The 52,952-nt window shown below is 64.3% G+C and carries 53 protein-coding genes and 1 tRNA gene; 35 read left to right on the forward strand and 19 right to left on the reverse strand.

The window, feature by feature from the left end:
* Positions 1–341, reverse strand: a 341-nt coding sequence (locus tag E8F12_RS08740; RefSeq protein ID WP_280324847.1) for a GNAT family N-acetyltransferase, incomplete at its 3' end; no start/stop codon positions are given.
* Between the two features lie 480 nt (positions 342–821).
* On the opposite strand from E8F12_RS08740, the gene kdpF reads away from it, so the two are divergent.
* From kdpF to glsB, 7 genes are all read left to right on the forward strand, one after another.
* A complete protein-coding gene (kdpF, locus tag E8F12_RS08745; protein WP_280324848.1) occupies positions 822–911 on the forward strand; it encodes a K(+)-transporting ATPase subunit F in 90 nt (29 codons plus the stop codon).
* Positions 912–919: 8 nt separating this feature from the next.
* The gene (gene kdpA, locus E8F12_RS08750; protein WP_280324849.1) at positions 920–2,620 is read left to right on the forward strand and encodes a potassium-transporting ATPase subunit KdpA; all 1,701 of its coding nucleotides are present in this window, start codon (positions 920–922) and stop codon (positions 2,618–2,620) included.
* 12 nt (positions 2,621–2,632) lie between these two features.
* On the forward strand, positions 2,633–4,684 hold the full coding sequence (gene kdpB, locus E8F12_RS08755) for a potassium-transporting ATPase subunit KdpB (RefSeq protein ID WP_280324850.1): 2,052 nt from the start codon (positions 2,633–2,635) through the stop codon (positions 4,682–4,684).
* A 100-nt stretch (positions 4,685–4,784) separates the two neighbouring features.
* Positions 4,785–5,336 carry a potassium-transporting ATPase subunit KdpC gene (kdpC, locus tag E8F12_RS08760; protein WP_280324851.1) on the forward strand — a complete coding sequence of 184 codons (552 nt, stop codon included), beginning with the start codon at positions 4,785–4,787 and terminating at the stop codon, positions 5,334–5,336.
* A complete protein-coding gene (locus tag E8F12_RS08765) occupies positions 5,333–7,981 on the forward strand; it encodes a sensor histidine kinase KdpD (protein ID WP_280324853.1) in 2,649 nt (882 codons plus the stop codon). Before kdpC ends, E8F12_RS08765 begins: the two co-directional genes overlap by 4 nt.
* 181 nt (positions 7,982–8,162) lie before the next feature.
* A complete protein-coding gene (locus E8F12_RS08770) occupies positions 8,163–8,855 on the forward strand; it encodes a response regulator (protein WP_280324854.1) in 693 nt (230 codons plus the stop codon).
* A gap of 81 nt (positions 8,856–8,936) precedes the next feature.
* Complete coding sequence (glsB, locus tag E8F12_RS08775; RefSeq protein ID WP_280324855.1) at positions 8,937–9,845, forward strand: glutaminase B; 909 nt, start codon at positions 8,937–8,939, stop codon at positions 9,843–9,845.
* A 23-nt stretch (positions 9,846–9,868) separates the two neighbouring features.
* On the opposite strand, the gene E8F12_RS08780 is transcribed toward glsB, so the two are convergent.
* Positions 9,869–10,894 carry a patatin-like phospholipase family protein gene (locus tag E8F12_RS08780; RefSeq protein WP_280324856.1) on the reverse strand — a complete coding sequence of 342 codons (1,026 nt, stop codon included), beginning with the start codon at positions 10,892–10,894 and terminating at the stop codon, positions 9,869–9,871.
* Between the two features lie 187 nt (positions 10,895–11,081).
* On the opposite strand from E8F12_RS08780, the gene E8F12_RS08785 reads away from it, so the two are divergent.
* Positions 11,082–11,360, forward strand: coding sequence for a hypothetical protein (locus E8F12_RS08785; protein ID WP_280324857.1), 279 nt, complete (start codon positions 11,082–11,084; stop codon positions 11,358–11,360).
* Between the two features lie 29 nt (positions 11,361–11,389).
* On the opposite strand, the gene E8F12_RS08790 is transcribed toward E8F12_RS08785, so the two are convergent.
* Positions 11,390–12,433, reverse strand: coding sequence for an AraC family transcriptional regulator (locus E8F12_RS08790; protein WP_280324858.1), 1,044 nt, complete (start codon positions 12,431–12,433; stop codon positions 11,390–11,392).
* Positions 12,434–12,564: 131 nt separating this feature from the next.
* Here E8F12_RS08790 and E8F12_RS08795 point away from each other — a divergent pair, with 131 nt between their 5' ends.
* From E8F12_RS08795 to E8F12_RS08820, 6 genes are all read left to right on the forward strand, one after another.
* A complete protein-coding gene (locus tag E8F12_RS08795; protein WP_280324859.1) occupies positions 12,565–14,040 on the forward strand; it encodes an NAD(P)/FAD-dependent oxidoreductase in 1,476 nt (491 codons plus the stop codon).
* Positions 14,024–14,968, forward strand: coding sequence for an alpha/beta hydrolase (locus E8F12_RS08800; RefSeq protein WP_280324860.1), 945 nt, complete (start codon positions 14,024–14,026; stop codon positions 14,966–14,968). Before E8F12_RS08795 ends, E8F12_RS08800 begins: the two co-directional genes overlap by 17 nt.
* 1 nt (position 14,969) lies before the next feature.
* Positions 14,970–15,731, forward strand: a complete 762-nt coding sequence (locus E8F12_RS08805; protein WP_280324861.1) for an SDR family oxidoreductase — start codon at positions 14,970–14,972, stop codon at positions 15,729–15,731.
* Between the two features lie 183 nt (positions 15,732–15,914).
* On the forward strand, positions 15,915–16,163 hold the full coding sequence (locus tag E8F12_RS08810) for a hypothetical protein (RefSeq protein ID WP_280324862.1): 249 nt from the start codon (positions 15,915–15,917) through the stop codon (positions 16,161–16,163).
* A 174-nt stretch (positions 16,164–16,337) separates the two neighbouring features.
* Positions 16,338–16,679, forward strand: coding sequence for a ribonuclease E inhibitor RraB (locus E8F12_RS08815; protein WP_280324863.1), 342 nt, complete (start codon positions 16,338–16,340; stop codon positions 16,677–16,679).
* Between the two features lie 171 nt (positions 16,680–16,850).
* On the forward strand, positions 16,851–17,558 hold the full coding sequence (locus E8F12_RS08820; RefSeq protein ID WP_280324864.1) for a type 1 glutamine amidotransferase: 708 nt from the start codon (positions 16,851–16,853) through the stop codon (positions 17,556–17,558).
* A 135-nt stretch (positions 17,559–17,693) separates the two neighbouring features.
* On the opposite strand, the gene E8F12_RS08825 is transcribed toward E8F12_RS08820, so the two are convergent.
* The 6 genes from E8F12_RS08825 to E8F12_RS08850 form a co-directional block, all read right to left on the reverse strand.
* On the reverse strand, positions 17,694–19,118 hold the full coding sequence (locus E8F12_RS08825; protein ID WP_280324865.1) for a gamma-aminobutyraldehyde dehydrogenase: 1,425 nt from the start codon (positions 19,116–19,118) through the stop codon (positions 17,694–17,696).
* A gap of 241 nt (positions 19,119–19,359) precedes the next feature.
* On the reverse strand, positions 19,360–20,166 hold the full coding sequence (locus E8F12_RS08830; RefSeq protein WP_280324866.1) for an ABC transporter permease: 807 nt from the start codon (positions 20,164–20,166) through the stop codon (positions 19,360–19,362).
* Complete coding sequence (locus E8F12_RS08835; RefSeq protein ID WP_280324867.1) at positions 20,156–21,094, reverse strand: ABC transporter permease; 939 nt, start codon at positions 21,092–21,094, stop codon at positions 20,156–20,158. The genes E8F12_RS08830 and E8F12_RS08835 overlap by 11 nt, the downstream gene beginning before the upstream one ends.
* 4 nt (positions 21,095–21,098) lie before the next feature.
* Positions 21,099–22,109 carry an ABC transporter ATP-binding protein gene (locus tag E8F12_RS08840; RefSeq protein WP_280324868.1) on the reverse strand — a complete coding sequence of 337 codons (1,011 nt, stop codon included), beginning with the start codon at positions 22,107–22,109 and terminating at the stop codon, positions 21,099–21,101.
* Between the two features lie 196 nt (positions 22,110–22,305).
* Entirely contained in the window at positions 22,306–23,457 is a 1,152-nt protein-coding gene (ydcS, locus tag E8F12_RS08845) for a putative ABC transporter substrate-binding protein YdcS (RefSeq protein WP_280324869.1), read from the reverse strand.
* A 324-nt stretch (positions 23,458–23,781) separates the two neighbouring features.
* A complete protein-coding gene (locus E8F12_RS08850; protein ID WP_280324870.1) occupies positions 23,782–24,333 on the reverse strand; it encodes a peroxiredoxin in 552 nt (183 codons plus the stop codon).
* A 444-nt stretch (positions 24,334–24,777) separates the two neighbouring features.
* Here E8F12_RS08850 and E8F12_RS08855 point away from each other — a divergent pair, with 444 nt between their 5' ends.
* The 4 genes from E8F12_RS08855 to E8F12_RS08870 all read left to right on the forward strand — a co-directional run bounded on the left by E8F12_RS08855 (position 24,778) and on the right by E8F12_RS08870 (position 28,782).
* Positions 24,778–26,187: a circularly permuted type 2 ATP-grasp protein gene (locus tag E8F12_RS08855; RefSeq protein WP_280324871.1), complete on the forward strand. Its 1,410-nt coding sequence runs from the start codon at positions 24,778–24,780 to the stop codon at positions 26,185–26,187.
* Between the two features lie 2 nt (positions 26,188–26,189).
* Positions 26,190–27,140, forward strand: a complete 951-nt coding sequence (locus tag E8F12_RS08860) for an alpha-E domain-containing protein (protein ID WP_280324872.1) — start codon at positions 26,190–26,192, stop codon at positions 27,138–27,140.
* Positions 27,137–27,934: a transglutaminase family protein gene (locus E8F12_RS08865; RefSeq protein ID WP_280324873.1), complete on the forward strand. Its 798-nt coding sequence runs from the start codon at positions 27,137–27,139 to the stop codon at positions 27,932–27,934. Before E8F12_RS08860 ends, E8F12_RS08865 begins: the two co-directional genes overlap by 4 nt.
* A 116-nt stretch (positions 27,935–28,050) precedes the next feature.
* A complete protein-coding gene (locus E8F12_RS08870) occupies positions 28,051–28,782 on the forward strand; it encodes a proteasome-type protease (protein ID WP_280324874.1) in 732 nt (243 codons plus the stop codon).
* A 319-nt stretch (positions 28,783–29,101) separates the two neighbouring features.
* Here the strand turns inward: E8F12_RS08870 and E8F12_RS08875 are convergent, their stop codons facing one another.
* On the reverse strand, positions 29,102–29,899 hold the full coding sequence (locus E8F12_RS08875) for a cytochrome c (protein WP_280324875.1): 798 nt from the start codon (positions 29,897–29,899) through the stop codon (positions 29,102–29,104).
* 3 nt (positions 29,900–29,902) lie between these two features.
* Complete coding sequence (locus E8F12_RS08880) at positions 29,903–30,259, reverse strand: rhodanese-like domain-containing protein (RefSeq protein WP_280324876.1); 357 nt, start codon at positions 30,257–30,259, stop codon at positions 29,903–29,905.
* Between the two features lie 143 nt (positions 30,260–30,402).
* Between E8F12_RS08880 and E8F12_RS08885 the strand changes: the two genes are divergently transcribed.
* The 3 genes from E8F12_RS08885 to E8F12_RS08895 all read left to right on the forward strand — a co-directional run bounded on the left by E8F12_RS08885 (position 30,403) and on the right by E8F12_RS08895 (position 35,230).
* Positions 30,403–31,290 carry an AEC family transporter gene (locus E8F12_RS08885; RefSeq protein ID WP_280324877.1) on the forward strand — a complete coding sequence of 296 codons (888 nt, stop codon included), beginning with the start codon at positions 30,403–30,405 and terminating at the stop codon, positions 31,288–31,290.
* 575 nt (positions 31,291–31,865) lie between these two features.
* Complete coding sequence (locus tag E8F12_RS08890; protein WP_280324878.1) at positions 31,866–33,071, forward strand: acetyl-CoA C-acetyltransferase; 1,206 nt, start codon at positions 31,866–31,868, stop codon at positions 33,069–33,071.
* A 14-nt stretch (positions 33,072–33,085) separates the two neighbouring features.
* Positions 33,086–35,230, forward strand: coding sequence for a 3-hydroxyacyl-CoA dehydrogenase NAD-binding domain-containing protein (locus tag E8F12_RS08895; RefSeq protein WP_280324879.1), 2,145 nt, complete (start codon positions 33,086–33,088; stop codon positions 35,228–35,230).
* Between the two features lie 66 nt (positions 35,231–35,296).
* On the opposite strand, the gene E8F12_RS08900 is transcribed toward E8F12_RS08895, so the two are convergent.
* The 3 genes from E8F12_RS08900 to E8F12_RS08910 form a co-directional block, all read right to left on the reverse strand.
* Entirely contained in the window at positions 35,297–35,668 is a 372-nt protein-coding gene (locus E8F12_RS08900) for a glutathione S-transferase N-terminal domain-containing protein (protein WP_280324880.1), read from the reverse strand.
* 67 nt (positions 35,669–35,735) lie between these two features.
* A complete protein-coding gene (locus E8F12_RS08905; protein ID WP_280324881.1) occupies positions 35,736–35,996 on the reverse strand; it encodes a hypothetical protein in 261 nt (86 codons plus the stop codon).
* A 24-nt stretch (positions 35,997–36,020) separates the two neighbouring features.
* Complete coding sequence (locus E8F12_RS08910; RefSeq protein ID WP_280324882.1) at positions 36,021–36,245, reverse strand: hypothetical protein; 225 nt, start codon at positions 36,243–36,245, stop codon at positions 36,021–36,023.
* A gap of 337 nt (positions 36,246–36,582) precedes the next feature.
* Between E8F12_RS08910 and E8F12_RS08915 the strand changes: the two genes are divergently transcribed.
* On the forward strand, positions 36,583–37,302 hold the full coding sequence (locus E8F12_RS08915; protein ID WP_280324883.1) for an amidotransferase: 720 nt from the start codon (positions 36,583–36,585) through the stop codon (positions 37,300–37,302).
* A 57-nt stretch (positions 37,303–37,359) separates the two neighbouring features.
* Here E8F12_RS08915 and E8F12_RS08920 read toward each other — a convergent pair whose 3' ends face one another.
* Positions 37,360–38,331, reverse strand: coding sequence for a magnesium and cobalt transport protein CorA (locus tag E8F12_RS08920; RefSeq protein WP_280324884.1), 972 nt, complete (start codon positions 38,329–38,331; stop codon positions 37,360–37,362).
* Positions 38,332–38,485: 154 nt separating this feature from the next.
* Between E8F12_RS08920 and E8F12_RS08925 the strand changes: the two genes are divergently transcribed.
* Entirely contained in the window at positions 38,486–39,343 is an 858-nt protein-coding gene (locus tag E8F12_RS08925) for an alpha/beta fold hydrolase (protein WP_280324885.1), read from the forward strand.
* Positions 39,344–39,560: 217 nt separating this feature from the next.
* Here E8F12_RS08925 and E8F12_RS08930 read toward each other — a convergent pair whose 3' ends face one another.
* Positions 39,561–40,250 (reverse strand): crotonase/enoyl-CoA hydratase family protein, encoded by a 690-nt coding sequence (locus E8F12_RS08930; protein WP_280324886.1) that lies wholly within the window; start codon positions 40,248–40,250, stop codon positions 39,561–39,563.
* Positions 40,251–40,531: 281 nt separating this feature from the next.
* Here E8F12_RS08930 and E8F12_RS08935 point away from each other — a divergent pair.
* Positions 40,532–40,621: transfer RNA gene (locus E8F12_RS08935), tRNA-Ser, on the forward strand.
* Between the two features lie 169 nt (positions 40,622–40,790).
* Positions 40,791–41,459 (forward strand): PIN domain-containing protein, encoded by a 669-nt coding sequence (locus tag E8F12_RS08940; protein ID WP_280324887.1) that lies wholly within the window; start codon positions 40,791–40,793, stop codon positions 41,457–41,459.
* A gap of 44 nt (positions 41,460–41,503) precedes the next feature.
* Here E8F12_RS08940 and E8F12_RS08945 read toward each other — a convergent pair whose 3' ends face one another.
* Both E8F12_RS08945 and E8F12_RS08950 read right to left on the reverse strand, forming a co-directional pair.
* Positions 41,504–42,175: a hypothetical protein gene (locus E8F12_RS08945; RefSeq protein ID WP_280324888.1), complete on the reverse strand. Its 672-nt coding sequence runs from the start codon at positions 42,173–42,175 to the stop codon at positions 41,504–41,506.
* Between the two features lie 157 nt (positions 42,176–42,332).
* Positions 42,333–43,340, reverse strand: a complete 1,008-nt coding sequence (locus E8F12_RS08950; RefSeq protein WP_280324889.1) for a tyrosine-type recombinase/integrase — start codon at positions 43,338–43,340, stop codon at positions 42,333–42,335.
* A 115-nt stretch (positions 43,341–43,455) separates the two neighbouring features.
* Between E8F12_RS08950 and E8F12_RS08955 the strand changes: the two genes are divergently transcribed.
* Positions 43,456–43,968 (forward strand): arsenate reductase (azurin) small subunit, encoded by a 513-nt coding sequence (locus E8F12_RS08955; RefSeq protein ID WP_280324890.1) that lies wholly within the window; start codon positions 43,456–43,458, stop codon positions 43,966–43,968.
* 13 nt (positions 43,969–43,981) lie between these two features.
* A complete protein-coding gene (locus E8F12_RS08960; protein WP_280324891.1) occupies positions 43,982–46,465 on the forward strand; it encodes an arsenate reductase (azurin) large subunit in 2,484 nt (827 codons plus the stop codon).
* Positions 46,466–46,603: 138 nt separating this feature from the next.
* Here E8F12_RS08960 and E8F12_RS08965 read toward each other — a convergent pair whose 3' ends face one another.
* Positions 46,604–46,855: a hypothetical protein gene (locus tag E8F12_RS08965; RefSeq protein WP_280324892.1), complete on the reverse strand. Its 252-nt coding sequence runs from the start codon at positions 46,853–46,855 to the stop codon at positions 46,604–46,606.
* Between the two features lie 253 nt (positions 46,856–47,108).
* Between E8F12_RS08965 and E8F12_RS08970 the strand changes: the two genes are divergently transcribed.
* From E8F12_RS08970 to arsJ, 8 genes are all read left to right on the forward strand, one after another.
* Positions 47,109–47,522, forward strand: a complete 414-nt coding sequence (locus E8F12_RS08970; RefSeq protein ID WP_280324893.1) for an arsenate reductase ArsC — start codon at positions 47,109–47,111, stop codon at positions 47,520–47,522.
* A gap of 7 nt (positions 47,523–47,529) precedes the next feature.
* The gene (locus E8F12_RS08975; protein ID WP_280324894.1) at positions 47,530–47,886 is read left to right on the forward strand and encodes a metalloregulator ArsR/SmtB family transcription factor; all 357 of its coding nucleotides are present in this window, start codon (positions 47,530–47,532) and stop codon (positions 47,884–47,886) included.
* Between the two features lie 44 nt (positions 47,887–47,930).
* Positions 47,931–48,401, forward strand: a complete 471-nt coding sequence (locus E8F12_RS08980; RefSeq protein WP_280324895.1) for an arsenate reductase ArsC — start codon at positions 47,931–47,933, stop codon at positions 48,399–48,401.
* Between the two features lie 16 nt (positions 48,402–48,417).
* Complete coding sequence (gene arsB / locus E8F12_RS08985; protein ID WP_280324896.1) at positions 48,418–49,479, forward strand: ACR3 family arsenite efflux transporter; 1,062 nt, start codon at positions 48,418–48,420, stop codon at positions 49,477–49,479.
* A gap of 4 nt (positions 49,480–49,483) precedes the next feature.
* Positions 49,484–50,200: an arsenical resistance protein ArsH gene (gene arsH, locus E8F12_RS08990; RefSeq protein WP_280324897.1), complete on the forward strand. Its 717-nt coding sequence runs from the start codon at positions 49,484–49,486 to the stop codon at positions 50,198–50,200.
* Positions 50,201–50,218: 18 nt separating this feature from the next.
* Positions 50,219–50,719 (forward strand): cyclin-dependent kinase inhibitor 3 family protein, encoded by a 501-nt coding sequence (locus E8F12_RS08995; protein WP_280324898.1) that lies wholly within the window; start codon positions 50,219–50,221, stop codon positions 50,717–50,719.
* 27 nt (positions 50,720–50,746) lie between these two features.
* Positions 50,747–51,751 (forward strand): ArsJ-associated glyceraldehyde-3-phosphate dehydrogenase, encoded by a 1,005-nt coding sequence (locus E8F12_RS09000; protein WP_280324899.1) that lies wholly within the window; start codon positions 50,747–50,749, stop codon positions 51,749–51,751.
* Positions 51,752–51,769: 18 nt separating this feature from the next.
* Positions 51,770–52,952 (forward strand): organoarsenical effux MFS transporter ArsJ (gene arsJ / locus E8F12_RS09005; RefSeq protein ID WP_280323429.1); only part of this gene is annotated, 1,183 nt, incomplete at its 3' end.

Consider the following 52,952-nt stretch of genomic DNA (forward strand, 5'->3'; position numbering starts at 1 on the left):
CCCCGGCGCCGATAGGCCGGTTCGACGAAAACATTCAGTACATAGCCGCGCTGGTCCAGGTTCGGATGGGCCGGATGAGGAGGCCAGTCGATAGTCATGAGGCCTATCGCCGCCACAGGCTGTCCATCGTCCATCAATGCAAACCCGTAGTAGCGGCCATCGACCAGACGCCGATGCAACCAAGGCCGGAAGTGCTCGGTCATCACCCGCAACTCCGCTGGAACGCCTCCGGCCTCGAGGAACATGGTTTCGCGATGGACACAAATCATCTGAAGGTCATTCAGCTCCAGCCGACGTGCCTTCAAACCTGAAAAGTCGATTTCACCGAGCATCTCTTTCATCGCATGGACCAATACGGAGTGGTCGATGCTAGGGCGGGGGCATGGTGAGTGAAAGGCGCAGATCGAAAGGAAATTCTCCATACAGCGATCGCTCTCAGACCCGAGATACCAGCATCAGCTGGAAGGTGCAGTGCGAATGCCCGTTTCTGGCCGGAAGCGCAAATTGAGCAGTGACGGTGGTATGACGCGATATTCGCCAGCTGCGCTGACGGCCATCCTACCCCGCGTGCCTCTTCGCCCCTGAAGAGGAGAGGGGTGACTCGCGCCTGATGGGGTGAATTCATCCTGAAGCTGCGGTTTGGTCCGCAAGTAGCTGAGCCAACCACGTCATGTCGTTTTTGCCGGATCACCGATCCGGCATTCTTCCGCACTCTTTACGCATTCTTGATGCCCCGACACCTCCCCGGGACTCGTTCCTTTACGCCCCTCGTTCCGACAATGGCTCCACAGCGGCACAGACCGCATCTAGGAGTACAAGCAATGAGCATTCTCGACGGGATGTCCCTGGTTCTGGCCATGGGGCTTTTCATTTATTTGCTGGTGGCGCTGCTGCGCGCCGAGCGCGGCTAGGAGGCCACATGCAACTTCAGGACATCGGCCTCATCCTGGCCTTTTTCGTGCTGGTGCTGGCACCGGCACCCTTCCTTGGGCGCTTCTACTACCGGGTGATGGAAGGACAACGCACCTTCCTGACTCCGGTTTTCGCGCCCGTGGAGCGTTTCTGCTACCGCATCTCCGGCGTCGATGCCGAGCGCGAGCAGGACTGGAAAACCTACGGCGTGGCGCTGTTGGCCTTCAACATTGCCGGCCTCGCGCTGCTCTTCGCCATTCTCATGCTGCAAGGCGTGCTGCCGCTGAACCCGCAGAAGCTGCCTGGCCTGGAATGGAGCCTGGCGTTCAACACCGCCGTCAGCTACGTCACCAACACCAACTGGCAGGCCTATAGCGGCGAAGCCAGCCTGAGCTATTTCAGCCAGATGGTCGGCCTCGGCGTGCAGAACTTTGTCAGCGCTGCCGTCGGCCTCTGCGTGCTGGTCGCCTTCGCCCGTGGTATCAGCCGCCGCAGCACCGACCGCCTGGGCAACTTCTGGGTCGACCTGACCCGCGGCACCCTCTACGGCCTGCTGCCGCTGTGCCTGCTGCTGGCGCTGTTCCTGGTCTGGCAGGGCGTTCCGCAGACCTTCCTGGATTACGCCCACGCGGTGACCCTACAGGGCGCCGACCAGAGCATTCCGCTCGGCCCGGCGGCCAGCCAGATCGCCATCAAGCAGCTGGGCACCAACGGTGGCGGCTTCTTCGGCGTCAACTCGGCGCACCCCTTCGAGAACCCCACCATCTGGAGCAACCTGGCGGAGGTGGCCTCGATCATCCTGATCCCGGCGGCCCTGGTGTTCACCTTCGGTCACTACGTCAAGGACCTGCGCCAGAGCCGCGCGCTACTGGCCTGCATGTTGGTGCTCTTCGTCATCGGCCTGGGCGTGACCCTGTACAGCGAGCACCAGCCGAACCCGGCGCTGGCCGGCCTGCCCATCGAGCAGGTTGGCTCCCTGGAGGGCAAGGAAAGCCGCTTCGGCATCGCTGCCTCGGCGCTCTGGGCCGTGACCACCACCGCCGCCTCCAACGGCTCGGTCAATGCCATGCACGACAGCTTCAGCGCCATCGGCGGGATGATCCCGATGTTCAACATGATGCTCGGCGAGATCATCTTCGGCGGTGTCGGTGCCGGCCTCTACGGCATGCTGCTGTTCGTCCTGATCGCGGTGTTCCTCGCCGGCCTGATGATCGGCCGCACCCCGGAATACCTCGGCAAGAAGCTGGAGGCCCGCGAAGTTCGACTGCTGGTGGCCACCCTGTTGGTGATGCCGATAGGTGTGCTGGTGTTCTGCGGCCTGGCCATCAGCCTGGACGGCCCGGCGGCGTCCATCGCCAACCCCGGCGCCCACGGTTTCAGCCAGGCCCTCTACGCCTATACCTCGGGTACTGCCAACAATGGCTCGGCCTTTGCCGGTTTCGGCGCCAACACGCCGTTCCACAACGTGCTGATCGGCCTGGCCATGCTTCTCGGCCGCTTCGGCTACATCCTCCCGGTACTGGCGATCGCCGGCAGCCTGGCGATGAAGAAGCGCTCCCCGCTGGGCGCCAACAGCTTCCCCACCCATGGCCCGCTGTTCGTCACCCTGCTGACCCTGACCATCCTGCTGGTCGGTGGCCTGACCTTCCTGCCGGCGCTGGCCCTCGGGCCGATCGCCGAACACCTCGCGCTGATCCAGGGCTTCTAAGGGAGATCCATGATGAATGCCCCCATACAGGCGCTCAAAGGCGCCAAGCAGCAACCCAAGACCACCTTCGCCGCGCTGTGGAAACCCGCGCTGCGCCAGGCCTTCGTCAAGCTCGACCCGCGCCAGCTGGTGCGTTCGCCGGTGATTCTGGTGGTCGAGCTGACCGCCGTGGTCACCACGATCCTCTGCGCCATCCCCAACCCGGCGGTGAGCACTGGCCTGGCCGTGCAGATCGCCCTCTGGCTCTGGTTCACCGTGCTCTTCGCCAACTTCGCCGAAGCCCTCGCCGAGGGCCGTGGCAAGGCGCGTGCCGACAGCCTGCGGGCCGGTAGCCAGGGCCTGACCGCACGCCGCCGCAAGGCTGACGGCAAGTTCGAATCCGTCCCGGCCGCCAGCCTGCGCCGTGGCGATATCGTCCGCGTCGAATCCGGCGAGCTGATCCCCGGTGACGGCGAGGTGATCGAAGGGATTGCTGCGGTCAACGAAGCGGCCATCACCGGCGAATCGGCGCCGGTGATCCGCGAGTCCGGTGGCGACCGTTCCGGCGTCACCGGCAACACCCGCATTGTGTCCGACTGGCTGCTGGTGAAGATCACCGCCAACCCCGGCGAATCCACCCTGGACCGGATGATCGCCCTGGTGGAGGGCGCCAAGCGCCAGAAGACCCCCAACGAGGTGGCGCTGGACATCCTGCTGATCGGCCTGACCCTGATCTTCCTGCTGGTGGTGGCCACCCTGCAGCCCTTCGCCCGCTACGCTGGCGGCGACCTGCCGCTGGTGTACCTGGTGGCGCTGCTGGTGACCCTGATCCCCACCACCATCGGCGGCCTGCTGTCCGCCATCGGCATCGCCGGCATGGACCGCCTGGTGCGCCTCAACGTCATCGCCAAATCGGGCCGCGCTGTGGAGGCCGCCGGTGACGTGCACGTGCTGCTGTTGGACAAGACCGGCACCATCACTTTCGGCAACCGCCGTTGCAGCGCGATGATCAAGGCCCCCGGCGTGGCCGGCAAGGAGCTCTCCGACGCCGCGCTGCTGGCGTCCCTGGCCGACGAGACCCCGGAAGGCAAGTCCATAGTCGAATACCTGCGCAACCTGCACCCGATGCAGGAACCGGCCCGCGAGGAGATCGAGGTGATTCCGTTCACCGCCGAAACCCGCCTTTCCGGCGCCGACTGGGCCGGCCGCAGCTACCGCAAGGGTGCGGTGGACGCCGTGCTCGCCTGGGTCGGCGTGGGCCGCGACGAGGTGCCGGCACCGCTCGCCCGCGAGATCGAGAAGATCGCCCAGAGCGGCGGCACTCCGCTGCTGGTGGCCGCCGACGGCAAGTTGCTGGGCGCCATCCACCTCAAGGACGTGGTCAAGCCGGGCATCCGCGACCGTTTCGCCGAACTGCGGCAGATGGGCATCCGCACCGTGATGGTCACCGGTGACAACCCGCTGACCGCCGCCGCCATCGCCGCCGAGGCAGGGGTGGACGACGTCATCGCCGAAGCCACACCAGAGAAGAAACTGACGCGCATCCGCCAGGAACAGGGCGAGGGCAAGATGGTCGCCATGTGCGGCGACGGCGCCAACGACGCGCCGGCGCTGGCCCAGGCCGACGTCGGCCTGGCCATGAACGATGGCACCCAGGCTGCCCGTGAGGCCGCCAACCTGGTGGACCTGGATTCGGACCCCACCAAGTTGCTGGACGTGGTGCAGGTGGGCAAGGAACTGCTGGTCACCCGTGGCGCCCTGACCACCTTCTCGGTGGCCAACGACGTGGCCAAGTACTTCGCCATCCTTCCCGCGCTCTTCGCCGGGATTTACCCGCAGCTGGGCGTGCTCAACATCATGCAGCTGGCCAGCCCGCAGAGCGCCATCCTCTCGGCCATCGTGTTCAATGCGCTGATCATCGTCGCGCTGATCCCGCTGGCCCTGCGCGGGGTTCGGGTGCAGGCCACGGATGCCGCCAGCCTGCTGCGGCGCAACCTGCTGATCTACGGACTGGGCGGCATAGTCGCGCCCTTCGTCGGTATCAAGCTGATCGATGTCCTGCTCACTGCAGTCGGGTTGGTCTGAACCCGGCTTTTTCTCCCCTCTCCCGCTTGCGGGAGAGGGGCCGGGGGAGAGGGCAGACGCCGCCCCCGGCCAGCCTTAGCTTTCCTGCGAGGAACTGAATATGCTTAGCCAACTTCGCCCAGCCCTGAGCCTCCTGGCCCTGATGACCCTGATCACCGGCGTCGCCTACCCCCTGACCGTCACTGGCATTGCCCAGCTCGCCTTCCCCGGGCAAGCGAATGGCAGCCTGGTACACGACGCCAAGGGTGACGTGCGCGGCAGCGCCCTGCTGGCGCAGAACTTCGACGGCGCCGAGTGGTTCCAGCCGCGTCCGTCCGCCGCATCCTTCGCCACCGTGGCCAGTGGCGCCAGCAACCTGGCGCCGAGCAACCCGGCCCTGGCCGAGCGCATCAACAAGGAAGCGAACCGTCTCGCCACTGAAGGCCACGGCAAGGTCCCCATGGCCCTGGTCACCACCTCCGGCAGCGGTCTCGATCCGCACCTGCCGCCGGCCGCTGCGCGCTTCCAGATCGCTCGCATCTCTGCCGAACGCGGCATGCCGGCTGATGCGCTGGAGCGCCTGGTGGAGCAGAACACCGAGCGGCCGCTGGTGGGACCGGCGGTGGTCAATGTCCTGGCCCTGAACACACAGTTGAATGAGATGACTCGATGAGTGATGCCCAGCGCGCCGACGCGCTGCTGGCCGATATGCCCCGTGAGGGGCGTGGCCGCCTGAAAGTCTTCCTTGGCGCGGCGCCGGGCGTGGGCAAGACCTTTGCGATGCTCCAGGCCGCCCAGACGCAACTGCGTCAGGGCGTGGACCTGCGTGCCGGCGTGGTGGAAACCCACGGCCGCGCGGAAACCGAAGCCATGCTCGCCGGGCTGCCGCAGCAACCGCTGCGGCGGTTCGACTACCGCGGCATGAGCCTGACCGAAATGGACCTCGATGGCCTGCTCGCCCAGCCGCCCAGGCTTGCCCTGGTGGACGAGCTGGCCCATACCAATGCCCCCGGCAGCCGCCACGCCAAGCGCTGGCAGGACGTGCAGGAGCTGCTTGACGCCGGCATCGACGTCTACACCACGGTCAACGTCCAGCACCTCGAGGCGCTGAACGATCAGGTGCACGACATCACCGGCGTGCAAGTGCGCGAGACACTGCCCGACTGGGTGCTGCAGGAGGCCGATGAAATCCTCCTGGTGGACCTGCCACCGCGTGAGCTGCTGGAGCGCCTGCGCGAAGGCAAGGTCTACGTGCCCGAGCAGGCGCGGGCCGCCATAGACGCCTTCTTCTCCCAGACCAACCTCACCGCGCTGCGCGAGCTGGCCATGCAGACCGCCGCCGCGCGGGTCGACGCCGATCTCAATCGCCGATATCGCCAGCGTGGCCTGGAAGCGCCCGCCGTGCGCGGCCGGCTGCTGGTGGGCATAGACGGCGACCACCAGGCCGAGCGCCTGGTGCGCCATGCCAGCCGGGTCGCCGAGCGGCGCCACCTGCCTTGGTCGGTGGTGCACGTGGACACCGGCGGCGCGCGCTCGGAAGAGGTCCGTGCACGCCTGCAGGGCGCCCAGCAGCTGGCCGAGCGCCTGGGCGGCGAAGTGGTGACCCTGCGCGCCGAATCCGTGGCCAAGGCCCTGGTCCAGCACGCCGAGGAGCGCCGCGCCAGCCTGCTGCTGGTGGGCCGCAGCCGCCAGCGCCTGCGCCGCCGCCTGTTCGGCCGCGGCCTGGCCGAGCGACTGCTGCGCTATGCCGTGGGCCTGGAAGTCAGCGTGCTGGACACCGAAGTCGATAGCCGTCCTGCCACGTCAAGGGCGCGCTACCCGGCGCGGCTTGCCGACTACGGCCTGGCGCTGCTGGCGGCGATGGCGGCCACGGGGCTGGCGTGGGCGGTGTCACAGGCCCTGGAACTGCCGAACATCTCCCTGGTGTTCCTCGCCGCCGTGCTGCTGGTGGCCGTACGCAGCAGCCTGGGGCCAGCCTTGTTCTGCGCCGGGCTGTCCTTTCTCGCCTACGACTTCCTGTTCATCCCGCCGACCTTCTCGCTGACGATCGAGCGCCAGGAGGATGTGCTCACCCTCTTGTTCTTCCTGCTCATGGCCGGACTGACGGGCAACCTGGCCTCGCGTCAGCGCCGCCAGCTCGAAGCCCTGCGCGATACCCAGGCGGAAACCACCGCCTTGCTCGACTTGTCGCGCAAGCTCACCGCCGCCACTGACCGCCAGGCAGTGCTCAGCGCAGCGGTGCAGCAGTTCGCCCCTTGGACCGATGTGGAGGTCTGCCTCCTGGCCCGTAGCAAGGACGGAGTCTGGAAGGTGGAAGCCGGCGCCCAGCGCCTGTTGGCCGACCAGGAACGGGCGGCGGCGGAGTGGTCCTGGCAGCATGGCCTGCCCGCTGGCCTGGGCACCGACACCCTGCCCGGCGGACGCTGGTGGTGGATGCCATTGTCCGGAGAGGAGGGACCGCTGGCGCTGCTCGGCGTCAGCCCTCGTGACGAGGCGCCGCTGCCCGCTGGCCGGCGGCGTCTGATCGCCGCCCTCGGCCAACCTTTGGCCCAGGCCCTGGACCGCGCGCAGCTGGCCGAGGACCTGGAGGCGGCACGTCTGCATGGTGAAACCGAGCAGTTGCGCAGCGCGCTGCTGGCCTCGGTTTCCCACGACCTGCGTACCCCGCTCACGGCCATGCGCGGCTCCATCGACAGCCTGCTGGCCCTGGGCGAAGCCATCCCCCTGGCAGACCGTCGCGAGCTGCTGGAGGGCACCCGTGACGAAGCCGAACGCCTCGACCGCTACATCCAGAACCTGCTGGACATGACCCGCCTCGGTCATGGCGGTCTCAAACTCGCCCGTGACTGGGTAGCGCCGGTGGACATAGTCGCCAGCGCCCTGCAGCGCTTGCGCCCGGTGCTGGCGCCGCTCAGGCTGGAAACCCATGTACCGGAGCCACTGCCGCTGCTCTACGTGCACGCCGCGCTGATCGAACAGGCTCTGGTCAATGTGCTGGAAAACGCCGCGCGCTTCTCGCCGGGCAATGGCCGCCTGCAGGTCAGCGTCGAGGCCGACGAGGCCGAGCTGCGCTTCGCTGTCAGCGACCAGGGGCCCGGCATTCCGCCGGAAGAGCGCGACAAAATCTTCGACATGTTCTATACCGCCGCACGAGGCGACCGTGGCGGGCAGGGCACCGGTCTCGGCCTGGCCATCTGCCAGGGCATGGTCGGCGCCCATGGCGGCCGCGTGACCGTGGGCGAGGGCCTGGATGGCCAAGGCGCCACCCTGACCCTGCACCTGCCGTTGCACCCGCAGCCGCAGTTGGAGGAAGAGTGATTGCCTGCCCATCGGCTGACATACCTTGTGGGGGCGCTATCTTGTGGGGGCGAATTCATTCGCCAAGGGACGCGAAGCGGCCCCTGGGGCTTTGACGGCCGAACCTTCGGTCCGGTTAGCGAATGAATTCGCCCCCACAGAAAAAGCAGTCCGTATGTGCAATGGATTTGATGAACGACCCATGACAACCAACCAACCGACCATTCTGGTCATCGACGACGAAGCGCAGATCCGTAAGTTCCTGCGCATCAGCCTGGCGGCCCAGGGCTACCGGGTGCTGGAAGGCGCCAATGGCCGTGAAGGCCTGGCCCAGGCGGTGCTGGCCAAGCCCGACCTGGTGGTGCTCGACCTTGGCCTGCCTGACCTGGACGGCAAGGACGTGCTGCGTGAACTACGCGATTGGTCGCAGGTGCCGGTGCTGGTGCTCTCGGTGCGTGCCAGCGAGGGCGAAAAGGTGCTGGCGCTGGACGGCGGGGCCAACGACTACGTGACCAAGCCCTTCAGCGTTCAGGAATTCCTCGCCCGCGTGCGCGTACTGCTGCGCCAGGGCGGCCCCGGCGAGCAGCAGGAAGCCAACGTCAGCAGCGGCCCGCTCGGGGTGGATTTCGCCTACCGCCGGGTGACCCTGGACGGTGAGGAGGTGTCCCTGACCCGCAAGGAATACGCCGTGCTTGCCCAACTGGCCCGGCACCTGGGGCGGGTGGTCACCCAGCAGCAACTGCTCAAGGACATCTGGGGGCCCACTCATGTCGAGGACAGCCACTACCTGCGCGTAGTGGTCGGGCACCTGCGGCAGAAGCTCGGTGACGACCCGGCCGACCCGCGATTCATCGTTACCGAGGCGGGGGTTGGCTATCGTTTGAAGGAGGCCTGAGAGCCGCTGTGCCGCCATGCTCACGGCGTGCGTCCAGTGCTGCATGGGCGCGAAGGCGCTCCCCCCAACGGAAGGACCGGCATGCAGCAGCTGTTGAACGAAATCCTTGAAGAAGTACGCCCGCTGATAGGCCTGGGCAAGGTGGCCAGTTATATCCCCGCGCTGTCCTGCGTCAGCCCGGACCAGCTCGGCATCGCCGTCTACAGCAATGACGGCGAGCTGTCTTATGCAGGGGACGGCCTCACGCCGTTTTCCATCCAGAGCATTTCCAAGGTGTTCAGCCTGGTGCAGGCCATCCAGCATTCGGGCGAGGACATCTGGCAGCGCCTAGGGCACGAGCCCTCGGGCCAGCCGTTCAACTCCCTGGTGCAGCTGGAGTTCGAGCGCGGCGTGCCGCGCAACCCCTTCATCAACGCCGGCGCCTTGGTGATCTGCGATATCAACGAATCGCGCTTCGCGGCGCCTTCGCTGTCCATGCGCGATTTCGTCCGGCGCCTCTCCGGCAACCGCCTCGTGGTGTCCGACGAGGTGGTGGCCCGATCCGAGTACCAGCACCGTGCGCGCAACGCCGCCATGGCCTACCTGATGCAGTCCTTCGGCAACTTCCACAACGACGTGGAGGCCGTCTTGCACAGCTACTTCCACCACTGCGCCATCCGCATGAGCTGTGCGGACCTGGCCCTGGCCTTCAGCTTCCTCGCCAACGAAGGCATCAGCCCCCACAGCGGCGAACAGGTCCTCAGCCCGCGCCAGGCCAAGCAGGTCAATGCCATCATGGCTACCAGCGGCCTCTACGACGAAGCCGGCAATTTCGCCTACCGCGTGGGGCTGCCGGGCAAGAGCGGGGTAGGCGGTGGGATAGTGGCGGTGGTGCCGGGGCGCTTCACCGTCTGCGTCTGGTCCCCGGAGCTCAATCCGGCCGGCAACTCCCTGGCGGGCATGGCGGCGCTGGAGAAGCTCTCGGAGCGGATTGGCTGGTCGATTTTCTGAGCCTGCAGGGATTGCGTCACCCTTCAGTTTCCCCGCTCGTACCGCTCCAGGGTTTCACTGGCGATCTGCCGGCCCAGCTGGATCAGCTCCGGCGCCTTGTAGAACTCGAAGAAGCGGCACACGCGCTTGGGCACGTTGATCAGGATGTCCGGCGGGTAGCCGGCGATCTTGTATTGGGCCAGGGACGTCTGCATCACCTCGAAGCTCTGGTTGACCAGGTCCAGCAGCGAGGCCGGGCCGACACTGGCGATCACTTGCGAGCCGCTGGCGGACCTGGGCGCGCCTTCGGCCTGCGGGGCGGCGGCCGGTTGCTGCATCTGTGGTGCGGCGTTCTCCAGCCAGGGGTTGCCGCCAGGCAGGCTCTCGGGGTCGAGCAGGCCGTGCGGCTCGTCATCGCCGCGCTTCCAGAAGGGCAGCCGCGAGCTGAGGGAAGCCATCAGCAGGTCGACACGGCTCTTGATCGCGGGCGGCCGCTCGATCACCGGCAACTGATAATCGCGTTGGGTAGTGGCATTGAGGTTGACGGCGATGATCAGGTCGCAGTGGCTGGAGACCACCGGGATGATCGGCAGCGGGTTCAGCAGGCCGCCGTCCACCAGCATACGGGTGCCCTGGACCACTGGAGTGAAGAGGCTGGGAATGGCCGCCGAGGCGCGCATGGCCTGGTGCAGGCAGCCTTCCTGGAACCAGATTTCCTGCTGGTTGGTCAGGTCGGTGGCAACGGCGGTATAGGGGATGCGCAGGTCCTCGATGTTCACCTCGCCGACTATGTCGCGGATGCGCCCGAAGACCTTCTCGCCGCGGATGGCACCGAGCCGGAAGCTGACGTCCAGGAGGCGCAGCACGTCGAGATAGTCCAGGCTTTCGGTCCATTCGCGATAGTGGCGCAGCTTGCCGGCGGCGTAGATGCCACCCACCACAGCGCCCATGGAGCAGCCGGCGATACAGGCGATGTCATAGCCGCGAGCCTCGATCTCTTCGATCACGCCGATGTGCGCGTAGCCCCGCGCACCTCCCGAACCCAGCACCAGTGCAACGCGTTTGCTCATGCGATTTCCCCCGCCAACTGAGCTTCGACGATACGCCCGCCAGCGGGGTGCCGCCAAGGCGCGCCGTGCCTGCGCCAGAACCGGTCGTCGGTGGCGGTCGAACAGTCCACGGAGTTGAATCGTCCGGGTACCCGACCGTCTATCGAAACACTAGACTCTGTCGATCTTCACCACGGGAGTTTTATCGATGAAAGCCTGGATCAGCCTGCCCCTGATGGCCCTGTTACTCGTCGGTTGCGCCGGCAAGACGGCCTACCGCGACAGTTGCGCCGCGGAACTGGATGCCGCCTGGAAAGAACTGGACCTGGCCAAGGTCGAAGGCTTTTCCGGCACCGTGAGCTATTCCAAGGCCCTGAGCCTGCTCACCGCCGCCAAGACCCAGCAGCAGTTCGAAAGCTTCGAAGGTTGCACCAACAAGGCCGAGAAGGCTCGTTTCTACATTCGTGAATCCCGCGCCGGGAGGTAGGCCTGCTTTGCAGCCTGCCCCTCGCCACGTCAGGGCGAGGGGTGGGCAGTCCGAGTCCTTTCCCGCCGGTAACGCCCCGGTGTCATGCCCCGCCAACGCTTGAACGCATGCAGGAAGTTGGACACCTCGCCGTACCCGAGCCGATCTGCGATCTCCTCGAGGCTCAGCCCCGTGGAGGCCAGCAGTTCTTCGGCCAGCGTCTGCCGTACCTCGTCCTGAAGCAGCCGAAAGCTGGTCCCCTCCGCCTCGAGCTTGCGCCGCAGGGTGCGTGAGGTCAGGTGCAGTTCGTCAGCCAGCCGTTCCATATCCGTCGCTTGCCCGGTCCGCGCGAGCAGGAGGTCGCGAACGCGCCCGGCAAAGCCGCCGCGCTCCCTTCGGCGTGCCAGGAGGATGCGGCATTGCTCTTCGCAATGTTGCGCTACCTGCGGGTTGGCACCCGGTAGGGGAAGGTCGAGCAGCCGGCGGGGAATGATGACGCGGTTGTCCGCGGCAGCGAATTCCGGCGTCAGGCCCAGCAGGTCCCGGTAAGGCGCCGTATCGGCCGGTGCCGCTATGCGGAAACGGGCGCCCAATAGCGGCAGCTTGGCGTTGGTCAGGTCACGCTGCACGCTCAGCGCGCCTGCCACATCGCGTTCGAGGAGGAAGCTGCGCAGGTCTTCCGGCACATCCTCATCGTCGAACACCAGGTGCGCCTCTTCCCCGACCTCTACCAGGTATATGCGGTGGAAGGCATAGGTCAGGTCCAGGTAGCGCAGGCCGAGTTGCGCGGCGCTGCGGTAGGTGGGGCTGCTGAGCAGCGCGAAGCCCCAGATGCCATAGGTGTTGAGGCGGTAGCGCTGGCCCGCCTCGAGCCCTGCGCCCGGGAGGTGGCCAAGGCCCAGGGCGATATTGCGCAGCAGCTGCAGTTCCTGGCTGGTGGCGACTTCGGCGCCGGGGTCGGCGAGCAGCCGCCAGTCGAGCCCGGTCCCGGCCAGGCACTGCTCGACGGTCAGGCCGTGGTCGAGGCCGAACTGCGTCATCAGCTGCACGCTGATGGCGCTGCGTCGCGCGGCCCAGTGGGGTGGTTGAGGCATGGGTGGAAACCTGTCCGAATTTCACAATTTGCTGTCCGACTATGCCATAACGCGATGCGGTGCGGCGCTCTAGGATTCTCCCTACCGCGCAGTCCTTCGGGAGGGCGCGGACATATCCATGGGAGAGAACAATGCGTAAGAATCCCGAGCATCCCGTGCCTTTGCACGTGCTGATCATCGGCGCCGGCTTCGGCGGCCTGGGCCTGGCCATCCAGTTGCAGAAGGCCGGCATCGAAGACTTCCTGATCCTGGAAAAGGGCAGCGAAGTGGGCGGCACCTGGCGTGACAACAGCTACCCCGGCGCGGCCTGCGACGTGCCTTCGCACCTCTATTCCTTTTCCTTCGAACCCAAGGTTGACTGGTCACGCAAGTACGCACCGCAGGAAGAGATTTTCGCCTACCAGCGCCATTGCGCGGACAAGTACGGCCTGCGCCGGAAGATCTGCTTCGGCAGCGAGGTGATGGGCGCCGAGTTCATTGAAGCGAGCGGCCTCTGGCAGGTGAGTACGCGGAACGGCGAACGCTTCAGGGCACGTGCCCTGGTCAGCGCCTGCGGCCAGTTGAACCGCCCGGCCTGGCCGCGCATTCCGGGGCTGGACGCCTTCAAGGGCGAGCTGTTCCATTCGGCGCGCTGGAACCATGGCTTCCCGCTGGAGGGCAAGCGCGTGGCGGTGATCGGCACCGGCGCCAGCGCCATCCAGTTCGTCCCGCAGATCGCCCCGAAGGTCGCGCGGCTGCAGCTGTTCCAGCGCTCGGCGGCCTATGTGATCCCGAAGCCCGACCGCACCTATCGGGCCTGGGAACTGGCGCTCATGCGCCGCCTGCCGGGCCTGCAGAAGCTGGACCGGATGCTCAAGTACATCCAGCACGAGACGCGGGTGCTGGCCTTCTCGGTGTTCCCGCCGCTGATGAAGCTGATGCGGCTGAAGTTCAACCGCCACCTGGCGCGTGGCATCCCTGATGCCGCGCTACGCAAGCGCCTGCAGCCGGACTACCCGCTGGGTTGCAAGCGCATCCTGATATCCAACGACTTCTACCCGGCCCTGGCGCGGCCCAACGTGGAGGTGATCGACGGCGGAATACGCGAGGTGACGGATGACGCCCTGGTCACCACCGACGGCCAGCGCCATGAGGTGGACGCCATCATCCTCGGCACCGGTTTCGCCGCCACTGACTTCCTCGCCCCCATGAGCATTCGCGGGCTGGCCGGACGCGACCTGAACCAGGCCTGGCGGGAAGGCGCGGAGGCCTACCTCGGCATCAGCGTCAGTGGCTTTCCCAACCTGTTCATCCTCTACGGACCGAACACCAACCTGGGCCACAACTCGATCATCTATATGCTGGAGAGCCAGTTCCCCTATGTGCTGGACGGCATCAAGGCGCTGGGCGAGCCGGGGCTGCGCTACCTCGACCTGAAGCCCGCCGTGCAGCGCTCCTACAACCAGCACCTGCAGCGACAGGTGCGCCACTCCATCTGGGAGCAGGGCTGCAACAGCTGGTACAAGACCGCGGATGGAAAAAACACCAACAACTGGCCCGGTTTCACCTTCACTTACCGCCAACTGACTCGCCGACTGGAGCTGGACCACTATGAATGCGCCCGTTGAGTTCACTGCCCCGGAGCCGGGCCAGGCGTTGCTACGCACGACCCTGCGCGGCGCCTTGCGCCTGCTGTTCCGTGGCCTGATGCGGCCGCCCGTGCCAGTCGCCATGCAGCGCCTGGTGCTGCGCGCACTGACCGCCAGCACCCTGGCGCCGGGTGGCCTGGTGCGCCAGCCGGCGCGGCTGGCTGGGCGACCCTGCGAGTGGTACCGACCCCAGGGCGGTAGCCATGTGGTGCTGCTCTACCTGCATGGCGGCGCTTTCATTACCGGCTCGCCGGCCACCCACCGCGCCATTACCGCGACTCTTGCCAAGCGCGCCGGGGTGGCGGTGTGCGCGCTGGATTACCGGTTGGCGCCGGAGCACCCCTTTCCCACCGCGCGGGACGATGCCCTGGCCGCTTACCGCGAGCTGCTGGCGGCGGGTTTCCCGGCGTCGAGGATCGTCATCGGCGGAGATTCGGCGGGCGGCAACCTGAGCCTGATCACCGCCCTGGAGATCAAGCGCCAGGGCCTGCCGCAACCGGCGGGACTGCTGTGCTTCTCGCCGGTGACCGACCTCAGCGGCACGCGCCAGCACAGGCCGGCGGCGGGCGACCCGTTGATCCATCCGGCCTGGGTGGAGCAGGCGATGGACCTGTATTGCCCGCCCGGCATGGATCGCCGCGATCCGGCACTGTCGCCGCTGTTCGCCGACCTTTCCGCCCTGGCGCCGATGCTGGTGCAGGTGGCCGAGGACGAGGTGCTGCGCGACGACAGCCTGCACCTGGCCGAGCGGGTGCGCGCGGCCGGCGGCTGGGTGCGGCTGGAGCGCTACCCGGGCCTCTGGCATGTGTTCCAGGCCCACGCCGGGCTGTTGCGCACGGCGGACCAGGCCCTGGCCAGCGCGGCGGACTTCATCTGCAAGCGTGTGGACGAGGGGGAGGAGGCCTGAGATGGACAACATCCTGATTACCGGCGCCGCCTCTGGCATCGGCGCCGCCACCGCCCGGCTGTTCCATGAGCGCGGCTGGCAGGTGGGTCTGATCGACCTCAACCCTGAAGCGCTCGCGACCCAGGCCGCCGCCCTGGGCGGCGTCTGGCACCGTGCGCTGGACGTGACCGATCTCGCCGCCGTCGAAGCCGCCCTGGAGGACTTCTGCGGCCGCCACGCCGGCCAGTTGCGGCTGCTGTTCAATTGTGCGGGCGTACTGCGTTTCGGCCATTTCGAGGAGATCGGGATGGCCGAGCATGCGCGCATCCTGAACATCAACGTGCTGGGGCTGGTGCAGGTGACCCACGCCGCCTTTGCCTACCTCAAGGCCACCCGTGGCGCCCAGGTCATCAATATGGGGTCGGCGTCGGGCCTGTATGGCACGCCGCACATGGCCAGCTACTCGGCCTCGAAGTTCGCCGTGCGCGGCTTCACCGAGGCCCTGGAGCTGGAATGGCACCGCCATGGCATCCGCGTCGGCGACCTGATGCCGCCCTTCGTGCGTACGCCCATGGTTAGCAGCCAATGCTTCGAACCGCCGGTGCTGCGCCGCCTCGGGGTGAATCTGGACGCTGAGGACATAGCCCGGGCCGCCTGGCAGCAGGCGCAGGGCGCGGCAGTGCACCGGCCGGTGAGCTGGCTGTTCCGGCTGATGTACTGGTCGGGGCAGGTTTCGCCGGCATGGATGAACCGGGGAATCATGAAGGTTCTCAGTGGGGTTTAGGCCTCTCCCGGAGGGAGGGGGAGCTTGATGTAGGAGCGAGCTTGCTCGCGAAACGTCGTGCTCGGTCTGTTCGCGAGCGAGCTCGCTCCTACAAGAGTGGGCGTTACTACGTGACACAACCTGACATTGCAGTCAGCTCCTCGTCAGGCGTGGCTGCAGCCGTCACCCAGCAAGGATGCTCGCATGACCCGGCTCTTCGCCTATGCCTGTCTCGCGCTGTCCTTGCTACGGGTCGGCGGCAATATCGCCGTCGGCAAGCTGGTGCTGTCCAACGCCCTGGCGTTTTTGTCGAGCAAAAGGCCAATTTCCTGGCGGATCAGGCATGAACGCCGCCTGTCGCAACTTTTGCGTCAATTTGTCCAACCGGTCGGCAGACCTGCCGCTCTGGCGCTACCCTGCAAAATGAAAGCTGCAGGATCACTCGACGAGTGAATCAGTGGCCGGGTCCGCGCGGGGCCCGGTCAGAGTCTGGCGCTGTGTGTCTTCAGGGCTGGCTCGGGGGCGGCACTGCATGGTGTCGCGAAGCCGGACCCCCCGGCTTCTCGGAAAGCGGAACGAAGCGGAACAAGCGGAAAAACTCATCCATCGCTAAGAGGAGGTCGTTTCATGAGCACAGCCTTCCACGATGATGTCAGCAGCAATCTCCTGCGCCGCATGAAAGAGGGCGGGTTCGATTTTGCCCGTGTCCATCCGATTGAGTTCTACGCCATTTTCCCCGATGAGGACCGGGCGCGAATGGCAGCGAAAAACTTCCGTGGCGAGTCCTTGAATGCCCAGGTATCGGTTCGCGCCGATGGGGCCTGGCACCTGCAGGTGAGCAAGGTCATGTATGCCACTCATTCTGGAATCGGTGATTTCGAGCACGACCTGGAGGCCCTGGTGGTTCCCCTGGGGGGCGTGCTCGACGGTTGGGGCGTGACTCAGGAAGTCGCCGTCACGCGGCCTTGAAGCAACCCCGGTTCGTGGCGGCCGGCCCGCCGCGAACCGGGCATTCCGGACAAATTCCCGGCTGGTTTCCCTTTCCCCCTCTGGCTCGCAGAGCCCCAGCAGAAACATAGGCTTCCTTTACTCGACCTCGGCATGGCCTTTGCCTCAGACTCCGCCAACGGAGGGGAACCCATGACCGACATCCTGATATTGACTCACGCGGATTTCTGCCCGCCCGGCTACCTCGCTGCCGTGCTGGATCGCGAGCAGCGCGACTTCACCGTGTTGCGCGCCGACCAGGGCGAACTGGAGGGCTATGACCTGGACCGGCCCAAGGCCGTGGCCATCATGGGCGGGCCCATGAGCGTCAACGACCCGTTACCCTGGATCGGGGCGGAAATCGGCGCATTGCGGCACTTTATCGCGCGCGATGTGCCCATGATCGGCCATTGCCTGGGCGGTCAGCTGCTGGCCCGCGCCCTGGGCGCCTCGGTGCACCGCATGCCCTATACCGAGATCGGCTGGCAACCGCTGGAAAAACGCGCCCAGGCCAGCGACAACCCCTGGTTGGAGCACCTGCCGAGCGAGTTCTCCATCTATCAGTGGCACAGCGACACCTTCGACCTGCCCGATGGCGCCCAGTGGCTGATGGACAGCCCCTGGTGCCCCAACCAGGGCTTCTCCTGGGGCGACCGGCAGCTGGCCCTGCAGGGCCACCCGGAGATGACCGAGGATCTGGTGCGCCTCTGGCTGACCGACTGGGCCCACCTGCTGGATGAAACCCAGCCCAGCCAGCAGGCCAGGGCACGAATGCTCGACGACCTGCCTGCCAAGGTGGCGGCGCTGAACCAGGTGGCGGAGGGTTTCTATCGGCGTTGGCTGGACCTGGCTTTCGGCTGATGCTTTTCCTGTGGGGGCGAATTCATTCGCTAACCGGACCGAAGGTTCGGCCATAGAGGTTGCAAGGGGGCTGCTACGCAGCCCTTAGCGAATGAATTCGCCCCCACAAGGATGCCCCGGGCGCGCGCCTGGCCTCTAGTGCCGGATCATCACATGCCTCACCACCGTGTAGTCCTCCAGGCCGTACATGGACAGGTCCTTGCCGTAGCCGGACTGCTTGAAGCCGCCGTGGGGCATTTCGTTGGTGAGCATGAAGTGGGTGTTGATCCAGGTACAGCCGTATTGCAGGCGCGAGGCCACGGCGGCGGCGCGGCCTATGTCGCGGGTCCAGACCGATGAGGCCAGGCCGTAGTCGGAGTCGTTGGCCCAGCGCACCGCCTCGTCCACGTCGCTGAAGGGCGTGACCGTGACTACCGGGCCGAAGACCTCCCGCTGCACTATCTCGTCATCCTGTTTCGCATGGGCCACGACCGTGGGTTCGTAGAAGAAGCCGCTGCCGGCTACCGCCTTGCCGCCGGTGGCGATCTGGATATGCGACTCGGCACGGGCACGATCGACGAAGCCGGCCACCCGCTCGCGCTGGCTCTGGGTGATCAGCGGGCCGAGTTCGGTCGCGGGGTCGTTCTGCAGGCCGGTCTTGAGGCTGGACACCGCATTGGCCAGGTCGGCCACGAAGTTGTCGTAGATCTTCTTGCCGGCGTAGATGCGGCAGGCGGCGGTGCAGTCCTGCCCGGCGTTGTAGAAACCAAAGGTGCGGATGCCGGCCACCACATCGGCGATGTCGGCGTCATCGAACACCAGCACCGGCGCCTTGCCGCCCAGCTCCATATGGGTGCGTTTCACGCTCTCGGCGGCGCTGCGGATGATGGCCTTGCCGGTGCCCACCGAGCCGGTGAGTGAGACCATGCGCACCAGCGGGTGCGACACCAGCGGGCTGCCCACGGTCGGGCCGCGTCCGAGGACGATATTGACCACGCCGGGCGGCAGCAGCTCGTTGATGAAGTCGGCCAGGCGCAGGGCGGTCAGCGGGGTCTGCTCGGAGGGCTTTAGCACCACGGTATTGCCGGCGGCGAGCGCTGGGCCGAGCTTCCAGGCAGCCATCATCAGCGGGTAGTTCCAGGGTGCGATGGAGGCGATCACGCCGATCGGGTCGCGGCGGATCATCGAGGTGAAGCCCGGGAGGTATTCCCCGGCCGCCGAGCCGGTGAGGCAGCGGCCGGCGCCGGCGAAGTAACGGAACACGTCGGCAATTGCGGGGATCTCGTCATTCAGCGCGGCGGCGTAGGGCTTGCCGCAGTTGTCCGATTCCAGCCTGGCCAGCTCTTCGGCATGGCTTTCGATCCGGTCCGCCAGTTTCAGCAGCAGGGTGGCGCGGTCTCTCGGGGAGGTCCGGGCCCAGCCTTCGAAGGCTGCATGGGCGGCGCGCACCGCGGCGTCCACCTGGGCTTCGCTGGCTTCGGGGATATTCACCAGTACCGCACCGGTGGCGGGGTTGAGCACGTCCAGCGCTTCGCCTTCGCCAGCGGCGAACTGGCCGTTGATCAGCAGTTTGGTTTGCATAGTGGGGTCCTCGCTTTTGTCCCCTCTCCCTCTGGGAGAGGGTTAGGGAGAGGGCTGCGGGTTGTTCGGCAGCCGCGTGTTCCGGATCTGGCTTCGTTGCCCTCTCCCCCGGCCCGCGCCCCAGCCAGATCGCTTCGCGATCTGGCGCTCATCGGCACTGGAAGCAGTGCTTCCAAAAGCGTGCCTCTTTGCCCCGCAAGCGGGAGAGGGGAGAAAAGCGGCGGAGAGGGGGCAAGCCGTCTCACTTCCCACCTCCCGCCACCGTCTCGGTCCCACGCGTCAGGTAATAGGCGCCGAGGATGGGCAGCATGGTGACGAGCATCACCAGCAGCGCCACGACGTTGGTCACCGGTACGTCGCGGGGGCGGCTGAGCTGGCTGAGCAGCCAGAGGGGCAGGGTCTGTTCGTGGCCGGCGGTGAAGGTGGTGACGATGATCTCGTCGAATGACAGCGCGAAGGCGAGCATCCCGCCGGCCAGCAGGGCAGTGGCGATGTTCGGCAGGATGATGTAGCGGAACGTCTGCCAGCCGTCGGCGCCCAGGTCCATGGAGGCTTCGATCAGGCTGTGGGAAGTTCGGCGGAAGCGCGCGATCACGTTGTTGTAGACGATCACCACGCAGAAGGTCGCATGGCCCACCACTATGGTGAAGATGCCGGGCTCGATCCCCAGGGTCTTGAACGCCGAAAGCAGGGCGATGCCGGTGATGATCCCGGGCAGGGCGATGGGCAGGATCAGCATCAAGGTGATGCTCTCCTTGCCGAAGAAGTCGCGACGGTAGAGCGCGGCGGCGGCCAGGGTGCCGAGCGCCATGGCCAGGGCGGTTGCCATGCAGGCGACCTTGGCGGAGAGGATGATGGCTTGCAGCACGTCCTCGCGGCCGCCGACCACGGCGAACCATTTCAGGGTGAACCCCTGCAGCGGGAAGCTGTAGGCCGACTCTTCGGTGTTGAAGGCGTAGAGCAGGATCACCAGGATCGGGAAGTGCAGGAACGCCAGCCCGCCCCAGGCGGCGATCCGGAGCCACCAGGAAGCTCGTTCAGAGTGCATCGAAGGCCCCCAGCCGCTTGGCGATGGACAGGTAGATGGCGATCAGCACGATCGGCACCAGCGTGAAGGCCGCCGCCAGCGGGATGTTGCCCACCGAGCCCTGCTGCACGTAGACCATGGTGCCGATGAACAGGCCGCTGGGGCCCACCAGCTGCGGGATGATGAAGTCGCCCAGGGTCAGGCTGAAGGTGAAGATGGAGCCGGCCACCACGCCGGGAAAGGCCAGCGGCAGGATGACCTGGGCGAAGGTCTGCCGGGGCCTGGCGCCGAGGTCCGCCGAGGCCTGCAGCAGCGAGGGCGGAAGGCGCTCCAGGGAGGCCTGGATCGGCAGGATCATGAAGGGCAGCCAGATATAGGTGAAGACCAGGAAGCGCCCGAAGTGCGAGGTGGACAGGGTGTTGCCACCCACGCCCGGCAGGGTCAGCAGGCTGCCCAGGAATCCCTCCAGGTGCAGCTGCTGGACCAGCCAGTAGAAGATCCCGCCCTTGGCCAGTATCACTGTCCAGGCGTAGGCCTTGACGATATAGCTGGCCCACATCGGCAGCATCACGGCGATGTAGAAGAACGCCTTCTCCCTGGGAGAGGCGAAGCGCGCCATGTAGTAGGCGATGGGGAAGGCCAGCACGGCGCTGGCCAGGCTCACGGCGATGGCCATGGCGAGGGTGCGCAGGATGATGTCGTAGTTGGCCGGGTTGAGCAGTGCGGCGTAGTTGGCCAGCGTCAGCTCCGGCGTCACCGCCATGGTGAAGTCGTCGAAGGTGTAGAAGCTCTGCCAGAGCAGGGCGAACAGGGAGCCTACGTAGACCACGCCGAACCAGAGCAGGGGCGGCGTCAGGAGCAGCAGCAGGTAGAGGGTAGAGCGCCGGTAGAGCAGGCTGGAGAGCCCGCGCAGCGGTCCGCTGCGGTGGCTGGCGATGGCGGCGTCCATGAGCCTACTCGCTCAGCGCGACCATCGCGCTGCGGGCCCAGCAGGCTTGCACCTGCTGGCCGGGTTGCGGGCGGGCCCGGTCCGGCTCTTCGCCGTTAGGCAGGCTGATCGCCAGGCGCCCACCGCCGTCCAGGTTGAGTTCGTAGCGGCTGCTGGCGCCCAGGTACTGCACATCGTGGACAGTGCCCCTGACTTGCAGCTCGCCATCGGCCGCGTTGCCGAAGCGCACATGCTCCGGGCGCAGCGAGAAGGAACCGCCACTGCCGGTGAGGCGCTGGGCCAGGTCGCCATGCAGCACATTGGCGGTACCGACGAACTCGGCGACGAAACGGGTGCGTGGCTGGCGGTAGAGGTTCTGCGGGCTGTCCACCTGCTCGATGCGCCCCTTGTTGAACACGGCCACCCGGTCGGACATGGACAACGCCTCGCCCTGGTCGTGGGTGACGAAGATGAAGGTGATGCCCAGCTGGCGCTGCAGCTTCTTCAGCTCCACCTGCATCTGCTCGCGCAGCTTGAGGTCGAGCGCGCCCAGGGGCTCGTCCAGCAGCAGCACGCGCGGGCGGTTGATCAGGGCACGGGCGAGGGCCACGCGCTGGCGCTGGCCGCCGGAAAGCTGCGCGGGTTTCCGGTCGCCATAGCCGGGCAGGGCGACCATCCCGAGGGCCTCTTCGGCGCGGCCCAGGCGCTCGGCCTTGGCCACGCCTTTCACCTTGAGCCCGTAGGCGACGTTGTCGCGCACGTTCATGTGCGGGAACAGCGCGTAGTCCTGGAACACGGTGTTGACGTCGCGCTCGTAGGGCGGCAGACCGGCGGCCTCCGCGCCATGGATGCGGATGGAGCCGGACGTGGGTTGCTCGAAGCCGGCGATCAGGCGCAGGCAGGTGGTCTTGCCCGAGCCCGACGGGCCGAGCATGGAGAAGAACTCGCCGTCGCGGATTTCGATGGACACCCGGTCGACCGCCTTCACGTCGCCGTAATGGCGGCAGACATCGGTGAACTGGACGGCTGTGGTCATGGGCATGGCTCCGGAGGGCTTTGCGCCCTCTCCCTCCGGGAGAGGGGTGGGGTTAGGGAAACTTCAGCCGCTCGGCGGTTCAGGGTTATTCGGACCAGCCCCCCTCTCCCGCTTGCGGGAGAGGGTTGGGGAGAGGGCCACACCGGGCTGGGCAACCCTCTCCCCCGGCCCCTCTCCCAGAGGGCGAGGGGAGAAATCAGCGCCCTCCCATGATCGCGATGTAGTCCTGGGTCCAGCGGCTGTAGGGCACGAACTTGCCGCCCTGGGCGTCCGGGGTTTTCCAGAAGGCGATCTTGTCGAACTGGTCGTAGCCGTTGGTGGCGCAGCCGCCGGAGCCTAGGAGTTCGCTGCTGGTGCAGCCCTTGGCGACCACTGGCAGGGAACCGAACCAGGCGGCCAGGTCACCTTGCAGCTTGGGCTCCAGGGACCAGTTCATCCACTTGTAGGCGCAGTTCGGGTGCTTGGCATCCACATGCAGCATGGTGGTGTCGGCCCAGCCCGTGACCCCTTCCTTCGGCACCACGGTTTCCACCGGCTGCTTCTCGGCCTTCAGGGTGTTGGCCATGTAGCCCCAGGTACTGGCAGCGGCCACGCCTTCGTTCTTGAAGTCGCTCATCTGTACGGTCGCGTCATGCCAGTAGCGGTGCACCAGGCTGTGCTGCTTGCGCAGCAGGTCCAGCGCGGCGGCGTACTGCTCCTCGGTCAGCTGGTAGGGGTCCTGGATGCCCAGTTCCGGCTTGGCGGATCTCAGGTAGAGGGCGGCGTCGGCAATGTAGATGGGGCCGTCATAGGCCTGCACGCGGCCCTTGTTGCTCTTGCCGTCGGCCAACTCCTGCGGCTCGAAGACCACCGCCCAGCTGTCCGGCGCCTGCTTGAACAGCTTGGTGTTGTACATCAGCAGGTTCGGGCCCCACTGGTAGGGAGTGCCGTAGTGAAGGCCGTTCACCGTGTGCCAGGGGGCGTCCTGGAGTCGCTCGTCGACGGTCTTCCAGTTGGGGATCAGCGCAATGTTGACCGGCTGCACGCGCTTGCCAAAGATCAGGCGCAGGGAGGCGTCGCCGGAGGCGGTGACCAGGTCGTAGCCGCCCTTGGCCATCAGGCTGACCATCTCGTCGGAAGTGGCGGCGGTCTTCACGTTGACCTTGCAGCCGGTTTCTTTCTCGAACGGGGTGACCCAGTCGTAGTTCTTGTCCGTTTCCCCGCGCTCGATGTAGCCGGGCCAGGCGATGATATCCAGGGCGCCCTCGGTCTTGCCGAGTTGCTTCAGCGGTTCGGCGGCCTGGGCGGAGGCGATGAGGCAGGCGCAACTGACGGCGAAAGAGAGAATCGCGGGTTTGAGCGAAGGCATTGTCGACTCCTGTTGTACATGACGTGCGGAGCCTGTTCGGCGGAACTGCGTGCCGCTGGCGGTGCGCTGAAAGCAAGCCGAAAAATACGGCTGCTACTCGCATTGAGCAGCGTAGTTCGGGGCTTTGGGGCTGACAAGGAAGGGCGCTGGCGGGGGAATAAACGAGGGATTTACCTGTGGGCGAAGCTGCTTTTTCTGTAGGGGCGAATTCATTCGCCAAGCAGTCCGAAGGACTGTCCATGGGAACCTGACGGGGCAGCTGCGCCGCCCTTGGCGAATGAATTCGCCCCTACAGGGAATCTCCCGCAAGGGGCAGCGCCTGCCTCAAAAACGGATGGTGGCCTCGCCTTTGTGCCAGTTGCAGGGGCAGAGTTCGTCGGTCTGCAGGGCGTCGAGCAGGCGCAGGGTTTCCTGCGGGTTGCGGCCCACCGAGAGGTCGTTGACCGAGATGTGGCGGATGCGGTTGTCCGGGTCGACGATGAAGGTGGCGCGCAGGGCCACGCCTTCGTTGCGGTCGAGTATGCCCAGCGCCCCCGCCAGTTCGCGCTTGATGTCGGCCAGCCAGGGGAAGCTCTGTCCCTTGAGGTCCTGATGGTCGCGCCGCCAGGCGAGGTGGGCGAACTCGCTGTCGGTGGAGGCGCCGATCAGTTGGGTGTCGCGGTCGCCGAACGCCTCCAGCAGGTCGCCATAACCCTTGATCTCGGTAGGGCAGACGAAGGTGAAGTCTTTGGGCCAGAAGAACAGCACCTTCCATTTGCCGGGATAGCTGTCCTGGTTGAGCCGCTTGAAAGCCGTGTCCGGGCTGGGGGCACGTTCCGAGTCGTGGTCCACTGCCAGCAGGTCGAACGCAGGCAGCTTGTCTCCGATGGTGAGCATGGCGGGAATCCCTCGTGGGGCAGGCGCAGGCACATCAATGAGGCAAGTATGGAGGGCCGCCGAAGGTGGTGAAACACGACCCGACCATCTCCCCTGCAGTGCGCGATCCAGGGCCATAGGTCGGATCGCTATAGTCTAAATTCCAAATCGCAACATATGCATAGAACAATCCAACCCTAGGGGCTGCGTTAGGCCGGTCTAGACTGTCAGTTCCAGGGATGGCGGTGCTCGCGGGCACTGGCCCGTGGAACGCCTCGCCGTTGCAATTCGTCCAATCCTTAACCGCCGCTAAATAGGGCGGGGCTGGCTGTTCCTCTCCAGGAGCTGCACCAGTCTGGGGCGTGACGACTGCGCGTGAGCTGCAAATTGTTGAAAAGCAAACAGTTGTTGCGATGGCACGGGGCTTGCGACTGCGCATTAGCCCGTGGCGACAAGGAGTTAGGCATGTCCCGCACTTTTTATGACGAGATGTATGACGCGAGTGGCGAATGCCGTTCGCACTACCGGGAATTCGCACGCTGGCTGGCTGACACACCGCCAGAATTGCTGGCGCAGCGACGCCGCGATGCCGACCTGCTGTTCCACCGCGCCGGTATCACCTTCACCCTCTACGGCGACGAGCAGGGGACCGAGCGCCTGATCCCTTTCGACACCATTCCCCGATCCATTCCCATGAGCGAATGGCGGGCGGTGGAGAAGGGCTGCATCCAGCGCGTCAAGGCGCTGAACCTGTTCCTCGCCGACCTTTACCATGAGCAGCGGATCATCAAGGCCGGGATCATTCCGGCCGAACAGCTCCTGGCCAACGAGGGTTACCAGATCGCCATGCAGGGCCTCGACCTGCACCGCGATATCTACGCCCATATCGCCGGAGTCGACCTGGTCCGCGATGGTGATGGCAGCTACTACGTGCTGGAGGACAACCTGCGTACCCCCAGCGGCGTCAGCTACATGCTGGAAGACCGCAAGATGATGATGCGGCTGTTCCCCGAACTCTTCGCGGCCCAGCGCATCGCTCCCATCGACCATTACCCGAGCCTGCTGCTGGACACCCTGAAGAGCTCGAGCCCCCTGGACAACCCCAGCGTGGTGGTGCTGACACCGGGGCGTTTCAACAGCGCCTACTTCGAGCACGCCTTCCTCGCCCGAGAGATGGGCGTGGAACTGGTGGAAGGGGCCGACCTCTTCGTCCGCGACGACCGCGTGTTCATGCGCACCACCGCAGGTCCGCAGCCGGTGGATGTGATCTACCGCCGGCTGGATGACGCCTTCCTCGATCCGTTGGCCTTCAACCCCGAATCCATGCTCGGCGTACCCGGCCTGCTGGCCGCCTACCGCTCCGGCAACGTGGTGCTGGCCAATGCCATCGGCACCGGGGTGGCGGACGACAAGTCCATCTACCCCTATGTCGGCGAGATGATCCGCTTCTACCTGGCCGAGGAACCCATCCTGAAGAACGTGCCGACCTGGCAATGTCGCAAGCCCGAGGACCTGTCCCATGTGCTGGCCCACCTGCCCGAGCTGGTGGTCAAGGAAACCCAGGGCTCCGGCGGCTACGGCATGCTGGTGGGCCCGGCGGCGAGCGCCGCGGAGATCGAGAGCTTCCGCGAGCGCCTGAAGGCGCGCCCCGAGGCCTATATCGCCCAGCCGACCCTCTGCCTGTCCACCTGCCCGACCTTCGTCGAGCAGGGCATCGCACCGCGCCACATCGACCTGCGGCCCTTCGTGCTCTCCGGCCGGGAGACCCGCCTGGTGCCCGGCGGCCTGACCCGCGTGGCGCTGCGCGAGGGCTCGCTGGTGGTGAATTCGTCCCAGGGCGGCGGCACCAAGGACACCTGGGTGGTGGAGGACTGATCATGCTGAGTAGAACTGCCTCCGAACTCTACTGGATGTCCCGCTACCTGGAGCGCGCGGAGAACCTCGCGCGCATGCTCGACGTCAGTTACTCGCTGTCACTTATGCCACAGGACGGTCAGGGACATGGCCTGGATGAGCTGGCCATGTCCCTGCTCAGCACCGGCACCCTGGAGCTTTACCAGGAGCGTCATGGTGAGCTGAACGCTGCGCGCATGCTGCATTTCTTCGCCCTCGACCCCGACAACCAGGCGAGCATCTACAGCTGCCTGCGCGCAGCGCGGATCAACGCCCATGCCGTGCGCGGGCGGATCACCGCGGATATCTGGGAGAACATCAACGCCACCTGGCTGGAGATGCTGAGCATTTCCAATGAGGGGCTTGGACGCTACGGCATCAGCCGTTTCTGCGAGTGGGTGAAGGAGCGCTCGCACCTGTTCCGTGGTGCTACCTACGGCACCATCATGCGTGGCGAGGCCTATTGCTTCATTCGCCTGGGCACCTTCATCGAGCGGGCGGACAACACCCTGCGTCTGCTGGACTCGCGCTACGAAATGTTCGGCGAGGAGTCGGAGGAGGTCAGCGACAGCTCCGCTCGCGGCTACTACCAGTGGAGCGCCTTGCTCCGCGCCCTGTCCTCCTTCGAGGCCTACACGGAGGTGTACCGCGGCTCCCCCGATGCCCGCCAGGTCTCCGAACTGCTGCTGCTGCGCGCCGACGTGCCGCGCTCGCTGCGCGCCTGCATGGAAGAATTGAACGACATCCTGTCCGGCCTGCCGGGTGAAAACGGCCGGCCCGCCCAGCGCCTGGCCGCCGAGCTGGACGCGCGCCTGCGCTACACCGCCATCGACGAGATTCTCGAGGGGGGCCTGCACACCTGGCTCACCGACTTCATACTGCTGGTCCGCCAACTGGCCCGGGCCATCCACAGCTCGTATCTGGAGGCTGTATGAAACTCTCCATCCGCCACGACACCACCTACCGCTATGACGATCAGGTCCGCGCCAGCATCCAGTACCTGCGCCTGACGCCGCAGGAAAGCGAACGACAGCACGTGCTCGACTGGCAGCTGACGCTGCCGCACCCGGTGCGGGCGCAGATCGATCCGTTCGGCAATATCTTCCATGTGCTGACCCTGGACGAGCCCCACGAGGCCATTGTCATCAGCGCTCGCGGCCAGGTGGAGATCGACGAGCAGCGCGAGGCCGAGCACGACCAGCAGTCAGCCTTTCCCTTCCTGCGTTTCACCCACCTGACCACCGCCGACGAAGCCCTGCGCGAATTCGCCACGCTCCAGTGCGGCAACCGCCGCGACCGCAACGGCCTGATCGACCTGATGGAAGCCCTGCATGAGCATATGCCCTTCAAGAAAGGCGTGACCCGCGTCGACAGCACCGCCGCCGAAGCCTTCGCCGGCCGCGCCGGGGTCTGCCAGGACCACGCCCACGCCTTCCTCGCCTGCGCCCGCAGCCTGGGTATCCCGGCACGCTTCGTATCCGGCTACCTGTACCAGGGCAACGACCAGAACCTGGCCAGCCACGCCTGGGCCGAGGCCTGGCTGGGGGATGCCTGGTACAGCTTCGATGTGACCAACAATCTGGCCCGGCCCGAACGCCATCTGAAACTGGCGGTGGGCCTGGACTACCTGGACGCCTGCCCGGTGCGCGGCATGCGCCGGGGCGGCGGTGGCGAGCAGATGCACGCCAAGGTCGACGCGCCGCCGCTGCTGCTGGTCCAGGAGCAGTAAGGGGAGCACCCAGGTTACCCACGGCGCCGGCCGCTGCTTGCTGCCCATGCCCGTTCCCACGAACGGGCCCGGTGGCCGGACACCAGGCGTGGGGAGTCACAACAAGGAGAATCTGCATGACTTATTGCGTCGCCATGCATCTGGCCGAGGGCCTGGTGTTCGTTTCCGACTCGCGGACCAACGCGGGGATTGACCATATCGCTACCTTCCGCAAGCTCTACACCTTCGGCGTCACCGGCGAACGGCTGATCGTGCTGCAGAGCGCGGGCAACCTGGCCACCTCGCAATCGGTGGTGAACCTGCTCAAGCAACGCCTGAACGGCCAGGGCCCCAACCTGCACACCGTGCCCACCCTCTACGACGCCACGGCCCTGGTGGCGGAAACCATTCGCGAGGTCATCGCCCGCGACGGCGTGACACTGGCTGGCAACACCGACCTGACCTGCTCCATGCTGGTGGGCGGGCAGATCGCCGGCAACCCGCCGGACCTCTACAGCATCTATCCGCAGGGCAACTTCATCCAGGCCACCGAAGACACGCCCTTCCTGCAGCTGGGGGAGAGCAAGTACGGCAAGCCCATCCTCGACCGCAACCTGGAGTTCGACACCAACCTGGAGGAGGGCCTGCGCTGCGCACTGGTGTCCTTCGACTCCACTATCCGCAGCAACCTGTCGGTGGGCATGCCGCTGGACCTGTTGGTCTACCACCGCGACAGCCTGATCATCCCGGCCGGCTACCGAGTGACCGAGGAAGACAAGTACTTCGCCGACATCCGCCGCCGCTGGGCCGAGGGGCTGCAGGAGCTGATCGGCGAACTGCCGCCTCCGCCGGTGGAGTACAACGTGTGACGGGCGGGCCTGTGGCCCGTTTTCGCGAATGAATTCGCTCCCCACAAGGAGCACACCTGCGTAGGTTGTGGCTGAGCTGAGCGAAGCCCAACATCTCCCGGCCTCGGCCCCGCGCGTTGGGCTTCGCTGCGCTCGCGGAACGCCGCCCGGCCCAACCTACGAAGGGGATCGGCGAACTGCCGCCGCCGGTGGGGTACAACGTGTGATGGGCGCGCTGGCGGCCCGCCTTTGCGAATGAATTCCTTCCCCACAAGGAGCACACCTGCGTAGGTTGTGGCTGAGCTGAGCGAAGCCCAACATCTCCGGGCCTCGGCCTCTCTCAGGGCTGCACCTTCCTCCCCGCCATATGCCGCAGGTAGCCGATCAGCTGCGCCAGCTCTTCATCACTGATCACCTGAGCGGGGAACGCCGGCATCTTGCCCTGGGGCCAGCGGCGCAGGCTTTGCGGGTCGCGGATATAACGCGGGAGAAAGTCGCCGGCGAGGTATTCCGTGGGGTTGTGGGGGATGTTTAGATCCGGGCCGAACTGGGCGTCACCGGCGCCATTGATACGGTGGCAGGCCAGGCAATTCTTCTGGAACTGGGCGAAGCCGGCGCGCACCTCGGCGTTGGCGTCGGCGGCCGGGCGCAGCGCGGGGAAGCGTTCGGCCACCGAGGGCAGGTAGCGGATGCGAACCACTTGGAAGGGCCACTGTTCCGGACCTATGTCGGCGGCCTTGGGGTCGGTCCAGACGAGGTAGAAAGGCCCGGCGCTGGGCTTGCCTTCGGCCAGCGGCGGCCAAGGTCTGGCGGGATCTTCTATGGCTAGCCAGGCGCGGGCGCCGTCCCGCGCCAGCAGTGGCTCGGCGGCCAGTTCAGCGGCGAAGCCGTCCAGGGCCACAGCCTGCAGGTGCTGCGCGGGCGACACCCCGTCCAGCAGCGCGGCCAGGGGCACGGCGCGGTAGTGCATGGTCCGCTTGTAGGAGACATCGTCCGGGATGGCCACCTCCTGCGCCTGGGGATGGGCGAGGAGGGTGGCGGTGTCCAGGGTACGGGTGCCGCCGGGCAGCTCCAGGGTCAGCTCGGCGGCGTGCAGCGGGGTGAAGCAGAAGAGCAGGGCGAGTAGCGCTTTGCGCATCGATCAGTCCTTGTCCAGGGCAGTTTTCAGGTCCAGGTAACCGCCGCCGTTGATCACCTGGCTATAGCCCAATTCCCGCAGGCTGTCCTGGGCGATGCCGGAACGGCGGCCGCTACGGCAGTAGAGCACTATGGGGGTGTCCTTGTCCGGGGCGACTTCGGCAATGCGTTCGCCGATTTCTTCGTAGCCGATGTTGCTGGCTCCGGGGATGGCGCCCTGGGCGATTTCTTCCGGCGTGCGCACGTCGATCAGCACGGCGTTTGGTTGTTGCATGGCTTGCACGGCTGCGGCCTGGTCGGTATCGCCGGCGGCCGCCGGCAGGCTGAGTGAGAGGGCGAGAACAGCGAGCAGAGTACGCATGGTGGCGGCTCCTACAAGGTGTTTCCTGGCAACCTAGCACAATTGCCCGGAGGGGGCGCAGGCCGTTAGGATCGCGGCTTCCCGTCATAACCAAAGCGTGTTTGGGGGCCGTTGTAAGGCACCCGTGCTTTTAAGGAGAGGCCATGCTGGCCGAGTTGTTCGCGGTCATGGCGCCGGTGCTGATAGTCGCCGGCATCGGCTATGGATGGGCCCGCTCGGGTCAGCCTTACCCCACCGAGTTCATTGCGCGCCTGGTTTTGAATATCGGCACACCGAGCCTGGTGCTGGCCACCCTGAGCCGTACCGAGATTGACCGCCATGCGTTCGGCCAGTTGGCCATCGCCTGCCTGCTGGTGATGGTGGTGATGGGGTTGATCGGCAGCCTGCTCAGTCGGGTGTTCAAGCAGGACTGGCGCATCCTGGTGCCGGCCTATCTCTTTCCCAACTCCGGCAACATGGGCCTGCCCATCGCCCTCTACGCCTTTGGCGAGAAAGGCCTGGCGCTGGCGGTGGCCTTCTTCCTGGTGCTCTCGGTGGGGCATTTCAGCCTCGGCCTGCTGCTTTCCGGCAGCGAGCGGTCGCCGAAGCGGCTCCTGGCCAACCCCATCATCATCAGCCTGGCTCTGGCCTTGCCGTTGGTGATCTGGGACCTCGAGCTGCCGCGCTGGCTGGCCAACACCATCGGTCTGCTGGGCGGCATGACCATCCCGTTGATGCTGCTGACCCTGGGCGTGTCCCTGGCCAGCATCCACGTGCGGCACCTGGGCAACGGCATGCTGCTGGGCGCCCTGCGAATTCTCTGCGGCGCCGCTGTGGGTTGGCTGGTGGGATTGCTGCTGGGGCTGCCGCCCCTGGCCCAAGGTGTGCTGGTGTTGCAGTCGGCAATGCCGGTGGCGGTGTTCAACTACCTGTTCGCGGTGCGCGCGGGTCGTTCGCCGGAAGCGGTGGCGAGCCTGGTGCTGTGCTCGACGCTGCTGTCCTTCGTGCTGATTCCGATGCTGCTGGCGTGGTGGCTACCCGCGCTGCGTTGACCGCCTTGGGCGGTGCGCAGCACAGGACGACCACTGGGTTGGATGATGAAGATTCAGCTGACCAGACGGGTCAGGTTGGGAAGGATGAGAACCACTGCTGTGGCAAAGACGATCAGGCTCGCTTGCCGCATTTTCGGCTGCTTGAACATGGCCAACTGCCTTTTTTGTTGTAGGAGGTGCGTCGGATCGGGCTCCCTACGGCCGGCCCGCAACCAAGCTTTCCTCCGTGGCTAGGGACAAAAAGCCGCTCCGGCAAAACCCGGCAGCGGCCACTTGCATTTCAAACTCTAGGGCCCGCATCACAGTCCACTTAGATCGCTTGGGAACTAACAGGGCTCCTGTAGTAATTCCTGGCTATTGAGCACGTCCAGGCGCCCCGGAGCAGCCCCGAGGCCAGACACATCCCTTTCACCTTGGCCAGTAACTGGCCATCAACCGACCGTTCGTCTGAGCGCAGCGGTCAATGGGGCTGAGCATTTCCGTCATTGAGCCGATGGCCTATAGCGATAAGGTAACGCCACCCCCATAACAACTACGGGCACCCCAGTGCCGCCTAGCTGCCTCAAGAGGACGCCATGACCGAAGCATTCATTTTCGACGCGGTGCGCACGCCCCGCGGCAAGGGCAAGAAGGATGGCGCGCTGCATAGCGTCAAGCCGGTCAACCTGATCGCCGGGCTGCTGCGTGCCCTGGCCGAGCGCAATGACCTGGACACCAGCCAGGTGGACGACATCGTCCTCGGCTGCGTGACGCCGGTGGGCGACCAGGGCGCCGACATCGCCAAGACCGCCGCGTTGGTGGCCGACTGGGACGAGACCGTATCCGGCCAGCAGATCAATCGCTTCTGCGCCTCGGGCCTGGAGGCGGTGAACCTGGCGGCGATGAAGGTACGCTCCGGCTTCGAGGACCTGGTGGTGGCCGGCGGTGTGGAATCCATGTCTCGCGTACCCATGGGCTCCGACGGCGGCGCCTGGGCCATGGACCCGGAGACCAACCTGCACACCAACTTCGTGCCCCAGGGCATCGGCGCCGACCTGATCGCCACCCTGGAAGGCTTCAGCCGCACGGATGTCGACGCCTTCTCCCTGCGCTCCCAGCAGAAGGCCGCTCGCGCCAGCGCCAATGGCGCATTCAAGAAATCCCTGGTGCCGGTTACCGATCAGAACGGCATCGTCCTGCTCGACCATGACGAGTTCATCCGTGGCGAATCCACCCTGGAAGGCCTCGGCGCACTCAAGCCGAGCTTCGAAATGATGGGGCAGATGGGCTTCGACGCCACCGCACTGCGCAAGTACAGCCAGGTGGAGCGCATCCTCCACGTGCACACGCCGGGCAACAGCTCCGGCATCGTCGACGGCGCCGCCGCCATGCTCATCGGCTCCGCCGCCAAGGGCAAGGAGCTGGGGCTGAAACCCCGCGCGCGCATCGTCGCCACGGCGGTCACCAGCACCGACCCAACCATCATGCTCACCGGCCCCGCGCCGGCGACCCGCAAGGCCCTGGCCAAGGCCGGCCTGGCGGTGGCGGACATCGACCTGTTCGAAGTCAACGAAGCCTTCGCCTCGGTGGTGATGAAGTTCATGAAGGACATGGGCGTCCCGGAAGAGAAGGTCAACGTCAACGGCGGCTCCATCGCCATGGGGCACCCGCTGGGCGCTACCGGCTGCGCCATCCTCGGCACCCTGCTGGACGAACTGGAAGCGCGCAACCTGCGCTACGGCCTGGCCACCCTCTGCGTGGGCGGCGGCATGGGCATCGCGACGATCATCGAGAAGGTTTGAGGCGGAGAAGAAAAATGACAGACGCCATTCGTTACGAGAAAGGCCAGGACAATATCGTCGTCCTGACCATGGACATGCCAGGCCAGAGCGCCAACACCATGAACGCGGTGTACCGCGAGGCCATGAGCAAGGCCGTGGAACGCCTGGAAGCCGAGAAGGACAGCATCGCCGGGGTCATCATCACCTCGGCCAAGAAGACCTTCTTCGCCGGCGGCGACCTCAACGAACTGATCAAGGTCACCAAGGCCGAGGCCAACGCCTTCTACCAGATGGTGCTGGGCATCAAGGGCCAGCTGCGCCGCCTGGAAACCCTCGGCAAGCCGGTGGTCGCCGCCATCAATGGCGCGGCCCTGGGTGGCGGCTGGGAGATCTGCCTGGCCTGCCATCACCGCATCGCCCTGAACGACAACAGTGTGCAGCTCGGCCTGCCGGAAGTGACCCTCGGCCTGCTGCCCGGTGGCGGCGGCGTGGTGCGCATGGTGCGCCTGCTGGGCATCGAGAAGGCGCTGCCGTACCTGGCCGAAGGCCGCAAGGTGCGTCCGGTGCAGGCGCTCAAGGCCGGGCTGATCCACGACATCGCCGAGAGTGCGGAAGAGATGCTGGCCAAGGCTCGCGCCTGGATCGGCGCCAATCCCAAATCCGCGCAACCCTGGGACACCGCCGGCTACAAGATTCCCGGCGGCACCCCGTCCAGCCCCAACGTGGCGCAGATGCTGGCCATCGCCCCGTCCGTGCTGCGCGACAAGACCAAAGGCTGCTTCCCGGCGCCGGAGAAGATCATGTGCGCCGCCGTCGAAGGCGCCCAGGTGGACTTCGACACGGCCCAGTTGATCGAGGCGCGCTACTTCACCGAGCTCACCACCGGCCAGGTGGCGAAGAACATGATCGGCACCTTCTGGTTCCAGTTGAACGAGATCAATGCCGGTAGCTCGCGGCCCAAGGGCCCGGCGCCCCATGTGACGAAGAAAGTGGGCGTGCTCGGCGCCGGCATGATGGGCGCGGGTATTGCCTATGTCTCGGCCATTGCCGGCATCGACGTGGTGTTGAAGGACGTGTCGGTGGAAGCGGCGGAGAGAGGCAAGGCGTACACCCAGGGCCTGCTGGACCAACTGGTGAGCCGTGGTCACATGGCTCTTGATGCGCGCGACGCCATTCTCGCCCGCATCAAGGCTACTGATCGTGATGCCGACTTCGAGGGCTGCGACCTGATCATCGAAGCCGTGTTCGAGAACCGAGAGCTGAAGGCCAAGGTCAGCGCCGCCGCTGAAGCCACCGCGCTGCCGGATGCGGTGATCGCTTCCAACACCTCGACCCTGCCCATCACCGGGCTGGCCAAAGCGGTGAGCAAGCCGGAGAAGTTCATCGGCCTGCACTTCTTCAGTCCGGTGGACCGCATGCCGCTGGTGGAGATCATCCGCGGTGAGAAGACTTCGGATGAAACCCTGGCCCGTGGCTTCGACTACGTGTTGCAGATCAGGAAGACGCCCATCGTGGTCAACGACAGCCGCGGCTTCTTCACCTCGCGCGTGTTCGGCACCTTCACCAACGAAGGCATCGCCATGCTGGGTGAGGGCGTGTCCGCCGCGATGATCGAGAACGAGACCCGCAAGGCCGGCATGCCGGTGGGGCCCTTGGCGATTTCCGACGAAGTCTCCATGAGCCTGATGACCCATATCCGCAACCAGACCTCCGAGGACCTAAAGGCCGAAGGCAAGGCGATGCCGCAGCATCCGGCCTTCGCCGTGATCGACCTGATGCTCAACGAGTACAAGCGCCCGGGCAAGGCGGCCGGCGGCGGCTTCTACGAGTACCCAGCGGGCGGCAAGAAGCATCTCTGGCCGGAGCTGAAGGCGCGCTTCGAGAAATCCGACCGGCAGATTCCCCAGGAGGACGTGCGTGACCGCATCCTGTTCATCCAGGCCATCGAGAGCGTGCGCTGCGTGGAGGAGGGCGTGCTGCATTCCGTAGCCGATGCCAACATCGGTTCGATCTTCGGCATCGGCTTCGCCGCCTGGACCGGTGGGGCGCTGCAGTTCATCAACCAGTACGGCCTGGACGACTTCATCGCTCGCGCCCGTTACCTGGCCGAGCAGTACGGCGAACGCTTCGAGCCGCCGGCACTGCTGCTGGACAAGGCGGCGAAAGGCGAGCGTTTCTAGGACTCTGGCCAGCAAAAAAAAACCGGCTCCTGGTGAGCCGGTTTTTTTGTCGCTCGCGGCGTGGATTCACGCCTTGGCGAAGCGGCTTTCCAGGTAGCGGATGATGTCGTTGGATTCGTACATCCAGCGGCTTTCGCCGTTTTCCTCGATGCGCAGGCAGGGCACCTTGATCTTGCCGCCGCCGGCCAGCAGGGCGGCGCGGTGGGCTTCGTCGTTCTTCGCGTCGTGCAGGGCGATCGGCAGGTTCAGCCGGTGCATGGCGCGGCGGGTCTTCACGCAGAAGGGGCAGGCATTGAACTGGTAGAGCGCGAGGCTGGCGCTTTCTTCGGCGACCCGGGCCTGTGCCACGGGGCTGCGGCGCTGCTTGCGCGGGCGGGTGATGAAGTCGAGGAAGATGATCAGTTGGCCCAGGCCGACTCGTAATGCCTTGATGAACACTGTTGCGCGCCCTTGAGTTGAAAAACGGGGCGGCAGTCTACCCGAACTTGCCAGGCGCGATCGTCTTTCACGCCAGGTGGTCGCTGCAGCACACCAGCGAACTCATGTCGAACACGGCCGGAAGCTGGTAATCGCGCTCGGCCGGCGGGTTGCCGGACAGGCTCTTCAGGGTCCGCTCGGTGAGGATGCCGCGACCGATGTTGTGATTGCTCTCGATGTTCTTGGCCACGGCGCCAACCGAGCCATGGCCGAAGCCCAGCAGCGAAAAACCATTGGTCATGATCGCCAGGGCAGTGAGAAGAAAGAGTCGGGTCCGTTGTTGTTTCATGATGGTGCTTGCCTGTCCTGGATTTCAGCCTTGTTGTCTGCCGCTGGGTTTCTTCTGGCCCGCCAACAGCACCGGGATGCTCTGGCTGAGCTGTTGGTAGAAGGTCATGGAAGCATCCACGGGACTCGCCCCGATGCGGCCGCGCTCGTAACCGAAGCTGACGGCGAGGACCACCATCACCACGACGAAATACAAGCCGAGGCTGGCGAGGGCGCCGTTGCGTGCGTACTTGACTATGGGGTTGCTCATGGCTGGATTTCCGCGACCGGGGGCTTGGATGGGGCGTAGATTCGCGGAAAGCTTTTCGATGAAAAAGACAGGGATGGGCATGGTAACTATCGACGGAACCAATAGTTCCGGTGCTCGCCGTCAAATTTTCTTGACGTGCCTTGGAAAGCCGCGCGCTAGAGCGGAGCGGGCTGCAGGCGACGATTGGGCTAGAGGCGCAATCGAAGTTGACTATGGCGGCAGTAGGATCCGGCTATGACGGCGGGGACCGGCGGTATTTCAATCACTTCGGCTCTGTGTTAAATAAATCGCACATTTAGGCCCGAGCACCTTCTCACGCTTCAGGAACCATTAGTCCATGCCGCTTCGCATCTGCATTCTGGAAACCGATATCCTCCGCCCCGAACTGGTCGATCAGTACAAAGGCTACGGCCTGATGTTCGAGCAACTGTTCGCCAAGCAGCCCATCGCGGCAGAGTTCAGCGTGTTCAATGTGGTGCAAGGGCATTACCCGCCTGAAGGCGAGACGTTCGACGCTTATCTCGTGACCGGCAGCAAGGCCGACTCCTTCGGCAACGACCCCTGGATCCAGAAGCTCAAGGCCTTCCTGCTGGAGCGCTACGACGCCGGCGACAAGCTGCTGGGCGTCTGCTTCGGCCATCAGCTGCTGGCCCTGCTGCTGGGCGGCAAGACCGAGCGCGCCAGCCAGGGATGGGGTGTGGGCACCCACAGCTACCAGCTGAACCAGAAACCGGAGTGGATGACCCCCGCGCTGGACGAGCTGACCCTGCTGATCAGCCATCAGGACCAGGTCACCGAGCTACCGAAGAACGCGACCCTGCTGGCTTCCAGCGACTTCTGCCCGAATGCCGCCTACGCCATCGAGGACCAGGTGCTGTGCTTCCAGGGCCATCCCGAGTTCGTCCACGATTACTCCCGCGCCCTCCTGGATATGCGCCATGACTTCCTGGGCGATCAGGTCTACACCCAGGGCATCAGCAGCCTGGATCGCGACCACCACGGCGCCGCCGTGGCCGAATGGATGATGCGCTTCGTCGCTCGCGACCGCGCCGCCTGAGCCGAGTGCTGCAAATGAAAAGCCCGCCATTCTGGCGGGCTTTTCTGTGGGCGAGGTTCAGAGCCAGTCGTAGTACTTGAAGCTGGCGTAAAGCGCGGTGCAGCCCGTCGCCACCAATCCCAGCACACCGAAATAGCCGTAGTGCCAGGTCAGCTCCGGCATGTTCTCGAAGTTCATGCCGTAGATCCCGGCTACCGCCGTGGGAAAGGCGAGAATGGCCGCCCAGGCGGCGAACTTGCGCTGGACCACGCTCTGGCGCGAGGACTCCAGCAGCAGGCCGATTTCGATGGCGTGGTCGGCCATCTCGCGCAGGCCGGTCAGGTCTTCCAGCAGTCGATTGACGTGGATGGCGATGTCGCGGAAATAGGGCCGCATGTGCTTGTCGATGAAGGGGAAGTCCAGGCGCTGCAGTTCTTCGCATATTTCGCCCATGGGGCCGATGTACCGGCGCAGGCGCAGCAGGTCGCGGCGCAGGCACTGGATGCGTTCGACATCCTCTTGCGTCAGCGGGCGCTTGAGCACGTTCTGCTCGATCTCTTCCAGCTCAGAATGGAAGCTGTCGATCAGCGGTCGATAGTTCTCCATCACGAAGCTGAGCAGGGCATAGAGGACGAAGTCTTCGCCGTGCTCGAGGAGCAGGGGGCGCGCTTCACAGCGTTGGCGAACGCGCGAGTAGGGCGCGGATTCGCCATAGCGGGCGCTGATGATATAGCCCTTGCCGGCGAACAGCTGGGTTTCGATGAACTGCAGTTCGCCATTGACCTCGATGGGTGAATAGACCACCAGGAACAATGCATCGCCGAAGGTCTCCAGCTTGGGGCGGGTGTGACGGGTCAATGCATCTTCGAGAGCCAGCTCGTGCAGGTCGAACTGTCGTTGCAGGTTACTCAGCTCCTCCGCGCCAGGATCATGCAGGCCGATCCAGACGAAATGACCTGGCTTGCTGGCCCACTGAAGTCCTTCATCGAGGGTTATGTCGGTGACTCTCTTGCCTTTGGTGTATACAGCGGCGGCAACGACTCGACCCATGGTTCAGCTGTCCCTTCATTCGTTGGAAATATGGGGCGGAGCTTATCGCGCCCGGTCATTTGAGTCTTGCTGATGGCCGGGGTTCTGCAATGGCGCCGCTAGAGCTTCTGCTCTAGATTGTTCACGCCCCCCGATCACAACAAGGACAACATCGATGGCCGAGACTTTCAGTTTTGCTGGAGACAAATTCCTCTGCCCCTATCGGGTCTATCCCTCGGCTGTGCCCGGGCCGGTGCTGATTCTGCTGCCGGCCCTTGGCGTGGCCGCGCGCAAGTACGAGGCATTCGCCCTGGGCCTGGTAGCCGCCGGTAACCAGGTGCTGGTAGCGGACTGGCCTGGCCAGGGCGAAAGTGGCCCGCGGCCGAACCGCACGCTGGACTACGGCTACCGGGACCTGGTGCAGGAATTCGTGCCTAAACTCCTGGCCGCCGCCCGGCAGCATTTTCCCCACGGCCGGCTGGTGCTGCTGGGGCACAGCCTGGGTGGGCATATCGCAACCCTCTATGCCGCGGCCAACCCGAACGCAGGCGTGGCGGTGGTGGGGGTGGCCTGCGGCAACATCCACTACCGCAACTGGCGCGGCCGGCACAGGTTGCTGACCCCCGGTGTGTCCCTGGCCTTCAATCTGCTGACTGCGATCTTCGGCTATCTACCGGGCAGGGCCATAGGCTTTGGCGGCCATGAAGCGCGGAGCCTCATGCGTGATTGGGGACGGGTGGCCTGGAGCGGCAATTTCGATCACCTTGGATTGCCTCTGGTACCGGCGCCCGGCAATCCCACGCCTTCGCTCTTCATCGGCATCGCCAGCGACCCTTTCGCGCCCGAGGCCTCGACCCTGGGCCTGGCGGCCCTGATCCAGGGAGCGCCCACCGTGCGCCTGCTGTCTTCACCGCGGCCCGCTTCGGAGAACGCCCACAGCGCCTGGCTGCGCTCGCCGGCCACGGTGGTGGAGGCCATTGTCGGGTGGCTGGCGCCGGCCACTGGTCGCTCCATCATCGGTCAGGTGGTCTGAGCGCGGTCCGGGCAACGCCCACAGCGGCCGCGAGGCGCGGATCATGGGCGGACCATGATGTAGGTGAGGCCCACGGCATTGGTCAGGGTGCCATGCTGGTCCCGACCACGATACCGGTGACGTTCACGGCAGGTGCCGAGCCTGGTGCCGGTGGCACCCTGTAACGCCACCCTCAACGAAAACGCCCCGCAATGCGGGGCTTTTTTCATGGACCAGCTCAGACCAGGTGCTGCTGGTCGAGCTCGATGGCCGCGTCCAGGGTTTCCAGCAGGGCCTTGCGCACCTTGAGCTTGGTGTTCCGGTGGGCGGTCATGTTGATCTTCTTCAACTGCAGCGCGGCGGCGCGAGCGGCGTCCTGCAGCTGCTCGGCGGGGACCACCTTGTCGAGGAAGCCGGCATCCAGCGCGCCTTGCGGGTCGAACATCTCGCCATTGATCACCGAGCGGTGGAAAGCGGATTTGCGCAGGCGGTCGCGGGCCAGTTCGATGCCGACGTGGTGCATGGTCATGCCGATCTGCACTTCGTTCAGGCCGATATTGAAGGGGCCCTCGACGCCGATGCGGTAATCGGCCGACAACAGGATGAACGCACCCTTGGCCACGGCATGGCCCGGGCAGGCGACGATCACGGGGTAGGGGTGGGCCAGCATGCGACGGGCCAGGGTGGAGCCTGCGGCGACCAGGGCAACGGCGTTCTGCGGGCCGGAGGTCATGACCTTGAGGTCGTAGCCGCCGGAGAGGATGCCCGGCTGGCCGGTGATGATCACCACGGCGCGGTCCTGCTCGGCGCGGTCCAGGGCGGCATTGAAGGCAGCGATCACATCCGGGGAGATGGCATTCACCTTGCCGTTGGCAAGGGTCAGGGTGGCGATGCCGTCTTCGAGTTGGTAGGAGATCAGCTCACTCATGGCAGGTTCCTTGTTAAGAAGTGAGCTGACGTTACTCAGCGCTACTGTGGAGGTAAAGGACTGAGACTGACTGGTTAGTCAGAATCAGCACCTGCGCAGGCCCGCACCGCGTCCGAACGTCTTCCAGAGCCGTTGTCGGACACTTGACAGCAGAAGGGGAAATTGGCAGCGGAGGGGCTTTTCCATAAACGCATGAAATTTATGAAAAAAGTGTTTGCATTCCGGAAAGCACTCCACTAAATTAGCGCACCTCGACGGGGCCAACGCCTCGAAGAGATTCCGGTGAGGTGTCCGAGCGGTTGAAGGAGCACGCCTGGAAAGTGTGTATACGGGAAACCGTATCGAGGGTTCGAATCCCTCCCTCACCGCCACTTTCTGTACAGATAAGCCCCTGATTTCGAAAGAGATCAGGGGCTTTTTCTTTGCCTGCGAAAAAGCGGGTGTCGAAAAAGTGTCGAAGCCGTCGCAGCTACCCCCTTCCAGCCTTCGCTCATCCTGGACAAGAATGGCCAATCGCCATGGAAGACAGAGCCATCCAGGATGCGCACGAACTACGTTCTCATCGACTACGAAAGCGTACAGGTCAAATCCCTGGAGCTGCTGCAGCAGCCGCACTTCAAGGTCCGGGTCTTTCTAGGTCCTAACAACACCAAGCTTCCTGCAGAGCTTGCAGTAGCCATTCAGCGCTTCGGCGATCGGGCGGATTACATCCAGTTGGATACGCCTGGTCAGAACGCCCTGGATTTCCATGTTGCCTACTACCTGGGCAGGCTGGTCGTCGATGAGCCGGACGCGTTCTTCCACATCATTTCTCGGGACAAGGGCTTCGATCCGCTGATCAAGCACCTCAAGAGCAAGTGCATTTTTGCTGCCCGCTCCGAGACCATCGAAGGCATGCCTTGCTTCTCACCGCCCAAGATCGTTCCGCCACCTTCTCCCAAGCTGGAGCCAGTGAAGGCGCCCCCTTCGAAAGCAAAGAAGGCGGTCAATGAATCGGACGTTAACCTGGTAATCGCTGACCTGGTCGGCCGCAAGGCCGCCCGGCCGCGGACCATCAAGACGCTGCTCAATACTATTCGCGCCAAGCTGGGCAAGCAGGCCATCGAAGATATTGACGGTATCTACCAGGAGCTGAGGCGGCGTGGTTTCGTGAAGGAAGCCGGTACGAAGGTCGCCTACGCGTTGCCCAAGACTGCGCAATCCTCCTAAAAACTTCTAGAGAGTGCTCGCTGGTTTCAATAGGAACCACCTGATTAATAACTGGTTGCGCTTGTTACTTCGCATCCCGCGGATGTTAAGTTCACTTTGTTTACTTCGTTTAATGAAGAGAAAGTGAAGTAAATTTCCATGGAGTCTGAGTTTGACGTTGTTGCATACATGCTTACGTTCGTGCTTTCGCTGCTGCTGTCGTTGCGGGCGTATATCAACTGTGTGCCTTCATACTTTATTTCTACCGTGCATTCTATGTCTGCGCTTATGAAGTCATCGCCTTCGTAGTCGGTTTGCGTAGTAAACTCGACTGTGGCTGTACATCCCCTGTAAGCCGCTTTATCGAAATTTTCATCACAATCAATGCTCGTATCATCCACGGAAACACAAACTTGCGAATCAGTCTCATAGTCTGTTGTGCAGTGGTCGCCGGCAGCTGTTGAGGACTGTACAAGTGCTAGATTTTTTACGCGGACCCAAAGACTCAAGTACGAGCCTGGAGCATGATTTTTTGAATAGAGGACATTTGCCCACTCACCTTTTACTGCAAGAACAGCAACGATTGAGCCGCTAGGTATTTGAGCTTTGATATTCCCATTTGGGGCGTCCATCGCTGAGGAGGCTTCGATTGTTTTGGCTATGGCAGTGGCGGAATTTGCAGAGCAGGGAAGCAACAGCAATAGGAAAGGAAGAATGAGTTTCCTTAGTTGACGCATGGTTTGGCTCTCCATTGCATAAGCGTTTAAACAATTGTCGAGATCGTATCCTACCGTTCATCTCGATGGTGAGATGATATTAATCTCTGTCTGGGCTCATACCGGTCGTTGATTTAGCCTAGCCGTTGATTTCAGTTCGGGCTGCTAGTCTCTGCGGTCAAGTCTGATCCAGGGGATTGAGTCTTACAGCGTCCTGCAGATGATCCGGCGACAGATGCGCATACCGCATTGTCATGGTCAGCGACGTATGCCCAAGGATCTTCTGCAGGGTCAGAATGTTCCCGCCGTTCATGATGAAGTGAGACGCGAAGGTATGCCTCAGGATGTGACTGGCTTGGCCCTGGGGCACGTTGAGCTTCGTTGCGCGTAACACTCGCCGGAAAGTCTCCATGCAATGCGTAAAGTGCCCGTGGCGAGCCAGGTGAGCCTTCAGTGCTTTCTCTAGTTCGGCATTGATGGGAATGGTGCGAGTGCGTTTTGACTTGGTGTTGGCAAAGGTGACGGTGCTATTACGCACCAGGGCAGGATCAAGGCCTTCCACCTCGCCCCAGCGTGCGCCTGTTGCCAGACAAACCCGGGCAATTATCGGCGGGTGAGGGGAGCCGTCTCGCGCGTCCAGGGCTTCCAGCAAAACGGCGATTTCTTCCAGGCTCAGGAACGACAGCGCGCGCTCCTGGAGCTTGATCGGTCGTACTCGCTCCAAGGGATTCCGGTACTCAATTTCGCCCAGTTGATACAACTCGTTGAATACCGCCTTCAAGTAGCCCAGGCGGTTATTGAGGGTCTTCCCCGCTACGCCTTTCTCTATCTGCTTCCTGCGTAGCTCGTTGACCTGGTTACCGGTCAGTTCCCGGCCGAGCGGATCTCGAAGTTCCTTGGCAAGCGTCTGCAGGATCTCCTTGCGGCGAACCCCATCCGACAGCGTATGGCCGTGCAGGTCGAACCATCGATCAACCAGCTCCGAAAGCCGACGCTTGTCCTTGGGCTTGGGATTCCACTCGGCGTCCTGGACGAGTCGCTGGCGAACCAGGGATTCGAAGCGGACGGCTTCTGCTTTGGTCTTGAAGCGTCGCCGAGGCCGAAGGCAATCGGTTGTTCTACCCCTGGGGGCTCTGGATTCATGAGGGTTGCTGCGCTGATGTGCTGGCGGGGATCGAGCATGCACTGTGAAAGGCTAACGGCCGGAACGTCCTGGATTTCTCTTCTATGCTGAACAGTTGAGCAATGAGTCATTCAGGCCAGACGGGGGCTGAGCCTGCACGTGATATGAGGTGACAGCGATGGCAGCAATATCCAGAAGAGTCTTCTTGAAAATGGGAGGCGGAGTTGCCGCTGGCGTGGTCATCGGGATGCCCGAGGCATCACAAGCCGCAACATCGACCGCCGAAGGGCGGGTCACTCTTCCTTACGAGAAAGCGGCCATCGCCAAGGCGAAGAGTTTGAAGGTCAATGCTCCCGTTGTATTCGCCTATCCCGATGCTGCTTCCCCCTGTGCTGTGATCAAGATGGGCGCCCCCGTCCCGGGCGGGGTAGGCCCAGAGCAGGACATTGTCGCCTTCAGCACGCTCTGTACGCACATGGGCTGCCCGGTTGCCTATGACCCCGAGCAACGGCTGTTCAAGTGTCCCTGCCACTTCAGCATTTTCGACCCGGAGAATGCCGGCCAGATGGTGTCTGGACAGGCCACCGAGAACCTTCCCGGCATCGTGCTCGAATACAACCCCCAAGATGATTCGGTACGTGCAGTGGCCGTCGAAGGGTTGATCTACGGACGTCAGTCCAACCTCCTGTGACAAGGGGATCAACATGGCAACCAACAAAGATCGCGTGGCACTGCCTCCTCCAGATGCCCAGAAGACCAACCTCACCTGCCACTTCTGCATCGTGGGTTGTGGCTATCACGTCTACAAATGGCCAGAGAATCAGGAAGGTGGAAGGGCGCCCGAGGAAAATGCCCTGGGGCTCGACTTTCGCAAGCAACTGCCACCGCTGGCAGTCGTGATGACCCCGGCGATGCAGAACACCATCACCGACAAGGACGGCAAGCGCTACAACATCATGATCGTGCCGGACAAGCAGTGTTCGGTGAACCAGGGGCTGTCATCCACGCGGGGCGGTCAACTGGCCAAGGTCATGTACAACCCCGAGGGGGTGGGTAAGGAGCGCCTGCGCAGCCCGCGCGTCTATGTGGCAGATCAGTGGGTCGATACCAGCTGGGACGAGGCACTGGCGCTGTATGCGGGCGTGACCAAGAAGATTCTCGACAATGATGGCCCTGCCGCGCTCGCCTTCGACTGTTTTGACCACGGTGGAGCCGGAGGGGGGTTCGAGAACACCTGGGGCACCGGCAAGTTGATGTTCACGGCGCTGAAAACCCCGCTGGTACGAATCCACAACCGCCCAGCCTACAACTCCGAGTGCCACGCCACGCGCGAGATGGGGATTGGCGAGCTCAACAACAGCTATGAAGACGCCGAGTTGGCCGACGTGATTGTCGCCATCGGCTGCAACTCCTACGAAACCCAAACCAACTACTTCCTGGCGCACTGGCTACCCAATCTGCAAGGGCAGACGGTCGACAAGCGCAAGCAGCGATTCCCAGGTGAGAGCATCGCCCCGGCGAAGGTGATCTTTGTGGACCCGCGCCGGACGACCACGATTGCCGTGGCCGAACAGGCGGCGGGCAAGGACAACGTGCTGCACCTGGATATCGAGCCAGGTTCGGATATCGCGCTGTTCAACGGCCTGCTGACCTATGTGGTCGAGCAGGAATGGCATGACAAGGACTTCATCTCGGCCCACACCAGGGGCTTCGACCAAGCGCTGCAAGCCAATCGCTTGTCACTGGAGGACACCAGCCGCATCACGGGTGTGCCCGTCGACAAGCTGAAGCAGGCGGCTGAATGGGCCTACAAGCCGAAGGCATCAGGCCACCGGCCCCACACCATGCATGCCTACGAGAAAGGGATTATCTGGGGCAATGACAATTACCTGATCCAGTCCGCCCTGGTCGACCTGGTGCTGGCGACCCACAACGTCGGGCGGCGAGGGACAGGCGTTGTGCGCATGGGTGGACACCAGGAGGGGTACACGCGTCCGCCCTATCCGGGGGACAGCAAGATCTATGTGGATCAGGAGATCATCAAGGGCAAGGGCATGATGTATACGGCCTGGGGCGCGAATCCCTTCCAGACCACGCTCAATGCCGAGGAGCACAGGGCGGTCATTCTCCGCCGCGCCAACGCTGTCAGGGAGGCCATGGCCAAGATCCGTGGTGGCTCGACCACCCAGATGGTGGATGCGATCTACGACGCGGTGAAGAACAAAGGCGGGCTGTTCTTTACCAACATCAACCTGTACCCCACCAAGATGGCAGAGGCGGCGCATTTGATGTTCCCCGCGGCCCATCCGGGCGAGATGAACCTCACATCCATGAATGGGGAGCGCCGGATGCGCCTCTCGGAAAAATTCATGGATCCTCCGGGCTCAGCCAAGGCCGACTGCCTGATCGCGGCGGACATCGCCAATACCCTCCACCAGCTGTATACCGCCGAAGGCAAGAAAGACATGGCGGAACGCTTTGCCGGGTTTGACTGGAAAACCGAGGAAGATGCCTTCAATGACGGCTTCCGGATGGCTGGCCAGGCCGGCGCCGGCCCCATCGACAGTCAGGGTGGCAGCACCGGTAACCTGGCCACCTACGAAAGGCTGCGCGCTATGGGTAACAATGGTGTCCAGTTGCCGGTCAAGGAGTACCGGGATGGCAAGCTGATCGGCACCGAGATGCTCTACAGCGATTACAAGTTCGACACGTCTGACGGCAAGGCTGAGTTCAAGCCGGCACCCTGGCCAGGCTTGCCGAAGCCGGTGGCAGAGCAGAAGGAGAAATACCGGTTCTGGATCAACAACGGGCGCATCAACGAGGTGTGGCAAACCCTCTATCACGACCAGTACAACGAGTTCGTGCGGCAGCGGGTGCCCATGGCCTACCTGGAAATGAATCCGGACGACGCACAGGCCTTGAGCATCAAGTCTGGCGACGTGGTCGAGGTACACAACGACTATGGCTCGTCCTATGCCTTGGCCTATCTGGAGCCTGACATCAAGCGGAGCCAGACCTTCATGCAGTTCGGCCATTACAACGGCGTGATGGGCGACCTGACCACCGCCTGGGTCGACCGGAACGTGGTGCCCTATTACAAGGGGACGTGGGCCGACATTCGTCGCATCGGCACGGTGGAGGAGTTCAAAGAGACGGTCAGCTTCAAGACGCGACGGTTCCAGGTGTAAAGCCAGGTATTCGGTGAGGGCAGGGTGATGCTTCCGGGCGTCGCCCTGTGCGCCAACTCCCCATTCGGGTGGAGCACTGCCCGCGAGTACAACACGCGAGCAGTGCTGACGCCGACCTTACTGTTTGATGGCCTGCAGCTAGTCCTTCAGGGCTTTCTCGTCAACTGCTTTCACAGTCATACCTTCCGTGCCAGTGCCAACATAGGTGAACTGCTTGGCCGGTTCACCGTTCGCCTTGAAGTCCATCAGTTCCTGGGAGCCTTCGCGGAACACCCAGAGTCGGCCATCTTCTACCTTGGTCACGAAACCAGGTTTGTCGAACTGGCTGGCAAAGGTGGCGCCTGCGAGCTGGCCGGTCAGCAGCATCGCGCTCAGGGTCAGTTTTTTCATCGCAAGGTTCCTGCTGGGGTTGAGGGGCGACAGAACCTAAGACCGCTGTCATGACAGGTTCATAACGATATTCGGATATGCGAGTTATCGTATGTTTCTCGAGAGGCCGGTGATGCAAAGCGCCTGGCGTGGTGTTTGTCGGCATTCCTGTCGCTTGAATGAGCTGGTGCTCCTCACGTTCCGTCCAGCCAGCTTTACCTTACATTCGAAAAAACATATATTCGGAAAACCATATCTATCAAAGAGCATGCCCATGACTTCCAAGCCCCGCGTGCTGTTCGTTTGTGTCGCCAATGCCGCCCGTTCCCAGTTGGCCGAAGCGCTGCTTCGGCATACCGATTCCGCGCACTTCGAGGCCTTCAGTGCCGGCACCGCGCCAGAGGAGATCGACCCGCGCACCCTTGATGAGCTACAGCACCTGGGCATCAGCAGCGAAGGCTTGCATAGCAAGTCCATCGACGAGTTTGCTGGTGAGCGCTTTGACTACGTCATCACCCTCTGTGACAAGTCGGCGCTGGAGTGTCACGCGCTGCCCGGTGCCGGCGAGGTACTGGCCTGGCACTTCGAAGACCCGGTCACGAGCACCAAGCCCGAAGCATTCCGCCTCGCAGTCCACGAGATCCATGAACGCATCAAGATGTTCGTTCTGGTGAAAACCAAACGTTGAGAGCGCTATGACCGACCATCTGACCCCGACCACCGTATTCAAATGCCTGGCAGACGAAACCCGAGTTCGTTTGATGCTGCTCATCACCCGCGAAGAAGAGCTGTGCGTCTGTGAACTCACCTGCGCGCTGGATGAGAGCCAACCGAAGATTTCTCGGCACCTGGCCCAGCTCCGTACCTGCGGGTTGTTGGCAGATCGTCGCCAGGGCCAGTGGGTGTACTACCGCCTGCATCCCAATCTGCCCGATTGGGTGCACCGCGTGCTGACCACGGTGCTGGAAGCCAACAGGCATTGGCTGAGTCCTGACTCGAAACGCCTGGAAGGCATGGGCGACCGCCCCGAGCGTGTCGCTGCCTGTTGCTGAGGCCGAGCGCCCCAGTTTCCGCTTTGTCGAAAATGGATAGTCCGATGAAAGTCCTGTTCCTCTGCACCGCCAACAGCTGCCGCAGCATCCTTTCCGAAGCTGTGTTCAACCACCTGGCGCCTGCTGGCATGAAGGCCTATAGCGCCGGCAGCCAGCCGAAGGGGGCGGTGCATCCCCTGAGCATCCAGACCTTGCAGAAGGCCGGTATCTCCGCAGCGGGGTTGAGCAGTAAATCCAGCGACGTGCATGAAGCTCTGGCACCGGATCTTGTCATTACCGTCTGCGACAAGGCCGCTGGCGAAGCCTGCCCGGTGTTCTTCGGCCCAGCGACCAAGGCCCACTGGGGGATAGCCGACCCGTCCGAGTACCAGGGCAGTCCCGAGGAGATCGAAGCGGCCTTCGACGCCACGCTTGAGCGGATCAAGACCCGCGTCCAGGCCTTCCTGGCGCTTCCCCTGAAGCAGATGAGCAGCGAGCAGCTCAAGGCTGAAATGGCCTTGATCGGCACCCTTTGACAGCAGAGACATGACCATGCGCAAAAGCCGTCTCGCTTTTCTGGATCGCTACCTGACGGTCTGGATCTTCCTCGCCATGGCACTTGGCGTTGGGCTCGGCAGCTTGTTCGAGCGCCTTCCGTCGTGGCTGAACAGCTTGTCCGTAGGCTCGACCAATATTCCCATCGCCATCGGCTTGATCGTGATGATGTACCCGCCGTTGGCCAAGGTGCGCTACGAAGAGCTGCCGCAAGTGTTCAAGGATAGGCGCATCCTCGCCCTGTCCCTGGTGCAGAACTGGTTGATCGGGCCGGTGCTGATGTTCGTGCTGGCGGTGGTATTTCTGGCAGACAAGCCCGAGTACATGACCGGCCTTATCCTCATTGGCCTGGCGCGCTGCATTGCCATGGTGCTGGTGTGGAATCAGATCGCCGGGGGCAATAACCAGTACGTGGCCGGGCTGGTGGCCTTCAACAGCATCTTCCAGATCCTGTTTTTCAGCGTGTATGCCTGGATCTTCCTGGGGCTGCTGCCGCCGCTGTTCGGTCTCGAAGGCAGCGTGATCCAGACCAGCTTCGTCGACATTGCCGAGTCGGTGCTGATCTACCTGGGCATCCCGTTCCTCACCGGCTTCCTGACTCGCAAGTTGCTGATCTGTCGGAAAGGCCAGAGCTGGTATCGCGAGCGCTTTATTCCCTGGATCAGTCCGCTGACCCTGGTGGCGCTGCTGCTGACCATCGTCGCGATGTTCAGCCTGAAAGGGGACATGGTGCTGCAACTGCCGTTGGACGTGCTGCGTATCGCCATCCCGCTGACCATCTACTTCGTGGTGATGTTCTTCATCAGCTTCTGGATGGGCAAGCTGCTCGAAGCCGATTATCCGCGCACCACCGCGCTGGCCTTTACCGCTGCCAGCAACAATTTCGAACTGGCCATCGCAGTGGCCATCGCGACCTTCGGCCTGGCGTCCCCGGTGGCCTTCGCCACTGTGATCGGGCCGCTGGTGGAAGTCCCGGTACTGATCTCGCTGGTGGGTGTGGCCTGGTGGCTGAAGCGCCGCTGGTTCGATCAGCCGAAGGGCGCGCTTGCTGAGGAGTAGATCCATGACCGACGACCACATACCCAACCTCGATGCCGACCTGGTTGACTTGCCGACCCTGGACAAGCTGAGCAGCACGGTGTCGGCCACTCATAAGCCGCGAATTCTGCTGCTCTACGGATCGACCCGCCAGCGCTCCTTCAGCCGCCTGCTGACGGAGGAGGCCGCGCGCCTGCTCCAGCACTTCGGCGCTGAGACGCGCATCTTCGACCCGTCTGGGTTGCCGTTACCCGATGACGTACCGGACAGCCACCCCAAGGTGCAGGAGTTGCGTGAACTGGTGCTCTGGTCGGAAGGCCAGGTGTGGTGCTCGCCCGAGCGCCATGGCTCGATGAGCGCGGTGTTCAAGGCGCAGATCGACTGGATTCCGCTGGCCATGGGCGCGGTGCGCCCGACCCAGGGCAAGACCCTGGCGGTGATGCAGGTTTGCGGCGGCTCGCAATCATTCAACGTGGTCAACCAGCTGCGCGTGCTGGGCCGGTGGATGCGCATGTTCACCATCCCCAACCAGTCCTCGGTGCCCAAAGCCTACCTGGAGTTCGATGAAGCGGGGAGGATGAAACCGTCCTCTTTCTACGACCGGGTGGTGGACGTCATGGAGGAGCTGGTGAAGTTCACCCTGTTGCTGCGTGAGCGCTCGGACTACCTGGTCGACCGCTATTCCGAGCGCAAGGAGTCGGCGGAAGAGCTCTCCAAACGCGTCAACCAACGTTCCATCTGATCGCAGGATTCACCTTACATGGCCCACCCCTACGATGTACTCAGCATTCCTGCCCTTCAGGGCAAGCTGATCTTCACGCCTTGCCCAGGCACCAAGGACACCTCGCTTGACGAAGCGCTGGTAACGCTTCAACAAGCCGGTGCTTCGGCGGTCATCACCCTGATGCCTCCGATCGAACTCGCCGCCAACGGCGTCGAGGCCATTGCCCAACATTGCCAGCAATTGGGCCTGGATTGGTTTCACCTGCCGGTTGCCGATGAGCAGGTGCCGCTCGAAGACTTTGCCCAGGCCTGGAGCCAGTCGAAGCAACAGATCATCAACCTGCTGGAAAGCGGCAAACACCTCGCCATTCACTGCAAGGGCGGCTCGGGCCGTACCGGGCTCATCGCGGCGCGCATCCTGATCGAGGCCGGTGTGCCTTGGGCAGATGCCATCGCTCAGGTACAAGCCCTGCGCCCCAAGGCCATCCAGCACCCGGCACATGTCAACTGGATCAGCCAGTTCGACGTAGGCCACTGATTTCAGCCTTCTCCAGAGAATACGAGCATGAGCATCAAAGTCGGTATCAACGGTTTCGGTCGTATCGGTCGCCTGGCGCTGCGCGCGGCGTGGGACTGGCCGGAGCTGGAGTTCGTCCGCATCAATGACGTCGCGGGCGACGCTGCCACCCACGCCCACCTGCTGAACTTCGACTCGGTGCATGGCCGCTGGCAGCACGAGGCCCGTGCCGAGGGCGACTGCGTGGTGATCGGCGGCAAGCGCATCCAGGTCACCGCCAACAAGGCCATCGCGGACACCGACTGGTCGGGCTGCGACCTGGTGATCGAGGCCAGCGGCAGGATGAAGACGGTCGCCGTGCTGCAGGCCTACCTGGACCAGGGCGTGAAGCGCGTGGTGGTCAGCGCGCCGGTCAAGGAGCAGGGCGCGCTGAACATCGTCATGGGCGTCAACCAGCAGCTGTTCGACCCGGCGCAGCATCGCATCGTCACCGCTGCGTCCTGCACCACCAACTGCCTGGCGCCGGTGGTCAAGGTGATCCACGAGAACCTGGGTATCCGCCATGGTTCGATCACCACCATTCATGACCTGACCAACACCCAGAGCATCCTCGACCAGCCGCACAAGGATCTGCGCCGCGCCCGTGCCTCGGGCATGAGCCTGATCCCCACCACCACCGGCTCGGCCACCGCCATCGCGGAAATCTTCCCCGAGCTGCGCGGACGGCTGAATGGCCATGCGGTGCGGGTGCCGCTGGCCAACGCCTCCTTGACCGACTGCGTGTTCGAAGTGGAGCGCACGACCACGGCTGACGAGGTCAATGCACTGCTCAAGGCGGCTGCCGAGAACGAACTGAAGGGCATCCTCGGTTATGAGGAGCGCCCGCTGGTGTCCATCGACTACCGCACCGATCCGCGCTCCTCGATCATCGATGCGCTGTCGACCCTGGTGGTCAACGGCACCCAGGTGAAGCTCTACGCCTGGTACGACAACGAGTGGGGCTACGCCAACCGCACCGTCGAGCTGGCGCGGCTGGTCGGCCTGGCGGGCTGACAGGGACGCGCCGCGATCATGAACGCGTTGTCAGCCCTCTCCCCGTCAGTGCGCCAGTACCTGCTGGTGACCAGCAACTACTGGGCCTTCACCCTCACCGACGGCGCCTTGCGCATGCTGGTGGTACTGCACTTCCACAGCCTGGGCTACACGCCGCTGCAGATCGCCGCGCTGTTCCTGTTCTACGAATTCTTCGGCGTCATCACCAACCTGGTGGGCGGTTACCTGGGTGCGCGCCTGGGCCTCAACCGCACCATGAACATCGGCCTCGGCCTGCAGGTCGCCGCGCTGCTGATGCTCGCGGTGCCGGCGGCCTGGTTGACCATCCCCTGGGTGATGGGCGCCCAGGCGCTGTCGGGCATCGCCAAGGACCTCAACAAGATGAGCGCCAAGAGCTCGATCAAGCTCCTGGTGCCCGACAGCCAGCAGGGCACCCTGTACCAGTGGGTGGCCATCCTCACCGGGTCGAAGAACGCGCTCAAGGGCGTGGGCTTCTTCCTCGGCGGCGCCTTGCTCGCCTCGCTGGGGTTCACCGGGGCGGTACTCGCCATGGCGGCGGTGCTGGCGCTGATCTGGCTCGGCAGCCTGGCGCTGCTGAAGAAGGACCTGGGCAAGGCCAAGGCCAAGCCGAAGTTCCGCGACATCCTCTCCAAGAGCCGGGCGATCAACATCCTTTCGGCGGCGCGGTTGTTCCTCTTCGGCGCCCGCGACGTCTGGTTCGTGGTGGCGCTGCCGGTCTACCTGAGCACGGTGTTCGGCTGGGACTTCTGGCTGGTGGGCGGCTTTCTCGCGGCCTGGGTCATCGGCTACGGCATCGTCCAGTCCGTCGCGCCCGCCATCACCGGCAAGCGCAGCGGACGCCTGCCGGATGGCCGCGCCGCCTTCTTCTGGGCCGGCCTGCTGGCGCTGCTGCCGGCGGCCATCGCCCTCGGCCTCTGGGCGGGGTGGCCGGCTCAGCGGGTGCTGGTGGGCGGGCTGACGCTGTTCGGCGTGCTGTTCGCGGTGAACTCCTCCCTGCACAGCTACCTGATCGTCTCCTATGCCAAGGAGGACGGGGTGTCGCTGGACGTGGGCTTCTACTACATGTCCAACGCCCTCGGCCGTTTGCTCGGCACGCTGCTGTCCGGCTGGATCTTCCAGGTCCATGGGCTGGAGGCCTGTCTGTGGGTGTCGACGGCATTGGTATCGCTGGCCGCCTTCA

The organism is Pseudomonas sp. BN102, assembly GCF_029871245.1.
Classification (GTDB): domain Bacteria; phylum Pseudomonadota; class Gammaproteobacteria; order Pseudomonadales; family Pseudomonadaceae; genus Metapseudomonas.

Bases quoted from the DNA above. Each gene is read 5' to 3' on its own strand.
- kdpF (WP_280324848.1), top strand. From the start codon at position 822: ATGAGCATTCTCGACGGGATGTCCCTGGTTCTGGCCATGGGGCTTTTC.
- kdpA (WP_280324849.1), top strand. From the start codon at position 920: ATGCAACTTCAGGACATCGGCCTCATCCTGGCCTTTTTCGTGCTGGTG.
- kdpB (WP_280324850.1), top strand. From the start codon at position 2,633: ATGAATGCCCCCATACAGGCGCTCAAAGGCGCCAAGCAGCAACCCAAG.
- kdpC (WP_280324851.1), top strand. From the start codon at position 4,785: ATGCTTAGCCAACTTCGCCCAGCCCTGAGCCTCCTGGCCCTGATGACC.
- E8F12_RS08765 (WP_280324853.1), top strand. From the start codon at position 5,333: ATGAGTGATGCCCAGCGCGCCGACGCGCTGCTGGCCGATATGCCCCGT.
- E8F12_RS08770 (WP_280324854.1), top strand. From the start codon at position 8,163: ATGACAACCAACCAACCGACCATTCTGGTCATCGACGACGAAGCGCAG.
- glsB (WP_280324855.1), top strand. From the start codon at position 8,937: ATGCAGCAGCTGTTGAACGAAATCCTTGAAGAAGTACGCCCGCTGATA.
- E8F12_RS08780 (WP_280324856.1), bottom strand. From the start codon at position 10,894: ATGAGCAAACGCGTTGCACTGGTGCTGGGTTCGGGAGGTGCGCGGGGC.
- E8F12_RS08785 (WP_280324857.1), top strand. From the start codon at position 11,082: ATGAAAGCCTGGATCAGCCTGCCCCTGATGGCCCTGTTACTCGTCGGT.
- E8F12_RS08790 (WP_280324858.1), bottom strand. From the start codon at position 12,433: ATGCCTCAACCACCCCACTGGGCCGCGCGACGCAGCGCCATCAGCGTG.
- E8F12_RS08795 (WP_280324859.1), top strand. From the start codon at position 12,565: ATGCGTAAGAATCCCGAGCATCCCGTGCCTTTGCACGTGCTGATCATC.
- E8F12_RS08800 (WP_280324860.1), top strand. From the start codon at position 14,024: ATGAATGCGCCCGTTGAGTTCACTGCCCCGGAGCCGGGCCAGGCGTTG.
- E8F12_RS08805 (WP_280324861.1), top strand. From the start codon at position 14,970: ATGGACAACATCCTGATTACCGGCGCCGCCTCTGGCATCGGCGCCGCC.
- E8F12_RS08810 (WP_280324862.1), top strand. From the start codon at position 15,915: ATGACCCGGCTCTTCGCCTATGCCTGTCTCGCGCTGTCCTTGCTACGG.
- E8F12_RS08815 (WP_280324863.1), top strand. From the start codon at position 16,338: ATGAGCACAGCCTTCCACGATGATGTCAGCAGCAATCTCCTGCGCCGC.
- E8F12_RS08820 (WP_280324864.1), top strand. From the start codon at position 16,851: ATGACCGACATCCTGATATTGACTCACGCGGATTTCTGCCCGCCCGGC.
- E8F12_RS08825 (WP_280324865.1), bottom strand. From the start codon at position 19,118: ATGCAAACCAAACTGCTGATCAACGGCCAGTTCGCCGCTGGCGAAGGC.
- E8F12_RS08830 (WP_280324866.1), bottom strand. From the start codon at position 20,166: ATGCACTCTGAACGAGCTTCCTGGTGGCTCCGGATCGCCGCCTGGGGC.
- E8F12_RS08835 (WP_280324867.1), bottom strand. From the start codon at position 21,094: ATGGACGCCGCCATCGCCAGCCACCGCAGCGGACCGCTGCGCGGGCTC.
- E8F12_RS08840 (WP_280324868.1), bottom strand. From the start codon at position 22,109: ATGACCACAGCCGTCCAGTTCACCGATGTCTGCCGCCATTACGGCGAC.
- ydcS (WP_280324869.1), bottom strand. From the start codon at position 23,457: ATGCCTTCGCTCAAACCCGCGATTCTCTCTTTCGCCGTCAGTTGCGCC.
- E8F12_RS08850 (WP_280324870.1), bottom strand. From the start codon at position 24,333: ATGCTCACCATCGGAGACAAGCTGCCTGCGTTCGACCTGCTGGCAGTG.
- E8F12_RS08855 (WP_280324871.1), top strand. From the start codon at position 24,778: ATGTCCCGCACTTTTTATGACGAGATGTATGACGCGAGTGGCGAATGC.
- E8F12_RS08860 (WP_280324872.1), top strand. From the start codon at position 26,190: ATGCTGAGTAGAACTGCCTCCGAACTCTACTGGATGTCCCGCTACCTG.
- E8F12_RS08865 (WP_280324873.1), top strand. From the start codon at position 27,137: ATGAAACTCTCCATCCGCCACGACACCACCTACCGCTATGACGATCAG.
- E8F12_RS08870 (WP_280324874.1), top strand. From the start codon at position 28,051: ATGACTTATTGCGTCGCCATGCATCTGGCCGAGGGCCTGGTGTTCGTT.
- E8F12_RS08875 (WP_280324875.1), bottom strand. From the start codon at position 29,899: ATGCGCAAAGCGCTACTCGCCCTGCTCTTCTGCTTCACCCCGCTGCAC.
- E8F12_RS08880 (WP_280324876.1), bottom strand. From the start codon at position 30,259: ATGCGTACTCTGCTCGCTGTTCTCGCCCTCTCACTCAGCCTGCCGGCG.
- E8F12_RS08885 (WP_280324877.1), top strand. From the start codon at position 30,403: ATGCTGGCCGAGTTGTTCGCGGTCATGGCGCCGGTGCTGATAGTCGCC.
- E8F12_RS08890 (WP_280324878.1), top strand. From the start codon at position 31,866: ATGACCGAAGCATTCATTTTCGACGCGGTGCGCACGCCCCGCGGCAAG.
- E8F12_RS08895 (WP_280324879.1), top strand. From the start codon at position 33,086: ATGACAGACGCCATTCGTTACGAGAAAGGCCAGGACAATATCGTCGTC.
- E8F12_RS08905 (WP_280324881.1), bottom strand. From the start codon at position 35,996: ATGAAACAACAACGGACCCGACTCTTTCTTCTCACTGCCCTGGCGATC.
- E8F12_RS08910 (WP_280324882.1), bottom strand. From the start codon at position 36,245: ATGAGCAACCCCATAGTCAAGTACGCACGCAACGGCGCCCTCGCCAGC.
- E8F12_RS08915 (WP_280324883.1), top strand. From the start codon at position 36,583: ATGCCGCTTCGCATCTGCATTCTGGAAACCGATATCCTCCGCCCCGAA.
- E8F12_RS08920 (WP_280324884.1), bottom strand. From the start codon at position 38,331: ATGGGTCGAGTCGTTGCCGCCGCTGTATACACCAAAGGCAAGAGAGTC.
- E8F12_RS08925 (WP_280324885.1), top strand. From the start codon at position 38,486: ATGGCCGAGACTTTCAGTTTTGCTGGAGACAAATTCCTCTGCCCCTAT.
- E8F12_RS08930 (WP_280324886.1), bottom strand. From the start codon at position 40,250: ATGAGTGAGCTGATCTCCTACCAACTCGAAGACGGCATCGCCACCCTG.
- E8F12_RS08940 (WP_280324887.1), top strand. From the start codon at position 40,791: ATGCGCACGAACTACGTTCTCATCGACTACGAAAGCGTACAGGTCAAA.
- E8F12_RS08945 (WP_280324888.1), bottom strand. From the start codon at position 42,175: ATGCGTCAACTAAGGAAACTCATTCTTCCTTTCCTATTGCTGTTGCTT.
- E8F12_RS08955 (WP_280324890.1), top strand. From the start codon at position 43,456: ATGGCAGCAATATCCAGAAGAGTCTTCTTGAAAATGGGAGGCGGAGTT.
- E8F12_RS08960 (WP_280324891.1), top strand. From the start codon at position 43,982: ATGGCAACCAACAAAGATCGCGTGGCACTGCCTCCTCCAGATGCCCAG.
- E8F12_RS08965 (WP_280324892.1), bottom strand. From the start codon at position 46,855: ATGAAAAAACTGACCCTGAGCGCGATGCTGCTGACCGGCCAGCTCGCA.
- E8F12_RS08970 (WP_280324893.1), top strand. From the start codon at position 47,109: ATGACTTCCAAGCCCCGCGTGCTGTTCGTTTGTGTCGCCAATGCCGCC.
- E8F12_RS08975 (WP_280324894.1), top strand. From the start codon at position 47,530: ATGACCGACCATCTGACCCCGACCACCGTATTCAAATGCCTGGCAGAC.
- E8F12_RS08980 (WP_280324895.1), top strand. From the start codon at position 47,931: ATGAAAGTCCTGTTCCTCTGCACCGCCAACAGCTGCCGCAGCATCCTT.
- arsB (WP_280324896.1), top strand. From the start codon at position 48,418: ATGCGCAAAAGCCGTCTCGCTTTTCTGGATCGCTACCTGACGGTCTGG.
- arsH (WP_280324897.1), top strand. From the start codon at position 49,484: ATGACCGACGACCACATACCCAACCTCGATGCCGACCTGGTTGACTTG.
- E8F12_RS08995 (WP_280324898.1), top strand. From the start codon at position 50,219: ATGGCCCACCCCTACGATGTACTCAGCATTCCTGCCCTTCAGGGCAAG.
- E8F12_RS09000 (WP_280324899.1), top strand. From the start codon at position 50,747: ATGAGCATCAAAGTCGGTATCAACGGTTTCGGTCGTATCGGTCGCCTG.